The following is a 56,166-nucleotide window of genomic DNA, read 5'->3' on the forward strand; positions in this document are numbered from 1 at the left end:
CTATTTACACAAAAAATTTGACAGTTTCAATTGGTATAGCTTCACTTTACTTTTATATCATATAATCATCTATATTCTTTTTTGATATTGGTATATACGAATTATCAAAAAAGAAAAAAGGCTTTACGCCTTTTTATTGAATATTTAATAGTTTTAAATTAATTTTGTATAAGCTTTATACTCTGAGTCTCTATAGCAACAAAAAATCACTTTAATTGCAAAGTTATGCTTTTCAAGCCATTGCTTTACAACTTCACTTGCAACACTTGCAGCCTGATCAATTGGATAGCCATATACTCCAGTTGATATGCCAGAAAACGCAACTGAACGGCATTTATACTTCATAGCTAAATCTAGGCTATTTTTATAGCAAGCTTGTAATTCTTTTTTAGGTGACTGGCTCAATTTAAAAACAGGCCCTACAGTATGAATTATATATTTACAAGTTGCTAAATCAAAGGAATATGTAATCTTGGCTTGTCCTGTCTCACAGCCATGTAACTTTTTACAAGCTTCAAGTAACTTGGGGCCTGCTGCTTGATGAATTGCTCCATCAACTCCTCCACCACCTAGTAAAGTTTTATTAGCTGCATTAACAATTGCATCAGATGGAAAATTAACAACACTAGCCTTTACAACAAAAAGATTCTTACTTAATTCAATTTCTTTCATTATTCCATCACCTATTTAATAATAGCACTAAAAAAGCTACCCAAATGGGTAGCCTATTTTTGAAACAAAAGGAAATAATAATATAGAAAGGAGGTGATAAAAATACAGGAAACTTTCTCCATCCACATATCTACTGTGGACAAGTTTATTATACCAATTAATGATAAAAAGTGCTTAAAAAAGCACTCGTGCTTTTAATTTAATTTAAATGTAAATTTATTACTTTGAATAAATAAATACTAGTTTTCTCCTAAATTATATTCTATAATTATGATTATTTAATTAAAATATTAATTTTAGAGAAGAGGAAGTATAATGAAATCACTCAATTTATGTTTAGACGATGTATTTGTAAAAATAATGGAAGACGACACCTTCAGCATCAGATTTCATAATTGCCGACCTGAAGATTTTGAAATTACCCCTGGCGAAAATACTACTATTAAGCAAATTTATTCTAGCCATAACTTATTTATTAAAAAGAAATACTTCTCTTTATCTTTTAAATCTAAAGATGAAACAACTTCAATTATCGAATTGCGTTTACCATCACTTGAACATTTAAACAGTACCTGTGATTCTGGTGGAATCAGTCTTCGCAACTTAACGATAAATACTATTGATATACAAGTTGACAGTGGCTTAGTTTACCTTAATGACATTCACTCTGAAAAAGCATCTATCACCTGTGACTCTGGCACTGTAAATGCCAATAAGTTAATTGTTTCAGATTGTTGCGATATCGATGTTGATTCTGGAACCTTATTTATCAAAAATTCATTAACTAATCTTTGCGGTTACGATATTAAGTGTGAAACTGGTATCTCCAAATTATTTGGATCAGTTAAAATTCGTGGAGATAAGCGTCTCTTTAAAGCTGGTGTTCCGATGTATCGTCTTAGAAATGATACGGGCCTTTGTACAATCGAATAAAAGAAAAATAGCCAGAATAAACTTCTGGCTATTTCTATAGGGTTTATATATAGGGGTTGGAAGAATTTATCTTCCGCTTTCTAAGAATGAAAATAATCATCTGATAGCAAAACAAATAAAGTGGGAGTTTCATTTATCTTACTTGTGGGAGTATTCAGAATAATTATTTTCGCATTTTGCAGCATTGCTGCATGGTCTACTGAAGTAACAGTAGAAATAAAGGTTCTAAGCTAAATTACTAAAATAAATCTAGGGGGTTGTTTTAATGAGGGTGATTTATTTTAGTAAACAACTTAGCTCAAAAGGATTGTTATAAACTGTTGCTAGAACACACCACCTCCTTAAATAATAACGTTTTGTTTTATAACTCAATTAAAAATAAACTCATCAAAATCAAGTACTCAATTTTAAGGCGAAAAACACAACCTAAAAGTTACATAAACTTTACTATATATCTATATGTTATATATTTCACAATTCACTAAACATAATAATCCAAATTTTAACACTAAAAGCTTATTGCTTAGTATTATTAAGCAATCAATATAATATCAGTTAATCGCGAATTTTCAAGGTCTATAGGTATACTTTTTTGAAAATATTTTCATTAATTAAGTCAGTTAATTAATTAGTATTTTTTCATAAATAAATCTCATTTGTGATTTATTCACTATGTTAAAAAAAAAAAAAAAATAGCGTACTTTATCAATCTTTTTTTCATTAGATAATTGCTATCTTTCGTGATGTTTTTGTACTTTTTTATAAAGAATGTCTATTTTTTTATCTTACAAGTCCTATTCATGCTATTTTTATAGCCATTTGATACATCTAACTGTGTTTATTATGTTTAGTAAAACGCTGATTGATAATAATATAAAACTTCAATATAAAAAATATTTTTCAGATTCTTTAATAGTTAGTTTCAATTAATATTTTTCAGATATAAAAAATGATTTCTAAAGAGCCTGATGTTTCTTTATATTACTTTAATCATTAATTTCATATATTTATCAAATTTAAAATCACATCGAAATAAAAGCGCTGATAGATCGAAGTTTTACAAAACTTTGATTATCAACGCTATTTTATTAATACTTTTTCTAAACTAGTTTAAGTTCTTAGGAACTGCTTCTGTTCCTACTAAAATAATTTCCACAATAAAGCATTCCGATAGCTGTCACACTTTCACTAGTGCGTTTCACTTAACTCTAGTCAATTGTTAATTCTGTTTCTGCATCGAAGAAATGAGCTTTATTCATTTCAAAACCCATTTGAATCTTGCTACCAGGCTTTGTAAAGTCACGTGCATCAACGCGAGAAACTAACTCGCTTTCACCTACTTTAGTGTAAAGCTGAGTTTCTGAGCCTAATAATTCAGACACGGTTACGGTAGCATTTACCACCGTTTCAGGAAATGCCTGTAAGAAAACTTCTTCAGTATGAACATCTTCAGGACGAATACCAAAGATAATTTCTTTGTTGTCATAGCCTTTTTCTTTCTTCCGTTTTGTTAACGGTTACATAGTAATACTATGCTCATTTTTTGTAAACACTTACATCAATATATACTGATAATTTAACCTATTCAACTCTTTGGCATATAACGCTTTGTAACGTTTACCTAAAAATGCAGTATAAATAAAAATTTTTCTTAAATTGTTTACTTAAACAAAAAAGCCTTGGAATTAATCCAAGACTTCTTACAAAGTAAAGTTTTTAATTATTTATCAATTTGACTGGTAAAATATATTTCTTTTCAATATTATCTCGATAATTTTCAATTTGACTTAAACAAAGTTTTACTAATAAGTTAGCTAGTTCTTCTGTAGGCTGTCTAACTGTAATCAATTCAGGAAATAAATGACTTATAAATTCAGTTCCGTCAAATCCTGTAATAATTGGCTGATAGTTAATTAGCTTTGCTTGCTCTCTAACAAATAAGGCTGTTATATCATCAGTTGTACATATAGCATCATATTTTTTATCTTTTATTAATCCATCAATTTGAATTTTTCTAGTGATTTCTGAACTTTCGAAATCTGTGTAGGCAGTTTTAATTTCTAAATCGTGATAATTAAAAACCCTCATCATTCCTTTAATTCGATCAGTAATTGGGAAATAGTCTTGCCGATTCCCAGATAGAATTAGAATTTTTTTACACTTTTTCGCTACTACAGCTTTAGCAATTTTAAAGCCACCATCCAAATTATTGCACGATATAAGTGGAATATTAGGGCCCAAATTTCGATCAAAAGTTACAATTGGAATTCCAGGGTAATTTACTTTATTCGCTTTTAAAGGAGAACTATTAATTATTCCCCTTATTTGGCCATCAAAAATTAAAGAGATATAATCTTCCAACTTATGATTTTCATCATTATCAATAAATAATGTGAAATTATATCCTTTCTTTTTTAAGTTTATCTCTAAATAAGTAAATAATTCCGAAAACAATGGATTTTTTATTGATGGGAAAATTATTCCGATTGCTTTTGTATTCGATAATTTACGTAACTCTTTTTTGGGGTGATATCTTAACTTAGAAATTGCATTTTCAATCTTTTCTGCAGTAGTTGCTGCCACATAGCCATTTTGATTAATGAATCTAGATACTGTTGCAATTGAAACACCTGCTTCACGAGCAACATCTTTAATATTGGCATTCATAAAAAATCTTACCTCCCTACTTTGTTAATTAAGAAATGTAATTTGTGTAAAAATATGTAAATTCTTTTATATGTATCACCTATTGTATACAATCGTTATATAAAATCAACTGAAAGCGCTATGACAAGGAGTAAATAGTTATGAAATTACAAAACAAAGTAATGTTAATTACCTACCCTGATAGTATGGGTCATAACCTTAAGGACCTAAACTACGTTTTAGAAAATTATTTAAAGGGTGCTGTTGGTGGTTTACATATCTTGCCATTTTTCCCATCAGCTGGAGACCGTGGCTTTTCACCAATGACTTACGACAAAGTCGATGAAAAATTCGGTGACTGGAGTGATATTGAAGCATTATCAAGCAAGTACTACACTATGTTTGACTTCATGATCAACCACTTATCAAAGCACTCTGAATACTACAAGGACTTTGTTAAGAACAAGGATAAGAGTAAGTACAAGGACCTCTACCTTAACTGGGACAAGTTTTGGCCAGAAAACCGTCCAACTCAAGCAGATGTAGACTTAATCTACAAGCGTAAGGACCGTGCACCATACCAAACTATCGAATTTGCGGATGGCACTAAGACTAATATCTGGAACACTTTTGGTGAAGACCAACTTGACTTAGATATTAGAACTGAAACTACTAAGAAGTTCGTTAAAGACAACTTAGTTAACTTAGCAAATCACGGTGCAAGTTTAATCAGATTAGATGCATTTGCATACGCTGTTAAGAAGCTTGATAGCAATGACTTCTTCGTTGAACCAGAAATTTGGGACTTATTAAAAGAAGCTAATGATGACTTAAAGGGTACTGATGCTCAACTTCTTCCAGAAATTCACGAACACTACAAGTATCCATTCAAGGTTAGTGAACACGGATACTTTGTTTACGACTTTGCTTTACCAATGGTATTACTTTACTCACTTTACAATGGTAAATCTAAGCGTCTTGCTGATTGGTTACGTAAGAGCCCAATGAAGCAATTCACTACTTTGGATACTCACGATGGTTTGGGTGTTGTTGATGCTAAGGACATTTTAGCTGATGACGAAATTGATATGACCACTAACGAATTATACAAGGTTGGTGCTAATGTTAAGCGTAAGTACTCTTCAGCTGAATACCACAACCTTGACATTTACCAAATCAACACTACTTACTACTCAGCTTTAGGTGACGATGACAAGAAGTACTTCATTTCACGTCTTGTTCAAGTCTTTGCACCTGGTATTCCACAAGTTTACTACGTTGGTTTACTTGCAGGTCAAAACGACTTGAAGTTACTTGAAGAAACTAAGGAAGGTAGAAACATCAACCGTCACTACTACGAAGTTGATGAAGTAGCTGAAGAAGTTAAACGTCCTGTAGTTGCCAAGTTACTTAACTTGTTACGCTTCAGAAATGAAGAAGAAGCTTTCGATCTAGAAGGTAGCATCGATATTACTACTCCTAGTGAAAGCCAAATTCAAATTATTCGTGAAAACAAGGCTAAGACTAGAAAAGCTGTGTTAAACCTTGACTTAGAAAGTCTTGAATACAGCGTTGAAGTCAACGGTAAAACTGTTGATTTCAACTAATCTCTTTTCACATTAATTATTCTAACTGTTTAATTATTTTCCTATTTCCAATTTTTATAACTCAATTAAAAAAGCAGTCGAATGACTGCTTTTTTCTTATCCACTAATTTTTATTACACCAACAATTACTAAATATATTGCCAATACACCTAATAAAAGTAAGAATATCATAACTAACTTTTCAGGAAGCGAAATTGCTTTTTTATAATATTTTCTAGCTTTGTAATACAAGTAAAAGCCAGGAATAAAACTAACTGCGACCAATAAAACTTGTTGCCAACCAGCTAAGATCATACAACATAATTGGAAAACTGCTCCTAATAAGCCAATTAATAATTGTCCCCAATTATTTTCTTTTCGACTTAATTTTATCTGATAAATGCAGACGAATAAGTAAGTAAATAAACTAGCTGCAACACATAATGAATAAGCAAATTCATAAGCCTGCTTAGTAAATAAGAGTGAAAACAAAAAGATACTTTGCAAGCTTGCAGTTAAAATTAGTGAATCTTTTGGTGCACCCTTTTTATTTGTTTTACCCCAAAATGGTGGCAAAACTTTATCCCTTGCTAGGAGCATAGTAGATTCTGCAGGCAAAAGTGTCCATGAAAGCCATGAAATAAACGTAGAAACAATTAAGCCAATATTAATAATAATTGCTCCTGGCCAACCAATAATTTTAGTTAAAATTGCTCCTAAAGCTGGTTGCCCTACTTTTGCTAGTTGAGCTTGTGTCATAACTCCATAAGGTAAGATAGAAATTAAAACATAGACTAAAAACAGTAAAATGAAGGCAACTATTGAGGCATATTCAGCTTCTTTTCTTGTTTTAGCCCGGTGTGCCATCACACTGGCCCCTTCAATTCCAATAAATACCCAAATCATAGTTAATAAAGAAGATCTAATTTGGGTCCATAAATTTCCAGCTTTAAAACTATTATTCAAATTATCAACAGCATTTCCCCAGAAATTGGCAGTAAACAGTCCTGCTTTAAAAGAAATTGTTACAAAAATCAGAAATAAAATTAAAGGACAGACTTTAAAAAAGGTCCCGATAGTGTTTATAAACGTGGCATTTTCTACACCTTCATTAACAAGATAAGTTAATACCCAGCCTACAACAATCGCAAATAAAATAGCCACAATAGTTTGACCATTCCCAAAAATCGGAAAAAAAGTTCCTAATGCACTCATCATCATCGTGGCAATTGCAATATTACCTAACCAATCAGATAGCCAATAAGTCCAACCAGCAATAAATTCAGCTAGCGGTCCTAAAGCTTCATGAGCGTAGCTAAAAACACCTGATTCCAATTCTGGTCTTTTCTGAGATAAATTATTTAATGATAAAACTAAGAATAAAATTCCTAATCCGACAAATAACCAAGCAAGTAATGCTGGGCCTGGTGCGGCAGCTGTACTAATATCTGTAGTAATTCCAAAAATTCCAGCCCCAATACATGAGCTTACGATTAATGCAACTAGCTCTAATTTTCCAATTGCTCTTTTTTTAATTGTTCTCACCTATTCTGAAAAATAATAAAATAATTAATCATTTTATCATACTAAGCTATTATTTGTCTAACAAAAAAAGAAAGTCCTGTTTTAGGACTTTCTTTTTTTTCATCTAATTATTTTTCTAACTAACTGATCTTAATTACTCCTGTCATAATAAATAAGATTGCTACCAAACTTAATAATAAGATAATTCCCATAACCAATTTTTCAGATAATGAAATTGGACGCTTATTTTCATGACATGCTTGGTAATAAATAATAAAGCCAGGAATAAAACTAATAGACACTAACAATACTTCCTGCCAACCAGCTAAAAACATACATGCCAATTGGAAAGCTGCCGCAAGTAAACCAATCATAAATTGGCCCCATTCTTTTCGACCAGCACTAAATTTCATTTGATACAAACCAACTAGCAAGTATGAGAATAAAATAGCTGCTGTACAAAGAGAATATGCGAATTCATAAGCTTCTTGTGTAAATAAAAGTGAGAACAAGAAAATTGTTTGCAAAATAGCAGTAATGTAAAGAGAAGTAGTTGGAGCTCCTTTAGCATTTACCTTACCCCAAACTTTTGGCATTGCCTTATCTTCGGCAGCTAACATAGTAGTTTCTGCTGGAAGCATTGTCCAAGACAACCAAGAAATAATAGTTGAAACAATTAAACCTAAGTTGATAATAGTTGCTCCCCACGCACCAACAACACTCTTAAGTACATAACCTAAGGCAGGTTGACCAGCACTAGCAAGTTGAGCACGAGTTAAAGTACCATAAGGCAAAATTGAAATTAAAACATAAATTAAAACTAATAAAATAAATCCAATAGTTGAAGCTTGTTCTGCTTCTTTACGAGTTTTAGCTCTATGAGCCATAACACTGGCACCTTCAACACCGATAAAGACCCAAATCATTGTCATCAAAGAGCCCTTTATTTGTTCACCAATTGAACCAGTAACAGTACCCTTTGACATGTTATTAGCAACTTGGCCCCAGAAATCGGCAGTAAACATTCCACCTTTAAAGAAGATGAACATCAAAATAACAAATAAGATTAATGGCACAATCTTAAAAATAGTACCAATGAAGTTAATAAATGATGCACTTTCTACCCCATTGTTAACTAAGATTGTTAATAACCAACAAAAGATAATTGCTCCCAAAATTGAAGGAACATTTTGACCACCAGCAAAAAATGGAATAAAAGTCCCAATAGCACTCATTAACATAGTGGCAAAGGCAATATTACCTAGCCATGCTGAAAGCCAGTAAGACCAACCTGAAATAAATTCACCTAATGGTCCAAAGCCAGCACCCGCATAACTAAAGATACCAGCTTCAAGATCTGGACGCTTTTGTGACAAATTATTTAAACATAAAACTAAAGCCAAAATTCCTAAACCAACAAATAACCAAGCAAGTAAGGCAGGTCCTGGTGCAGCTGCTTTAGAAACATCACTGGTAATACCAAAAATACCAGTTCCAATACATGAGCTAACAATCAATGCGATTAGCTCAGTTCTGCTAATCTTTTTTTCTTTTTCCATAATTACACCTCACGCGAAATAGCGAAGTAGCCGATTGGCCAACTTCGCTATCTCCTTAATCGATATCTTCACGAACGATTGGGCAAGACATACAACGTGGGCCGCCACGACCGCGTGACAATTCACTTGAACGAACTTCATGGACTAAGATGCCATGCTTACGCAATAAATCATTTGATACATAGTTTCTGTCGTAAGTTACAACTTCACCTGGTGCAATTGCCAAAGTATTTGAGCCATCATTCCATTGTTCACGTGGAGCGATAATCTTATCACCATTACCAGTAGCAATTAAGTCAATTTCTGACTTATTTAAAGCCTTCTTCAAAACTTCCTTAATATCAGTATGATGTTCAATGGTAATTTCTCCATCTTTACCTGGATGAAGTACCCAGTTATCAACTTTACCATCTTCATCCAAAATTGCTGGGTGAACTGTAAATTGATCATAATTAATCATAGTAAAGACAGTGTCTAAGTGCATCATTGCATGATTATGTGGAATATGAATTGCAATAATTGTATCGTAGTCAGAATCTTTGAATAAGTTCTTTGCAATATCTTGAATCGCATCAGCTGTAGTTCTTTGGCTAATACCAATTGCTAAAACATGATTACTTAGAACTAATTCATCCCCACCCTCAATGTGAGTTGCGTGGTTACGATCACGCCATACAGGTACTTTACCAGCAAAGCGTTCATTATATTTAATAATATATTCAGTAATTAAAGATTCTCTTTGACGAGCCTTAAATGTCATGCGGTTAATTGAAATCCCATTACCAATTGAAGCTTGTGGATCACGAGTAAAGTAGGCATTAGGCATTGGGTCCATTAAAAATGGCCAATCAGTGTCTTCTGAAAGTGATTGAAGATCTGGATTTTTAATTTCAACATCTTCAATTCTTACACCTTCAATAATTTTGTTAACCATATCTTGAACATTCATACTGCCCAAGTATTCCATTAAAGCTTCTTTAGTTGCACCAGCAATATAGCCAGATTCAGCAATCATTCTTTCCAAAAATTCATGACGAATCTTTTCATCTGCTAAAGCTTCAGCAGCCAATTTTTCAAAATAAATTACTTCAATCCCTTGGTCACGCAAGGTTTGTGCAAAATAGTCATGCTCTTTTTGAGCAATAGGCAAATATGGAATATCATCAAATAAAAGTCGTTCCATATAATCTGGTGTAATATTTTCAATTTCCTTACCAGGGCGGTGGAGCATAACAGTCTTCAACTTCCCGATTTCAGAAGTCACATGAATTCCACTAGTCATTACTTTCACTCCTTTTTTAAAAAAATAATGTTTTTAATTATGAATTACTGTTCCTAGCTTGCCTGCCAGTGCATCGTCTAAGCCGGCAAGTGAGGTAATAATTGCTTTTCTTTCTGGATGTTTTTCAACAAAGCTCAAGCAAGCTTCAACCTTTGGTAACATACTACCAGCAGCAAATTGCTTTTCTTCAATACACTTCTTAGCTTCAGATATTGATAGATCTTTCAAGGTCTTTTGATCAGGCTTATTGTAATTTACATAAACATAATCTACTGCTGTCAAAATAATTAAAGTGTCACAAGATAAATTATCAGCAAGTAAGGCACTTGACCGGTCTTTATCAATAACAGCTGGCACTCCCTTTAATCCACTTTCAGTTTTGATAACAGGTACACCGCCACCACCACCAGCAATAACGATTGATCCGTTTTCAATCAAAGTTTTAATAGAGTTTAGTTCAATAATCTTTTCTGGTAATGGTGAAGCGATGACTTGACGATATCCTCGACCTGCATCTTCTTTGAAAGTTAGACCCTTTTCTTTAGCGATTCTTTCAGCATCTTCTTTTGAATAAAAGCTACCAATTGGCTTAGTAGGATTTTGAAAAGCTTTATCATTTTCATCAACTAAGATTTGAGTAATTAAAGTTGCGACATCTTTATCTGGAAGTTCATTCTTCAAACTTTGTTGTAAGTGATAGCCAATATAACCTTGACTTAAAGCACCACATTCTGGGAATGGGAAGCTAGCACCTTGACCATGTTCAGCAGCATAGCTTAAGCCTAAGTTGATTTGCCCAACTTGCGGTCCATTACCATGGCTAATTACAACTTGATGTCCGGCTTTAATTAAACCGGCAAGTGACTTAGCAGTTTGCTTAACTAACTTTAATTGTTCTTCTGGAGTTTTACCTAAGGCGTTACCACCTAAAGCTACAACAACTTTCATTAAACTTTCCTCCTTAGTCACCTAAAGTTGCAACCATAACAGCCTTAATGGTGTGCATCCGGTTTTCAGCTTCACGGAAGACTACTGATTGTGGACTTTCAAAGACTTCATCAGTTACTTCCATTTCACTTAAGCCATACTTATCCTTAATCTTCTTAGCAACAGCTGTATCTAAGTTGTGGAAAGCAGGTAAACAGTGTTCAAAAATTGCATGTGGATTTTCAGTTGCTTCCATAACTTCTTTGGTTACTTGATAAGGCTTAAGGAGCTTAATTCTTCTTTCCCATTCTTCGTCAGGTTCACCCATTGATACCCAAACATCAGCATAGATAACATCCATACCTTTAACGCCTTCTTTGATGTCGTTTGAAACAACAATCTTAGCTCCAGTTTTTTCAGCAATCTTGTTTGCCTTTGCTAATACTTCTGGATCAGGGTTCAATTCCTTTGGTGTTACTACGTGGTATTCCATTCCCATTACTGCACTACCAAGCATTAAAGCATTTGAGACATTATCTTGACCATCACCAATAAAGGCAAACTTAATATCACGATATTCCTTCTTCAAAACTTCCTTAGCTGTTAAGAAGTCAGCCAAAACTTGAGTTGGGTGATCTTCATCAGTTAAACCATTCCAAACTGGAACACCTGAATATTTAGCTAAAGTTTCAGCAGAGCGTTGTGAGAAACCACGGTATTCAATTCCATCAAACATCCCACCTAAAACGCGGGCAGTATCCTTAACTGATTCCTTGTAGCCAATGTGTGAACCTGATGGTCCTAAATAAGTTACATGTGCGCCTTGATCTTTTGCACCAACTTCAAAGGCACAACGAGTACGAGTTGAGGCCTTTTCAAAAATTAAAGCAATGTTCTTGCCCTTAAGATGTTGTTGTTCAGTTCCAGCGTACTTAGCTTTCTTTAAATCTTCAGACAAGTTAAGTAAGTATTCCATTTCACGAGTATTAAAATCTGCTAATGTTAAAAAACTACGATTTCTTAAATTAAAAGCCATTGATATATCCTCCCCTGGATAATATTTCTTCCATTTATTTTCAGTTTTAATTATAGTAACCGCTTTCACAGTGTTTCATAGAGTACTCCCATTATTCACTTCTTTTTTTCAATCTTTTTGTGTTATTCTATTAATAGATAAATATTAATAGCGCTTTCAAAGACATCCAGAGCTAAGTTCAATGTCTATTTAGCTCTTATATTTTTTAAAATGCCGTTTCAAAGTACATCATCAAATTTCAATTTTATTCATGAGGTAATAAGATATGAATTTTTATATTGTTGATCCAAACAAAGAAAATCGTGATAATCTCCGAAACTTAATTGAAGCAGATTATGACTCAATTGTTGTCGGAACTGCTGGGGAAAGTAATCGCGCTTATAGTGAAATTATTCAATTACATATAGATATCTTAATTATTAATTACAATCTTGATGAAAATGAAGCTGGTCTTGAGCTTATTAATAAGCTCAAGAAAGTTGGCTCTCGTCCTAGATTTTTGATGATTTGCCCTCAATTATCTCCACAAAAAATGCAAACTATTTATGATTCAAGTGTTGATTTAATTATTACTTCACCTCTCAACTTAGTTGAAGCTAGACAAATGATTCGTTTAATTGCTTCTTACGCAATGCTTTTAAACCGTCTAAATCAAATTTATGAAATATCTAGTTCCAGTATTGCACCATATACTCGGCCACAAGCCCTCCATCGTGAACAAACAGAGTACATATCCCAAGTACTCAGATTTTTAGGTATTGCAGCTGAAGCTGGGGTTGAAGATATTATGAAGATTTGCAATATTATGTGTGATCAAAATATCGAATTCTCACAGATCAATTTTGAACGTGATTTACATATTACTGAGCATGATAAAAGAATTATTTTTCAAAGAATTCGTCGCTCCCTCAAAGTAGGAATCAGTAATTTGGCCAATATGTGTTTAGACTATCCGGAAAATGATATTTTATTAGATTATGCCAATAATTTATTCGAATATCGTAATATCCACAATGAAATGCGCAAACTAAACGGTGAAAGTGCTATGCCCGTTCAAATATCATTGCAGCACTTCTTTAATGGTTTGCTTCAAGAAAGTTATCGGGTTAAAAACTAAACAAAAAAGCTATCTAATTGCATTAAGTGATGCAACTAGATAGCTTTTATTTATTCAATAAAAATCTTGCGAAGTACAGTTCATAAATTATTCCAAATATTGAAAAACATGCCGCAAAGAAGCCTTCTGTTAAGACATTGATAATTGGGTCAGTCAAAGGATTAAAGAGCCAATTATTATTATGAAAAATCATATGATGAAAAGTAACGAAAAATGTATCAAAATTCGCTACAGCAAATGGGACAACTACTACCGGAATAAGCATAAAAATTAATGCCCAAGTTTTAGATAAATGATCAAAATTAGGTTTAAATCGTAAAACTATTAATCCCAATATAAATACAATTACAGCTAGTTCAAATAAATATTTGCATTCAGTAAAGTGCTCAATTGCATTACTGGAGCTAGCAAAATTATCCATTTTTAGTTCATGCTTAAATGGCCAAAGCAAAAACCAAAGTAACTGACTATAATTATGCATTACTTGTCCAAGTGTTAAGTTAACTGTTTCGTAAGTTTTTTGAACTTGTACAAATAAGGCAAGTAATGGCCAGCTTAATAAAATTGTCCCTGTTACTGCACTCGCGATTCCCATTAAAAAGTGAAAGATAGGATTATATGTACCCTTTGTGATTAATTTTCTTCTTTTCATAATTCAAATTCATCCAGATTATCCACAACATAACTTGGTTGACGTTTACCACTAATATCTTCACGTTTGTTAACGCCTGTTAAAGTTAACAAACTATCTACTCCACTATTAAAGCCAGCATGAATATCCGTTAAATAATTATCTCCAACAATTAAACAATCCTGTTTAGAATAAGGACTTCTTTCTAGTAATTTATCCACAATAATGTTAGACGGTTTACCAATAAACAATGGTTTTTGTCCACTAGCTACTTCTATCATTTTACATACTGAACCATTACCTGGTAACAACTCATCCCCACTTGGCAAATTTAAATCGCTGTTAGTTCCAATAAATTTTGCCCCATTTCTAATATGGCGAACTGCAGTCCGAATCTTATGATATGTTAAGTCAGTATCCATCCCAACTACAACATAATCAGGATTTTGATCATCAAAACTAATTTCTGGATGAGACAATAACTCATTCCACAAACCAATTTGACCAATTATATAAACCTTGGCAGTCTTTTTTTCAGATAAAATATATGAGCTCGTAGCCATACAAGGCGTATAAATATGTTGAATATCAGTTTTTACACCGTGTCCTGCTAATTTATCAACCACCATTTGAGGTGTTCGAGTTGTATTATTAGTTAAAAAAATATAATCTAACTGCTTTTCCTGCAACCTTTTAACAAAATTAACACCTGATTCAATTGTGTCTTTCCCTCGATAAATAGTACCATCTAAATCTATTAGGAAGAGTTGGTATTGTTTCATTAGTAATTATCTATCCTTACGTTTTTTTATTACAAAGACATGATGCTTACCTTTTTTGGTTTGGGCATAATCTTTTTTAGAATTAAATTTTGTTTTCTTAACTTTTCTTTCCCGAAAATAATGTGAGTTATTCTTTTTTTTATGGTAATTATTTTTGCTTCTAAAACGCACATTATAAGTCTTTTTCTGCTTAAAGTTTTGACTTACTTCATTATATGTATTATCTTCATCCAATTGCAAAATAAAATAGCCACTTCCAGGATTACAATATTCAGTTAAGTAATCAACTATTGTTGAAACCTTCTTATCAATTGAGGTTCTCACCCAATCTTGAAAGAAACCTTTTAATCGTAAATGCTCACTTGAAATATCACCAACTAAAAAATCATACTGATCAAGATAAGGATCATATTTTTGTCTTAATAGTTCCAAATCAACAGCATCTTTTTCATTAGCAATGATGCTGTATTGACGCCCATTAATTATTAATTTATCACCTAACCGCGCTACTGATGCTAAAGGATGATGCAAGGTAGGAGTATTTTCTTGCTTATTTTCTTCCACTAACCTCACCTTTCTTAATTGGATATTTTCTTGCTAAATATTCACCGATTACCTGACTTAATACTTTAGGGAACAGAAATTCATTTTCACCAACAACGGCCAAAGTTGGAAAGAATGGAATCAAAATGTAATGATCTAAGGTCGCAATTTGATAATACTTTTCAGGATCGATTTCTTCCCCATTCACATAAACAATTCGCGTTTTCATATCTACTTGAATATTTCGATAGTAAACTTCTCCAAATACTTTTCCTCTGAAGCTCATGCCTATTAAATGGAACTTTTTTAAAAAATGCCGATTCTTTTCAATTTCCATAACCAATCGCCATAAATCACTACCTTTTAAAGTAGTACGTACAACATGCATTGGATGTGGCAAACAAGTTTGTAAGTCAAAGCGCGTCAAAATACCTTCTTTAAATGGTGTCAAAAAAAGACCCGTCGAAAGCATGGCTAAATCTGTCCCAGCAAAATCAGCTATCGCATCTAGCGAAACCGCTAAAGCCTCTTCTTTATCATTTTCAAATAAAGCCGGCAAATCAGCAATTTTTTCTTTTTCTAGTAATTGTTTTCCCTTTTCAAACAAGGCTTTGCTTTCAGCTATATCTTGAGCATGCTCGGCCATTTGAGCAGTTTCATGAACACAAGCCTTTATTTCGGTAATTTTATGCTGCTCATCAACGGTTAAATTAACATCCCCAACATAACGTCCCCATTTTCCAGTTTGAACAATCAAGGTCTTATTAACCCATTTTCCATGTTCTAATAAAGTGTGAGTATGTCCTCCAACAATTAAATCAAATTCTGGAAATTTTTCAGCTATCCAACTATCTAAATTAACTCCAATATGAGTTAAGCCAACCAATATATCATATTTTCCTTTTAAGGTAGCTAATAAATTAGGAAGCACTTCTCCTAACATTTTTACGTGCCAGTGATTAGGTCCATATGTCATTGGATAAGGAGCTGTTAATCCAATGACAGCTATCCTTGTACCTTTTTTTGTGGTGAAAATTTTATAACTAGTACACCAACTGGGCATACTTTCATCTTCTTCACGCAAATTAGCTAAAACAGTTGGAAATTCTGCATGATCAAATAAATGTTCAACAACTTCATGAGGATTAGAAATTCCTTCATTATTTCCAATTGTTACAGCATCATAATTAAACTGATTCATTAATTCAATATTAGCGTGCCCATTAGTTGCATCACTTAATGGATTAGAACGGTCCATAAAGTCGCCTGCATCAAAAGTATAGACTTGATCAACCGTACCATCTTGTTGGGCTGCATTTAAGAAGCGTTTAATTTTAGGGAATTTTTCAAAATGTGAATGTAAGTCGTTGGTATGCAAAATTCTGATTTTTTCCATAATTGCCTCTTATCCAATATGATTTGATTTTAAAATTAATTTATAAGCATCCAATACTTTTCCTTTAGGCTTATCCCATTCTTCCCACTTAGTCAAGGTGGTTAAAGTTGGAAATTTATATGTTTTATTAATATATGCTTCATAAGTTTTTAAAGCATTAGTTCTGGCAATATTAAGCTGCAGTAAGCGAACTTCTTTAATCATTCCCCGGTCACAAGCTAATTCAGCGATTCCATTTTGTTCAACATTAGTAATTTCATAGTAAGTTGAACCGTCATTACGGGTTATTTCTTCAATCATATCAAATGTTTGGTAATTTTGATTCATTATGCACTCCTTAAAAATCACTAATTTAATAGAAAAAAAACTCTTTCCATGCTATCGTAAAAACAACAGAGGTGGACAGATGAAATTGAAAAAATGCCTAAATTGGGGCCTTTTCTTATCTTTAATATTTATAATCAATTGTGGTTTTTTAGTTGTTGGACATCGTGGAGATCCAACTAAATACCCAGAAGAAACCATTCAAAGTGACAATTCTGCTTTTGATTCCGGAGCCGATTATGTTGAGTTAGACTTGCACTTATCTAAAGATAATATAGCGGTTGTTTCTCATGATGACGACTTAGGAAGAATGGTTGGTACAAATGCCATTGTATCACAAAATACCTTTGAAACTTTAAGTAAGCTTCAATACTCTAATGGCGAACATGTAATTAGTCTAAATCAACTATTTGAATACTATAAAGATAAGCCAAATACTAAGTTTATTCTTGAAACTAAAGTTGACCATGGAGTTAATAAAAGTAACAACTTAGAAAAAGTTATTGCATCTAGTATTAAAAAATATCATATGGAAAATCGGGTAATGATTCACTCCTTTTCAGCCAAGAGTTTATACTATTTTAGCCAATTACTTCCAAATGTTGAGCGAATTTTTATTGTTGGATCCTTAAAAAGAATTAATTATGATACCCTGCAATATGTCAATGCAGTTAATGTTTCAAGTGATTTAATCAAAAAATATCCTGAGTTAGTAAAATGGCTTCATGGTAGTGATAAAAAGATTTTCGTTTGGGCAGAAATGGATGAGTCACCTAAACTTTGGAATTGGTTAATTAATAATAATATCGATGGAGTAGTGACTAACTTCCCAGCTACTGGTTTCAAATATAAAGTAGCCAAAGAAGGCTCAAAGCAAGTAGAAATTAATAAAGATGCTACGTACTTAGGCTTTAATCAAGCCAAGACTATTATGAATCCCTATCAACCAGTTACAAATAAAGCCAAAATATCATTTTTAGAAAATGTTCATGTTCTAAAAAGTGTTCAAGTAGGGAATCAACTTTATTATCAACTAGGCGGCAATTCATTTGTCAAAGCTGACTATATAAGTTTTGACTTAAACTATGATAACTTGAATCCATATTTCAATTCTCAAATCAAAACTCCATCGCATACCAAAGTAAAAGTATATTTATCGCCAAATCATTTAACGTATTTACATAAGCATTTAAGATTTAATCAAAACTATAAAATTTATGGCTTCTCTGGTACTAGTAAAAATCTTTGGATTAAGACTAACTTAGGTTGGGTTCAAGCACGAGAAATTTTATTCACTAATTTTCCGATTAATAGTTTTGCTTTTAGCCGCTACCAACTACTTGATGCAAATACAAGATACAGTAATATTGAACTACTCTCATTTACTATTTTACGTGACCCATATACTCAGCAATTTAATCCAAATTTAAAATCTTTTCTTAATCACAAGGCGCTTTCATAAAAGAAGCGCTTTTTTTATGATAAAATTAATTTAATATGATTAAGGAGGCTTTTTCGATGGAATTAGATTATAAAAAATTAGCCCTTGCTAAAAAAGACGATATTTTAAAAGACTTAGGCGAATTAATTGCGATTGATTCTTCTGAAGACTTAAATAACGCTAGTGAAGAATATCCTGTAGGTCCTGGTCCAGTTAAGGCCATGAAGAAGTTTCTTTCCTTTGCTGAAAGAGATGGTTTTGATGTTCAAAACTTTAATAATTACGCTGGACGTGTTAATTATGGTGAAGGCCAAAAACGCTTAGGTGTTATTGGCCACATGGACGTGGTTCCTGCTGGGGACGGCTGGGTAACTGATCCATTTAAGATGCTAATTCAAGATGGTAAGATTATTGGCCGTGGTAGTGCTGATGACAAGGGGCCAGCTTTAGCTGCATACTACGGCATGCTTATTTTGAAGGAAGCTGGCTTCAAGCCAAAGAAGAAGATTGACTTTGTTTTAGGTACTAATGAAGAAACTAACTGGGTAGGAATTGACTACTACTTAAAGCATGAACCAACTCCAGACCCAGTCTTCTCACCAGATGCCGAATTTCCAATTATCAATGGTGAACAAGGTATCTACACTTTAATTATGAACTTTAAAGAAGTAGCTGGTACTGGCAGTATTGACCTTCTTACTTTCAAGGCAGGAATTGCAGAAAACGTAACTCCACAAAAGGCTTTTGCAAGTATCAAGGCTGATAACTTAGCTGACATTAAGACTAGTTTTGAAAAATTCTTAGCTGATAACAACTTAGAAGGCAAATTCGAAATTGAAGGTGATACTGCTAACTTAGAATTAGTTGGTCAAGGTGCTCACGCTTCTGCTCCTCAAGTTGGACGTAACGCAGCTACTTTCCTAGCAGTCTTCTTAGATAATCTTGACTTAGCTGGTACTGCTAAGAACTACATTCACTTCTTAAGTAGCGTTGAACACGAAGACTTCAAGGGTGAAAAATTAGGCATTGCTCACCATGACGACTTAATGGGTGATTTATCAAGTGCTCCAAGTATGTTTGACTTTAAGAAGGGCGAAAAAGCTGAACTTCGTGATAACATTCGTTACCCACAAGGAACCGATCCAGAGAAGATGGTTAAGCAAGTTACTGAAAAATATGGTGACATCTTAGAAGCTTCATTTAATGGCTTTGAAGAACCTCACTATGTACCAGGTGATGATCCGCTTGTTAAGACTTTGCTTAATGTTTTTGAAAAGCAAACCGGTCTTCCAGGTCACGAAGTTGTTATCGGTGGCGGTACTTATGGTCGTTTATTTGAACATGGGGTTGCCTTTGGTGCTCAACCAGAAGATGCACCAATGGTTATGCACCAAGCAAATGAATATATGAAAGTTGACGATTTAATTAATTCAATTAGCATTTACGCTGAAGCAATTTACGAATTAACTAAAGATGCTGAATAATTTGAACAAAAAAGCTGGGAGGATAACCTCCCAGCTTTTTTATTTATTTTCTGCTAGTACTACCTTTTTCTACCAATTCGTAAGGCATTACCATATGTTGTTCATCTAATTCTTCATTCGCCATTAATTTAGTTAGCATTCTCATTGCTATGGCACCAATGTCATATAAAGGTTGCTTAATATTAGTTAAACTTGGACGAACGACTTCAGAAATTGCAGTGGCATTTGATGTAATCAATTCCAAATCATCTGGAATCTTCTTACCATCATCTAACGCAGCATTCATAATCCCCACTGCTGACAAGTTTCTAGTTACTAAAGCAGCATCAATTCCATCTTTTTCAAGCTTACCATATAAGTCGTAACCATCTTGGTAAGAATAAATATCTTGATAAATATGCTTAGTTAAATTATTTTCCTCAGCAAATTCTTGGTAGGCTCTAATTCTATTTTCTTTGTTAATAGATGCTTCACCATCTGCTAAAATCAAAGCTATTTCTTTGCAGCCATTATCTAATAACAAGGTTAAAGCTTCTTTATCAGATTTTTGATAATCAATATTAACTGATGCAAATTGTTCTCTTGAATCAATTGTTCCAGCTAAAACAACAGGCGTATTTGTTCTTTCAAAGGCCGCTGCTGCTTCATCTGAAAGACGGTCCCCCATATAAATAACACCATCGACTTGCTTATTAAGCAATCCCTGAATAACTTGATCTTCCTTTAACAACTTATTTTCAGTACTTGAAAGGATAATGTTGTACTTATATAAAGTTGCAATATCATCAATACCCTTTGACAACTCTGCAAAATACAAATTAGTTAAATCTGGTACGATAATACCAACTGTAGTAGTTCTTTTAGAAGCTAAACCTTGAGCTACTGCATTAGGTTGATAATGGAGGCGATTAATTACTTCCATTACCCGATCACGGGTTTCCTTACGAACGTTATTATTGCCGTTCACTACTCGCGAAACTGTAGCCATCGAAACTTTAGCTTCGCGAGCAACATCATAAATAGTTACTTCTTGCTTATGCATAATTTCGCTCCTCATCTTTCACTAACTCATCATATAACAATACCACGAATTACTCTAGTGGTGCAAACGCTTGCCCACTTCATGGTAAATTCTTTATATTGTTATATAATAGTTTTAAAAGATTTTTAATTATAAAGGAGAAAAGAGCATGAATTTAGATAAATTACAAAATTGGTTAGCTGAACATAATGTTGATGCAGCTTATATCTCAAACCCAATTACAATCGCTTATTTTACCGGTTATGAAATGGAACCTGAGGAAAGAATCTTTGCCTTATTGGCATTTAAAGATGCTGAACCTTTCATCTTCTGTCCTGCTCTAAACGTCGAAGAAGCCAAGCATTCTGAATGGAATGGTGATGTATACGGTTATTTAGACCACGAAAATCCATGGCAAATCATTAAAAATCATGTAGAAAAGAGAACCAAGTCATTCAAGCATTGGGCAATTGAACAAAATAATTTGCCAGTTGAACGCTATAACTTTTTGCGTCAAGTCTTTAATAACAGTGATTTTGATACTAATTTATCTGAATTCATCGATCATTTAAGACTTTACAAAACTCCTGAAGAAGTTGAAAAGTTAAAAGCTGCAGGAGCTGAAGCTGACTTTGCTTTTCAAATCGGTTTTGATAATATCGCAACTGGTGTAACAGAAAGATACATTGCTGGTCAGATTGATTATCAACTTAAGTTACAAAAAGGTGTAATGCACCAAAGTTTTGAAACTATTGTTCAAGCTGGTGAAAACGCATCTAACCCCCACCTTGGTCCTACAATGAATACGATTAAGCCTAATGAATTGGTCCTCTTTGACTTAGGTACCATGCATAAAGGCTATGCATCTGATTCTTCAAGAACAGTAGCTTATGGAACTCCAACTGATAAGCAAAAAGAAATCTATGAAATTGACCGTGAAGCTCAACAAGCTGCAATTGAAGCAGCTAAGCCAGGTATTACAGCTGCTGAACTAGATGCAGTTGCACGTGACATTATTACTAAGGCTGGCTATGGCGAATACTTTATCCACCGTCTTGGTCACGGAATTGGTAAGAATGTTCACGAATTTCCATCAATTATGCAAGGCAATGATTTAGTAATTGAAGAAGGCATGTGTTTTTCAATTGAACCAGGCATCTATATTCCAGGCGTTGGTGGTGTTCGAATTGAAGACTGCGGTGTTGTAACTAAGAACGGTTTTGAACCATTTACCAAAACTGACAAATCGCTTAAATACATCCCATTACGTGACAAAAAATAGTAAATAAAAAAGCTTTACCTTTCGGTAAAGCTTTTTTACTTTTCAGCGTTTTCTAAATCACTTAAAGTTTCGTTATCATCATTTTCATTGCTACCCAGATTATGCTTAGTTGAATCAATTACAATATCATCAAAATCCTTAAGTTCTGAATCATCTTCAACATTTTTCGGAAAGGCAGCAAGTTGATTTTTTACAACTTCAGTTGAATTATCATACTTCTTTTTTAAGTCATTCAAAGTTTCATTATTATCAAGCTTTTGCTTTAATTCTTCAATTGTTTCATCTGGAAGAAGATAAGCAGCTGCTGCTAAACCGGCTGCTGCACCAACAACTGTTCCAAATACAAATGCTCCTAATTTTTTCATAGAGAAACTCTCCAATCTTTTCTAATCTAAACCGCGACGTCTTCTGCGTCTAGCCAAAATACTTGTCAAAATAGTGGTCATCAACCCCGTCTTCTTAATATTCACCTCAGAAAAACGAGTTGCCAATTTACGTGATGATGAATTAAGGTCAGATACACTTTCACCCAAATCTGCTGCTGCTTGAACAACAGGTTCAACAGTTTTCATCTTGGAGTTTACATCTTCTAATAAATTATTAGTTTTATCAAGTAAGTCATTGGTTTGCTTCATAATGTCGTCAATATCATTACTCATCTTCCCCAAAGCATCATTAGTGATGTCCATTGTTTGTTCAACTTTTTTCAAAGTCTTAGTAGTTCTTAAAAGAACAGGAATAGTAAATAATACAAACAACAAAAAAGCAACCGCTGCAATTAAGCCAGCTAATGCACCATAAGAAATTAACATTATTTTTCCTCCAAATTAATTCATCTAAAAAAAGTCTAGCATGATTTAGTCTATCTGACAATTTACATCATTATCTGGTATGCTATTAACATAATAGCACGAAATGAGGAAATAAATGTACACGTTAGCTTCAAAAATGTTTTCAAATTGGTCAATCGACTGGTCAAAGTATTTAAATAGCTTTATAAGTGTAATTTGGCAGTTAAGTATTACTACTGCAATTTTTCTTTTAATTAATAATTTTGGTAAACGTGTAATTACCAAATACTTTTTAAAAGGCAAAGTTAAGTTAAACAAGCGTAGTCAGACAATTGCCAACTTATCAACCAATGTTTTCCAATATACTACATTATTTTTCTATTTATTTGGCGTTTTAAGCATTCTAGGCGTCCCTGTCGGCACCTTAATAGCCAGTGCAGGTATTTTCTCCCTTGCCTTAGGTATGGGCGCTCAGGGTTTTGTTAGCGACCTTGTAAATGGCTTCTTCATTTTAAGTGAAGATCAGTATAATGTAGGAGATTTAGTAAAAATTGGAACAGAAACAGGAACGGTCGTCCGCTTAGGTATTAGAACAACTTGCATTAAACAAATAGACGGTTCCCTTACCTATATCCCCAACCGAAAAATCTTGGAAGTAACTAATTTATCTCATGGTGGTACTGGAATAGATATTGAATTAAACTTATTAGCCAAAAATGATTTAACCAAAGTAAATACGCTAATTAATCAAGTTAATAAGCAGCTCAAACGAAATGAAAAGTTTTTATCAACCCCACCTACCAATTATGGTGTAACCAAGCAAGAGGGGCCAAACGTTACAATTCAAGTGCACTTACAAGTAATTGGCGGAAATTCAACTGAAATAAAAAATAATTATTTAAGTGGCTATATTAAAGCTTTTCAAGATGCTGGCATTGAATTTGCTCACTTAAAATAAAAAGGTCCTGGATTCTTCCAGGACCTTTTTTATGCACGCCATTGTCCACCTTGCCCATAAGTATGTGGACCTAATTCATTAATAATTACATGGATATGCTCTTTAGGAGCACCTGTATTTTTATGAACAGCGTCAGTAACGTCTTTCATTAAATTTTCTAATTGTTCGGGACTTCTGCCCTTAATTAATTCAATATGTACAAATGGCATAACTTACCTCTTAAAATTGTTCAAGCCAAGCTGGCATCTTTTCTACTAATTGTTTAAGTGCTTTACCACGGTGAGAAATTTCATTCTTTTCATCAGTTGTCATTTCTGCAAAAGTTTTTCCTTTTTCTGGAACATAGAATAATGGATCATAACCAAAGCCATCATGTCCACGAGGAATCGCCAAAACTACCCCTTCACATTCTCCTGTTACAACTAAGTCTTTATCAAAATGACCTGGCATTGATAAAACAAAAGTTGAGCAGAACTTAGCTGATCTTTCTTCTTCTGGAATACCACCTAATGATGCAAGTAACTTAGCATTATTTCTTGCGTCATTATGTGCTTCACCACCATATCTTGCTGAATGTACACCAGGAGCACCATTTAACTTATCAACAACTAAACCAGAATCATCACTTAAAGTTGGCATCTTTGAGAATTCTGCTAAAGCATGGGCCTTTAAAGTAGCATTTTCTTCAAATGTACTACCATTTTCATTAACATGTGGAGCTGCTTCTAAGTCCGCATTAGTTTTAACTTCAATATCTAAGCCGGCCTTTCGGAAAGCTGCTTTTAGTTCTTTAACTTTATTTTTGTTATTAGTTGCAAATAATAATACTTTACTCATAAATCTTCTCCCGTTTCTACATGAGTAGCTACTAACTCCGGATCATCTAACCATTTACGAGCAATTTCAGTAAACTTTTGGCAATCACCGGTTGTATAGTATTCACGTTTTCCTTTTTTTCCTGCTAGCATCCCATCACGCTTTAAAACATTTTCAGTATATTGCGCAACTTGATCTGCTGGATCTACTAGCTTAATTGTACTTCCAACAACTTTAGAAATTTCTTTCTCAATAATTGGATAATGTGTACAACCTAAGACCATTGTATCAAATTCTTTTTCCTTTAGGGAGTCTAAACTATCCCTTACCACATCAATATTGTAAGCGTAATCACGTTGTGCTTCTACAAGTGGTGCTAATTGAGGGGTTGCAAGTTCTGTAACTTCAATATCAGGATTACGGAATTTAATTTCTCTACTATAAGCATGAGATTCAATCGTAACATGCGTACCAATTACTGCAACTTTATTATTTTTAGTGGTTCTAGCTGCAGCTAAGCTACCTGATTGAATAACTCCAATAATTTGAGGAGTAATTTCTTTTTGAATTACTTCCATTGCTGCAGCTGTTGCCGTATTACATGCAAAAATAATTACTTTTACATTTTTTGACAGTAAAAAATTGACACTTCTTCTTGTTAATTCGATTACTTCTTCGGTTGTTTTATCACCATATGGCATGTGGGCCTGGTCACCAATAAAAACCGTTGCTTCATTTGGTAGTTTTTTCATAACCTTTTTGAGGACGGTTAAGCCACCTAATCCGGAATCTAATAATCCAATTGGTCGATTATCCATGATTTTTTCTCCTCAGACTTGTAAAAAATATTTTTCGCTTCCCCTAGTTTAATGTAAAATAGAAAAGAATACAAAGGGATGGAAAGCTATGCAAGAAAATAACGAACACTCATATTTTATTAATCAACTTTATCGCGATTTTTTATTACCAACTATTTTAGGGGAAGATACTAAAGAAATTTTATATTGGGCTGGTAAAAAAATTGCTAATAAATATGCTTTAAGTGATACAGAATCTTTAATTGACTTCTTTCAAATGGCTCAATTTGGGGATTTAAAGTTAATTACTGAAAAGAGAGTTGGAGCCACTTTTGAATTAAGTGGTCAAGTTGTAGAAGATCGCTTAAATAGTGACAATAAAGATTTTGAACTTGAGGCTGGTATTATCAGCGCTTGTTTAGCAAGTGCAAATCAACGCGATTGTGAAAGTAGCGTTGTTATCAATGATAAAGAAAACAAAGTTCAAATCATTGCTCAATATTAATTGCATTAAAAGAGGCTACTTCAAACGAAGTAACCTCTTTTAGTTTATCTATTAATCAGTGTATTGATCTAAAATTTCATCTAATTTCTCTTTTGGTGTATAACCAGTAATTCGATCCACAACTTCTCCATCTTTTTTAATGATTAAAGTAGGGATTGCCATAATTCCTAGATTCTTAGCTGTTGATTGATTTTCATCAACATCCATCTTAGTAAATTTTACATCTTGGCGTTCTTCTGCCAATTGATCAATAATTGGTGATTGCATCCGGCATGGACCACACCAAGTTGCCCAAAAGTCAGTTAAAACTACGCCTTCCTTAGTTTCTTCAGCAAAATTTTGATCTGTTAAAGCTTCGACCATTTTAATTACCTCTACTCTATAAAACTAATTTTTTATTTGTACTTTAATTCTATGATTAGCACTTACTTTTTGCAAGTAACTTGCTCACTATTTTAATTCAACTATCGTTGCTCCGTTACCACCTTCATTAGCAGGTGCATAGTTAAAACTTTTGACATGCCGACTAGATTTTAAATATTGCCAAACCCCTTGTCTAATCGCGCCAGTTCCAATACCATGAACAATTACCACACTACTCAATCCAGCTAACAAAGAAGCATCCATATATCGATCTAAATTAACCATAGCTTCTTCATAACGCTGACCTCGTAAATCTAACTGACTACTTGCACTTGCTCGATTAAGTTTTCGAGTAGTTCTAACAATGGTTTGCTTTTTCTTAAGAGCTTTATTTGCTTCTTTTTCAATGTCGCGATCTGTAACTTTAAGTTTCACAATTCCCATTTGAACTTCATAATCATGATCAGATAGCTTCTTAGTAACTGTACCAACTTGTCCATATGACAGAACCTTAACTTGGTCACCAACTGCAACATTATGCCGCTTTTTTTCTCTTCTTAAAACCTTATTATGAGCTAAATTATCTGCTTCCTTAGACAATTTATTAAAATCACCCTTAGCATCAATTAACTTGTTTTCTTTAATTGCTGCGCCACTGGCTTTTTGTTTTTCTAATTCCGCAATAATTGCTTCGGCTTTTTTACGTTTTTTGGCGACCACTTCATTGGCCCGTTCATTGGCAAATTCTAATTGTCTTTGTACCCGCTGATTGTAAATATCTAAGCCATCTTGTAACTTCTTTAAAAGTTCTTCAGATTTTTCTAAATTTTTAGCTAGGAATTTACGCTTAGCCGTTACTTCTTTGGTTTGTTCATTTAATCGGGCAATCATTTTATTTAGTTCTGAATCAGAGTCTTTAGTTAAGCTTTCAGCTTTTTTAACAACTTTTTCGTTCATCCCTAATCTTCTAGTAATTGCAAACGCATTTGAATAACCTGGAATACCCACTTGTAAAATGTAGGTTGGAGTCAAATTCTTCACATCAAATTCCATTGAAGCATTAGTTGTTCGATCACGATTATACCCGTAGAGCTTCAGCTCAGGATAGTGGGTAGTAACCATAATTTTTGCACCATGTTCTCGCAATTCATCCAAAATTGCAATCGCCAGGCTTGCCCCTTCTTCAGGATCAGTACCTGCCCCAATTTCGTCAATTAAGACTAAAGTATTTTTATTTACATGCTTCATGATATAGATAATATCATTCATGTGTGAAGAAAAAGTACTCAAAGACTGTTCAATAGATTGCTCATCACCAATATCTGCATAAATTTCATCAAAGACACCCACTTGGCTATTTTCGCTTGTTGGAATAAATAACCCAGACTGGGCCATTAACTGAATCAATCCCAAAGTCTTTAATGTTATTGTTTTACCACCAGTGTTAGGCCCAGTGATTAGCATCGTATCAAAATCAATCCCCAAACTAATATCATTTGGTACTACTTTTTCTGGATCAATTAAGGGGTGACGAGCTTGGCGTAAAAGAACTTCATGATTATCAGAAATTTGAGGCTGAGTAGCCTTCATTTTCTTAGCTAATTTAGCTTTTGCCTGTAAGAAATCAAGCTCTGTCAATGCATCACTAATCTTTCTCAAACATTCAGTATCTTCACCTGCCAAAGCTGATAAGTGCTTCAAAATCTTACGAATTTCTTTTCGCTCTTGTGCCAGCAAGCTTTGTTGACGATTATTTAAATTCAAAACTGCTTCAGGCTCTACAAACAAGGTTTGACCACTAGCACTTTGATCATGAACAACCCCGCCAAGCTTACCCTTAAATTCTTGCTTAACCGGCAATACATATCGATCATCACGAATAGTAACTAAACCTTCTGATAAGTACTTACTTGCCGATTTTGTCAAAGCAGTCATTTTATTTTTGATTTCTTCTTCATTAGCAGCTAAATCATGTCGCAATCTAGCTAATTCAGTAGAAGCAGAATCTAATACACTACCATCAAAATCAATTGAATGCTTTAATTCAGACAATAATTCAGCAGGTAATTGCAAGTCTTGTAAGATTTTATCAATTGCACTTAAATCAAGTTCAGCATCTTCATTTTTTTCAATAAAGTCATTAATTTCTTTCGCCAAAGTCAAAATAAGTAAGATATTCGCTAATTCTTCTGCATTCAAACTTGCCTTTACCTTTAAGCGCTTTAAGCTGCCTTCTAAGGGCTTAAAATTTACAATAGGTAATTGCCCTCTAATTCGTAATAAATTCGCTACAGCACGTGTTTGGGACAGCATTAGCCTGACTTGGGCAGAGTTATCACTAGGTTGTAAATCTTGTGCTTGCTTTTTGGCTGTATCAGTAACTGCTTCTTGAGCTAATTTTTCAGTAATTCTTGGATATTCTAGTATCTTTAAAATCTTATGATTCATATTCCCTTTTACCTATAAAAAAGGACCGGCCTAAACCAGTCCCTTTAATTATTCACCGCTTAAACGATCATCATCTAAGAATGTGTTCAAGACTCCTTGAACCATGGCCCATTCTTCATCAGATTCAATTTCATGTAAGTCGCTACTTGTTACATCACCATCTGCATTTGCATCATAGCTAAAAGCTTGAACTTCAATATCTTCATCTTCAGCAATTGCAGCTGGATATAGTAACACATAACTCTTGTCATAATCGTCTGAATGAAAGGTGAATAAAATTTCAAATAATTCTTCATTACCTTGGTCATCAACTAAGGTAATTTGGCGATCTTTGTCATCGCCTGGATTAATTGTTGCTGCCATCAGTGTTCCTTCTCTTTAAATCTAAATAATTCTGTAAAATTAAAACCGCCGCCATTTGATCAATGACTTCTTTTCTTTTCTTGCGGTCATGGATTTCAGCTTCTTCAATCAAAACGCGATCTGCTTCAATTGTTGTCAAACGTTCATCAGAATAAGCAACTGGTAATGAAAACTTGTCTTCTAGTCTCTTACCATAATTCTTACTTCGACTCACGCTTACCCCATCAGAACCATCCATATTTTTGGGTAGACCTAGTACAAAACCAGTTACATCATATTCTCGCACTAATTTTTTTATTGCTTTCATACCAAAATTGTGTCGAGTTTCATCAATTGAAATTGTTTCTAGTTTTTGTGCAGTAAGCCCTAGCTCATCACTAATTGCTACACCAACGGTCTTTGAACCAACATCAAGGCCTAATAAACGCATTACTTATCCTTGCCTAAGTAACTCTTGACTAATTCCTCGATAATTTCATCACGTTCATGTTTCAAAATCAAATTACGTGCATCATTATGCCGAGGAATATAAGCTGGGTCGCCAGAAAGTAAGTATCCTACAATCTGGTTAGTTGGATTATAACCTTTTTCTTCAAGAGCACTATAAACATCTTGTAAAGTATCATAAACATTTTTGCCTTTATTTTGATTGAAATCAAAATGCATAGTTTTATCTAGCGAACTCATTTTTCATTCCTCCTATGGCAATTCTACTTGAAAAACGCGGTTAAAACAATTAATTTTACTTGTTAATCTCGTTAATTACGGCTGCAATTGCATCTTTAAGGCCTGCAGGGTTCTTACCACCAGCTTGTGCCATGTTTGGACGGCCACCACCGCCACCACCAAAGATAGGAGCTGCAACCTTAATTAAATTGCCTGCCTTAAGCCCTTTATCTAAAGCAGCGTCAGTTAAACTAATAACCATATTAGCTTTACCATCATTTGCACAAGCAAGAACTAAAACATCACTCTTGTTAGAAGATTTCCAGTTATCAGCAAGTTCACGTAAATCGTTCATACCATTTACATTGGCAATTGCTGCGATAACCTTTAAACCATTAACTTCTTGAACATTTTCAAAAATATCACTTGCTTTTGCTGCATTAATTTCTGATTCAAGTTCGCTAGCCTTCTTTTGACTAGCATGTAATTCTTCTTCAAGTGAAGTAATCTTAGTCTTAATATCTTCAGCTTTAGTAGCCTTAACTTCTTTCTTGATTTCTTCAAGTAAAGCATCACGATTTGCAAGATATTCGTAGGCCTTTTCGCTAGTTACAGCTTCGATTCGGCGAATACCGGCACCAATTGCTTGTTCAGAAATAATCTTGAAGATACCAATTTGGGCAGTATTTGCACAGTGAGTACCACCACAGAACTCGATTGAGAAGTCATTAACTTGAACAACGCGAACCTTATCACCATATTTACCGTTAAAGAGAGCTAATGCACCCATCTTCTTACCAGTTTCAGGGTCAGTAATAGTAGTCTTAACTTCAATATTTTCCCAAATTTTTTGGTTAACTAAACGTTCAACAGTTTCAATTTCACGTGGTGTCATTGGGTCAATAGCAGTGAAGTCGAAACGTAAGAAGTCAGGATCAACTAAAGAACCAGCTTGGTGAGTATGTTCACCTAAAACTTCACGTAATGCTGCGTGAATCAAGTGAGTTGCAGTATGTGAGTGACGCAAGCCTTCACGGCGGTGAGCATCAATCTTTAAGACATATTCCTTACCCTTTTCCATTGGCAAAACAAGGTCAACAAAGTGCAAGTTTTGGTCATTTGGAGCATGTTGCACATCGATAACCTTAGCAACTAAGTCACCATCTTGGTCATAAATATCACCATGGTCAGCTACTTGACCACCACGTTCTGCATAAAATGGAGTCTTATCAAAAATCAAAGTTGCAGATTCGCCATCAGCCTTATCAACTAACTTGTCGTTAACCACGATGTCAATTAACTTAGCATGCTTTTCTTCGTAAACGCCGTATTCAAATTCTGACTTGTCCTTAATGTTCATCAGGGTTTCATCTTGACGCCCCATTGATTGTAAGTCACCACGAGCTTTTCTAGCACGTTCTTTTTGAGCTTCCATTTCCTTATCAAAGCCAGCTTTATCAACTTTTAAGCCCTTGTCTTGAGCAGCTTCAAAAGTTAATTCATATGGGAAACCGTAAGTATCAAATAACTTGAAGGCATCCTTACCAGAAATAGTCTTGTCGTCATTTGCACTTGCTTTTTCGATTAAGTCATCAAGTAAAGTTAAACCTGATTCAAGAGTAGCACCGAAGCGGTCTTCTTCATTCTTAATTACTTTTTGAATGAATGGAGCTTGCTTCAAGACTTCTGGGTAGTGACTTTCCATAACTTTACCAACAACTGGTACTAATTTGTAAAGAAAGGCTCCGTTAATACCTAAACGCTTACCGTTTAAGTCAGCACGTCTAATTAAACGACGTAAAACATAGCCACGGCCTGAGTTTGATGGAAGTGCACCATCGCCAATTGCAAATGAAACTGCACGTACGTGGTCAGCAATAATCTTAAAGGCAACGTCATCTTCCTTGTTAGTTGCGTATTTCTTGCCAGCACTCATCTTTTCAGTTTCATGAATCATTGGCATGAATAAGTCAGTTTCAAAGTTAGTTGGGGCATCTTGCAAGATTGAAAGTACCCGTTCAAGACCCATCCCAGTATCGATGTTCTTGTGTGGTTGATCAACATATTCACCATTTGGTAAGTGGTTGTATTGTGAAAACACAATGTTCCAAATTTCAAGGTAACGTGCGTTTTCACCACCTGGGAAGTTTTCTGGGTCATCTTCAGCTACGTCGTTATTTTCTTGACCACGGTCGTAGAAAATTTCAGTATCAGGACCACATGGACCTTCACCAATATCCCAGAAGTTGTCTTCTAACTTGATAATGTGGTCTTTTGGCATCCCTGCCTTTTCCCAAACTCTTTGAGAATCAACGTCTTTAGGGTAAACAGTACAGTAAAGCTTATCCTTGTCTAAACCAAGCCACTTAGGACTAGTTAAGAATTCCCAAGCCCAAGGAATAGCTTCATCTCTAAAGTAGTCACCAACACTGAAGTTACCTAGCATTTCAAAGAAAGTTTGGTGACGAGCAGTCTTACCAACGTTTTCAATATCGTTAGTTCTGATTGACTTTTGTGAACTAGTAATTCTACGGTTCTTAGGAACAACTGAACCATCGAAATACTTCTTCATAGTTGCAACCCCAGAGTTAATCCAAAGTAAAGTTGGATCATCTTGTGGGATTAATGATTGTGATGGCAAAACCATGTGACCATGTTCTTTAAAGAAATCAAGGTACATTTGCCGAAACTCTGAACTTGTAAGCTTCTTCATCGTTATCTCCTTAAATAAAAAAACACTATTGCACATATTCAAGGACGCCAACGCGCGGTACCACCTTGATTGCAACAGTGTTTGTTACCACTTTAATATCGAAATTTAAGAACTTAAAGGAGCATTTTTTACTTCTTATTAGGATTTCCCACCAAAGCATCCCTCTCTGAAAATAAGTTCAGTAAAAAACATATCTTAAGCTGAAAATAATTTTACTACTTAGCCATTATTTGTCAACGCGTTTGCGCTTGCGACGACGTTTTTCAACTCTTGCCTCATGACGTTTTTCAAGCTTTCGCTTTTGCTTAGCATCTTCAGCAATTGCTTTTTTAATTTTCTTTTTATAACCTGGCTTTTTCTTAACCTTAGCCTTTTTAACATATCCAATTAGACGATTATCTAACTTATGATTAGTTGCACTTCTTTGAATACGACGGCGATAGTGAGTTCTTTCTACTAATTCGTCGTTCTTCAATTCAACAAAGTTAAATTGAACACCAACGTGTTCTAATTGGCCAACTAAATTCATTTCTTCTTCACGGATTAAAGTAATAGCATGCCCCTTTAATCCATTCCGACCTGTTCGTCCAATTCTATGAATTACAAACTCTAAGTCTTTAGGTAATTCATAGTTAATTACTAAGCTGACACCATCAATATCAATTCCACGAGCAGCTAAGTCAGTTGCAACAACATATTGAAAGTCGCCTTGGCGCACTAAACGTAAGGTTCTCTTTCTTTCACGTTCAGTAATCCCGCCATGAATCTTAGCTACTCTCAACCCTTGATCTTGCAAGTAGCTGGTAATTTCATCAACTTTAGTCTTAGTATTGGCAAAAACTAAGGCTAGGTATGGTTGCCCCATTGTTAACAACTTGTACAAAATATTCTTTCTGTCTTTAGAACCAATATCAAGCAAGTCATTTTTAATTGTAGGAGCAATAACAGCCGGATTTTCAACAATAATTCTTTCGGGTTTTTGCATATATTTACGCAAAAAGTTATCAAGCTTAACTGGAATTGTTGCAGAAAATGCAGCAATTTGTACAGTTTTAGGCATACGTGCTGCAACTTGATCAATATCACCTAAAAATCCCAAATCAAGTGACATATCTGCTTCGTCAATAATAAAGCACTTAGTATTTTCTAAGTTGATAATCCGCTTTTTAGCAAAATCAAGTAACCTACCAGGAGTAGCAACTATAACTTGTGGTGCCTTACTTTCTGCCTTAGAAATTTGGCGTTCACGATCACTACCACCAGCTAAAAGAGAAATTGAAAGATCTAAATTACTTGCATCTCTCAATTGCCGCGCAACATTATAAAGCTGTTGGGCTAACTCACGACTGGGAGCAGTAATAACTATTTGGGTAGTTTGACTGCTTGGAGCTACTTCATTAAGAGCGGGAATTAAGTAAGCATGAGTCTTACCAGAACCGGTTGCAGCTTGAACTAGCATATTCTTACCAGTCAAAAAGACAGGAATAACTTCTGCTTGAACCTTAGTTGGCTTTTTAAAGTTTATTTTTTCAAGACCTGCTTGAAGATTTGCGTTAATTCGTGAATCTAAAAAAATATTATTCATGTTCTTCCTTATACTTGTTTGTAACATCAATTAATTCCGCAAAAATTTGTTTAATTTCTGCTTCATCTTTGGCCTTAGCACCACTTGCTAAAGCATGGCCACCACCATTATGCTTAGCAGCTAAACCATTAATAACTGGGCCCTTTGAACGATAATGTACTCGATAAGTACCATCTTCTAATTCAACAATTACACTCCAAGTCAAAATATCTTTAATTCTACCAGGAGTTGAAACAGTTACAGAAGCTTCTTCAGTTGTAACTCCCATCTTCTTCAAGTCAGCTTGGGTTAGTACTGCATAAGCTGCTCCTGACTTATCAACTGTCATGTAGTCTAATACGCTACTTTGAAGTTTGGCTTGCTTGAAAGTTACATCACTGATGTTTCTAGCGATTTGAGTCAAATCAATACCAGTCTTTGCAAGCATTGCTGCAATTTCAAAGGTGTGAGCAGTTGTTTCTGGATACATGAAACGTCCAGTATCGCCAACAATTCCGGCATAGATTGGCAAAGCAACTTCAGCAGTAATTGGCATCTTTTGGCTAATCAAGAAATCAGCAATAATTTCACTTGCTGCAGGAGCTTGATCATTTACATAATATAAATCACCATAAGGATCAACATTAGGGTGGTGATCAATCTTAATTAAAAAGTCCCCCATATCGTAGCGTTGGTCTGAAACCCGTGGTCGATCAGCTGTATCAGTTGTAATAACCAATGCTCCCTTGTAGTCTTCATCCTTGATATCGTCGCCCTTATTAATCCAAGTTAAATCGCCCCAGTCAACACCAGCATATAAAACTCGCTTTTCTGGGAATGCCAATTTAATCGAACGTCCAAGCCCAGCTTGTGAACCAATTGCATCAGGATCTGGACTAATATGACGATGTAAAATGATTGTGTCATATTCTTTAATTTTGGCATAGATTTCATCAAAAGTAGTATTAGACATAATAATGTGCTCCCTTATTAATAAATTCAATATAAATTCTATCAGATAAAAAATATATTTTACCAATCAGTTGAAAATAAACCAAGATTTATTTCTGCATATCGAATACTTTCAAGCTGGCTAACACTAATTCCCAATAAGCGAATGCCGGCAGTCTGATAATCGACCTGCCTAAGTAATTCATAGCTAGCTTGATAAATCACTTGTTCATCACTTGTGAATTTAGGTAAAGTTTGTCGCTTAGTTTTGGTAACAAAATCTGGAGTTCTTACCTTAATTGTTACTACTTTACCTTGCAACTTTTTTTCTTTTAGCTGCTTACTAATGACTTCAGCAAAATTTCTTAAGTTACGTAAAATTTCATTTTGGTCAAATAAAACTGGTAAATAAGTATTTTCACGGCCAATTGATTTTCGCTTGCGCTGCGCCTTAACTGGTGAAAAATCAATTCCATGTGCATGAAGTGCTAATTGATAGCCAAATTTTCCAAATAAGCTTGTTAACTTTTTTACTGATAATTGTTGTAAATCTCTACCAGTCTGTAGCCCTAATTCTTTAAAAGTTCCTTGCGTCTTTTTCCCGACCCCAGGGAATTTCTTAATCGGTTGGTCTGCAAGAAAAGCCACGGCTTCTTGCGGCAGAATTACACTTCTACCAAAGGGCTTGGCATACTCAGAACCCATTTTGGCTAAAAATTTATTGTAACTAACACCAAAACTAGCACCAAGATGCAACTCTTTGTATATTCTCTCTTGCATATAACAGCCTAATTCAATTGCACTAAAGTTACCTAGTTTATTATTAGTTACATCCATGTATGCTTCATCTAAAGCTACACTTTCCACTTGATCAGTTACAGCATGCATAATTTCATGAACTTGAGCTGAAACATGCCGATATTTATCAAAGTTCGGTGTTACAAAAACTAACTTATCTTTGGGTATTTTTCTAACGGCTTCAATTGCTGGCATTGCAGAATTTATACCATATTGCCGAGCAAGATAATTTGCAGTCGCAATTACCCCATGACCATTATATTCACGAGGATCATGAGCAATTACTAACGCCTTATTTTTAAGCTCAGGATTATCTCTCATTTCAACTGAAGCATAAAAAGCATCCATATCTAAATGGATAATTTTGCGATGAATATCATTTTTAGGAAGTAAATCCATTATTCATAAATCCATCGTTCAGTTGGGGTTTCAAAAATTTCACTAGCTTGTTTTGGTCCCAATTTCCCTTGTGGATATTGAATTAATTTATCGATAGTTTTGTTTTCACCTTGCCAAGCATCTTCAACTGCATCAATAAATTCCCAGAACTTAGCAAGTTCACTCCAGTGAGTGAAGTTAGTTTGATCTCCCACAAAAACATCATGAAGTAAACGTTCATAACCATCTGGAACTAGTGAATTTTCATAATCTGAAAATTCATAAGCTAAATTTTCACGACGAATTCCAGGCTCAGAAATCCGTTTACCATTGATTGTGAAATAAATTTCACTCTTAGGATCAATAATGATAGTAATGTTATTAGAATGAGCTTGTCCATACAAGTTGTTCATATGCTTTAAGACAATATCAATCCGGTTCTTCTTTTCTCGCAGCTTTTTACCAGTTCTAAAGTAAATTGGAACATTAGCTAATGATCCTTTAGTAAACTTCACTTTCCCGGCTGCAAAAGTTTCTGTTTTAGAATCAGGAGCAACATTTGGTTCTTGTAAATAGCCAAAAGTATCATCTGTTCCGGCATATTGCGCTCTAACAAAGGCTGTCTTTATTTCATCAGCTGAAGGAATAACCATGCTATCAAGTAATTCTTGCTTCTTAGCATGAATAGCTTCTGAAGTAAGTGCAGTTGGTTCACCCATTGCTAATAAAGTAATTATTTGGAAGATATGATTTTGGACCATATCGCGCAAGGCACCAGAAGTTTCATAGTATCCACCACGTGCTTCAACACCTAGATTTTCAGCCAAAGTAACTTGAATATTTTTGATATATTCACCTGACCAAATATTCTTAATTAATGGGTTGGATAAGCGCATTGGTAAAATATTTTGAATCATTTCTTTACCAAGATAATGGTCAATTCGATATACAGAATTTTCATTGAATGAGGCCTTAATTTCTTCATTTAATTCACTAGCTGAAGCAAGATCGCGGCCAAAAGGTTTTTCAACCACAATTCGGTTGAAGCCACTGCCAATTAACTTTTGGTCATTAATATGAGTTGCAATTGTTCCAAAAAAGCGAGGAGCCATTGCCATATAAAAGATGCGATTACCTTGAGCGCTATAACGACTATCTAAGTCATTAGCTAAATCTTTAATTGCTTGGTAATGTTCAGTATTTGTTACATCATGTGATTGGTAATAAAAATGACTTGCAAACTGCTTTAAGTGATTTTCATCAACTTCTTTATTATTTTCATGAACAGCATCCATAACTTGCTCACGTAAATAATCATGACTCCATGGCCTACGCGCCGTCCCAATTACTGCAAAGTTATCTTTAATTAAGTCTTGTTCATATAAGTTAAATAAAGCTGGATACAATTTTCGATGGGCCAAATCACCACTACCACCAAAAATAGTCATAATTACTGGTATATTTTTCATAGTCATCCCTTCTAAGTCTTACTCACATTCATAAATAATTTTACAACATTCTAGTTTTAGACATAGAAAAAACGCCTCACGGCGTCTATCTTACTTGTCTTCGTTAGCTTGTTCTTCTTCTGAAGCAGCCTTTTCTTCAGTTTCTGCAGGATTTACTTCTTGCTTAGGTGCAGATTCAACAACTTGACGAACTGCCATCTTACTAAAAGTTAAGAAAATTCCATCAGCATCAACAACAACTGTCTTGTCCTTGTCATTAACTGAATCAATCTTAGCATGTAAACCACTTACTAAGATAACCTTGTCGCCCTTCTTAAGCTTAGAAAGCATGTCCATTGCTTGTTGTTGACGCTTCTTTTGTGGCTTAATCATGAAAAAGTATGTAAAACCAACTAAAACAATCATCATAATGATTGTTGAATAACTACCAAAACCGGCTGCTGCAGCCATAAATGAAATATTCATTTTTTCACCTCATAAAAATATCTACTTTATATTATACAAAACTATACAAACTTTACTAGAAATTAACTTTAACTTTCTTCAGGAAGTGGTATCCCCAGTTGCAAATAAGCTTTCTGAGTGGCTACCCGACCACGCGGTGTCATCGTAATAAACTTATGCTGAAGCAAATATGGCTCATAAACGGCTTCAATTGTGTCTGTATCTTCTCCAATATTTGCTGCCAAAGTTCTAATTCCAACTGGTCCACCGTGATAAGCTTCAATAATTGTTCTTAAAATCTTGCGGTCAGTTAAATCTAGCCCTTCATTATCAACTTGCAATTGATCTAAGGCATACTTGGTTGTAGCCAAAGAAATTTTATTTTCTTCTTTAACTTGTGCATAATCTCTTACTCGCTTCAAAAGTCGATTGGCTACTCTTGGCGTTCCCCGACTTCTTCTAGCTAATTCATGGGCAGCTTCTTTACCAATTTTAGTGGAAAAAACTTCACTAGAGCGTTGAATAATCTTTTCTAAATCGCCAATTGTGTAGTATTGCATATGCTCAACAATTCCAAAACGATCCCTCAATGGCGCAGATAAGTCACCAGCCCTAGTTGTAGCCCCAATTAAGGTAAACGGAGGAAGTGGCACATGCACTGCATGACTTGTTGAACCTTCTCCAACTACAATATCAACATAATAATCTTCCATTGCTGAATAAAGGATTTCTTCAATTGGCTTTGCCAAACGGTGAATTTCATCAATAAACAAAACATCCCCTGGGTCAAGATCAGAAAGTAAAGCTACTAAATCACCAGCTCGCTCAATTGCGGGACCAGAAGTATTTTTTAAATTAACTCCTAATTCATTGGCAATTACAAAGGCCATAGTCGTCTTACCTAAACCTGGTGGACCATAAAGTAAGACGTGATCAAGGGCTTCATCTCTTTTCTTAGCTGCTTGAATATAAATCTCCATTTCAGATTTAACTCTTTTTTGACCAATGTATTGGCTAAAAGATTGGGGACGTAAACTTAATTCATCTTGTAAGTCTTCTTGTTCTTCTTCACCAGCTACCACTCTGCTATCTTCGTCCATCATTTCACTTCCTTAAATTGATTTTTATTGGCTATTTTTTCTTAAGTAACAGCTTAAGTCCTTCTTTAATATACTCATCAGCTGTGTCATAAGTTGATTTTTCAAGTTTTGGCTTAACTTTTTCGACTTCTTTTTTAGTATAGCCCAAAGCTGACAAAGCTAATAAGGCATCACTAAGAGCTTGAGAGGTATCAGCAGTAAATAGATCTTGTTCAACATAACTACCTAATTTTCCCTTTAAATCAAGCACAATTTGTGAGGCAGTCTTTTTTCCAACTCCTGGGAATTTAGTTAAGTAATTAACTTCTCCATTTTCAATCGCCTTAGCAAGCGAATCGCTACTTTCAGCAGCCATAATTGCCATGGCACTTTTAGGTCCGATTCCACTTACACTAAGGAGCTTCAAAAATAATTGTTTTTCATCGCCACTTTCAAAGCCATATAAACTAATGTCATTATCACGTACAACTTGCTCAACATAAACCCGAATCCGTTGGCCTTCACTATAACTATATGGCTTGGCACTATAAATCTTAAAGCCTTGTCCACCTACATCTAATGCAATGAAACTTGGCGTAATGATCGTAACAGTTCCTTCTAAATATTCATACATTCTTATTCACCTTTTTTAAACATATGGTCAAGTTCCGTATCGGTAATTTTGACAATAATTAGTTGTCCAAATGGATCATAATATGGATCAGCTAAACTCGCTAGTTGTTCTAGCATGCTTTGGGCGCCTTCTTTAGTAAGCTTTTCTTTGCGCACTCGCCTTTTTACTTCGGCTTTAGCTAGACTAGCTTTAATGCCAGCTAAATTGTCTTTTTTACTAGTTAAAAATAAATCCAGCAGTTCACGAATATTGCGCTCAGATTCATCTTTTAGCCAAAGTGGATAACTTGGCAAAAGAAGTGAATTTTGACCAAAATCTTCTAAAATTAACCCAATCTCTCTAAGCTCGGATAAGTGATTCTTAATTTCTAAATAATCTTCACTACCAAAATCTAAAACAAGTGGTGTTAGTAAGGTTTGCTGATAATCTGTCTCCTGCATTTGCTTTAAAATATCGCAATACTTCAAAGCGCGCTCAGCACTAACTTGATCAATTAAGTATAAATCATCTTCATTACTTGCTAAAAGATAAGCTCCGACTTGTCCACAATAAGTTAAATATGGCAATGAATAAGCAATCTTTTCATCACCTTTAGTTAATAAATTATCTTCTTTCTTATTAGCTTTTTTGGTAAATGGCGTTAGGCTTACTTGAATAGCGACATTTTTATCCCAACTAGCAGTTAAAACATAGCGATCATCTTCTCGAACTTGATTTAAGTCAACATAGCTCACTTCTTGATCAGAAATTTGCTTTTCTTCTTTAGCTGGCTGCTCTTCATAAGTCCGAGTTGTATCAACTACATTTTTGTTAAGGTTAAAAGCTAATTGGTCTTGTCTATCTACTTCTTTATTTAAATTCGCTAAAGCACTTACTTGACTAGTATTTTCTAATAAAGCAGTAGAAATTCCTTCTGTAATCAGCCGACTAAGTTCTTTTTCTTTTGATAATCTAACTTGTTCTTTAGTGGGGTGCACATTTACATCAACTAAAAATGGGTCAAGCTCAATCAAAATAACAGCTATTGGATAGCGACCTTGAGCAATTTTACTACCATAACCGGCTAAAATCGCCTTAGTTAATTGGTAATTCTTAATGTAACGCCCATTGAGCAAAATCGATACAAAATTTCGATTTGATCTTGTAGTCTCAGGCGTAGATAATAACCCACTTACCTTGAAATCTGGGTCTTCTTTACTAAATTCAATCATGTCTTTAGCAATAAAACGCCCATAAATATTTGCTAAATCTTGGCGTAAGTTATTATTACCTGGCGTTTTTAAAAGCAGTTTACCTTCATTTTTTAAGGTAAAGGCAATCTCACTATGTCCAAGTGCTAGACGATTTACAATGTCCACAATTTTCATTGTTTCGGTTCGTGGACTCTTTAAATATTTCAACCGAGCTGGCGTATTGTAGAACAAATCACTAACTTTGATTTCAGTTCCCTTGGTACTAGCATGAGTTTCTTCGCTTAGCTTTTCCCCACCAGCAAATTCAGCCTTCACACCTTTAATACCATCAGTACTCGTTATTACTTCTGTATGTGACACAGCAACAATTGAAGCTAACGCTTCTCCACGAAAGCCCAGAGTTGCAATCTTAAAAAGGTCACGTTCTTTGCTTATTTTGCTGGTAGCATGACGGCGAAAGGCTAAGTCTAAGTCTTCACTTGCAATACCACTACCATTATCGCGAACGATTACTTCTTTTAGACCAGCATCAATAAATTCAATCTCAATTTGACTAGCTTTAGCATCAATTGCATTTTCAACTAATTCTTTAACTACACTAGCTGGTCGTTCAATAACTTCACCAGCCGCAATCTGGTTGGTTAAAGTTTCCGATAATTCATGAATTTTCGCCATTAGTCTTCATCCTTTAAATCTTGTTGCCAAGATGCTACTAATTGCATAACTTCTAGTGGCGTCTTATCAGCCAAGTACAAGTTATTAATATCTTCAATTACTTGCTTTTCAGTATCGGAGATGGCTTCATCACTAGTAGTTTCTTCAGTTTCACTACTATCACTAAAAAGATCTAGCTGCAAACTAGCTGGTTCAAGCCCATTAGCACCTTGCGCTTCAAGCCTCTTTAGCATTTTGCTTGCTTCGCGTAAGACTTTATTAGGTAAGCCAGCAAGTTGAGCAACGTGAATGCCGTATGATTGATCGGCTGGTCCTGGCAAAATCTTATGTAAGAAAATTAGCTTGCCATTTTCTTGAGTTGCACCAACGTGAATATTCTTAAGATGATCTAGTGTTTTTTCCATATCAGTTAATTCATGATAGTGTGTCGCAAATAAAGTCTTAGCACCAACCTTGTCATGTAAGTACTTCACAATAGCCCCTGCAAGCGCCATTCCGTCATAAGTCGCAGTACCACGTCCAATCTCATCAAAAAGGACAAGTGAGCGCTTAGTAGCATTTTGCAAGGCTTCATTAGCTTCGCTCATTTCAACCATAAAGGTGGATTGTCCACTAATTAAATCATCGGCTGCCCCAATTCTAGTAAAGATCTGATCAAAAATTGGCAGAGATGCTTCAGTTGCTGGAACAAATGAGCCTACTTGAGCCATTACAGCTATTAAAGCCATCTGTCTCATGTAAGTACTCTTACCTGACATGTTAGGCCCTGTAATTAAGAAAACGCTAGTATCATCAGCCATTTGAATGTCGTTGGGGATGTAGCTGCCGTCAGCAAGCACTTTTTCAACTACGGGGTGACGACCTGCAATTACTTTAATTTCTTGACTATCTTGGTGGAAACTTGGACGGCAATAATTATTTTCTTCTGCAACTGTCGCAAAACTAGTCAAAGCATCTAAGCTGGCAATTGTGTTACCAAGTTCTTGTAATTTAGGGATGAAGGTCTTGATGTATTCACGCAAGTCAGAAAAGATTTGGTATTCAAGATCCGTTGACTTATTTTCAGCTTCTAAAATTAAATTTTCATGCTCTTTAAGTTCTGGCGTAATGTAGCGCTCTGACCCAGTTAAAGTCTGCTTACGAATGTAGCGACCTTCTGGCACCTTGGCAATATTTCCCTTTGAAACTTGGATAAAGTAACCAAAGACCTTGTTGTAGCCAATCTTTAAATTTTCAATCCCTGTCGCCGTGCGCTCTTGTGCCTGAAGCTGAGCAAGCCAGGTCTTCCCATTATTCATCGCATCACGATAACGGTCAAGCTGTTCATTGATACCTTCACGAATCAATCCACCATCAGTAGTTAAAATTGGTGGATTTTCCACAATTGTATCTTTAATCTTCTTAGCTAACTCTGATAAATCAATAATTTGATCTGCAAAATTAGCTAAATCTTCATCGCCACTTTCAAATAAGGCACTTTGAATCTGAGGAATTGCATCTAAAGAACGTGACAATTGCAAAAGCTCACGTGCATTAGCACTACCAAAGGCAATGCGCCCAGTTAAACGCTCTAAGTCATAAACGCCCTTTAGTGCATCCTTGACAGCTTCTCGAATAAAGTAGTTATCAAGCATTGCTTGAACAATCTTTTGGCGCTTTTCAATTTCGCTAATTGAAAGAAGGGGCCGCGCTAACCACTGCTTAAGAAGACGCCCGCCCATTGCAGTATTAGTCTTATCAAGTAACCAAAATAGTGACCCCATCTTCTTACCAGTCTTGGCACTGGCTACTAATTCGAGGTTATTTTGAACAACGTGGGACATTTGTAAATATTGCGAAACTTCATAGCTCTTGGCAATCTGTAAGTGAGCTAGGCTTCTTTTTTGAGTAACTAATAAGTAAGTTACTAGCTGCTTAGTGGCATCTTTTTCAGCTTGATTACTTAACTTTTGAATTGCATAGGAAACTTCGGCATGCTTTTCTTGGTCTTGAATAGGAGTTGAAACTGTAATGTTACTCTTTTTTAAGACGTCCTTTTGACTATCAGAAAGACTACCTTCAAAAACTACTTCTTTAGTTCGCAGAGAAAGCAATTCATTTAGCACATCAGCAAAACTCTTCAAATGAGTCGTGAAGATTTCCCCAGTGGATAAGTCAGAATATGCTAAGCCAAAGCCACTCTTAGTGGAAAAAACAGAAGTTAAATAGTTACTTTCCTTAGCACCATTCGGACCTTCATTCATCATGGTTCCTGGAGTTACTAACTGAATGATTCCACGCTTAACCATCCCTTTAGCTTGCTTAGGGTCTTCAAGTTGTTCACAAAGAGCAACCTTATAACCTTTTTCCACTAAAGTATTCACATAAGAATCCACAGCTTGGTGGGGAACTCCAGCCATTGGAATTGGATTTTCGGTTTTGTTTGAACGGTGGGTTAAGGTTAATTCTAAGATTTGCGCACCCTTAACTGCATCATCTTCAAAAAGTTCATAAAAGTCCCCGACACGATAGAACAAAAAGGCATCAGGATACTGACTCTTGATGTCGTAATATTGCTTCATCATAGGTGTTGTTTCTGCCATTTAATTGCGTCCCCTCAAAAAGAAATTACTATATTCTATTATAGCAAAAAGAAAGCGTGCAATAATCATTGCACACTTTAATTACTTAATAATTATAATCATCATCCGAATTGGCGTTTTGTTTGACTACTAATCTCTCCAACATAATTTAAGTTACATACTAAAAAGAACGAAAAAATATTAATACTTCAAAGAATATATCCTTGATTATCAAGATTTTGGTATTACAGAAGAAATTTACTCTAAATATACTTTATTAAATAGGTCTAATTGCCATTTGTTTTGCTTGAGAAACCACCAATTTCGTTGCATCAGCTGAAATATCAGGTGGATACCCGTATTTTCTTAAAAGGTGTCTAACAGCCATTATCATTTTAGCTTGAACAGCAGCTCTTCGTTCCCAATCAACACCTGCATTAGCCTTGACTGTCTTTACTAGTTCTTTGGCAATTAAATGTAATTTTTCTTCACCTAAAACTTGTACAGCTTTTTCATGGTTTGCTAAAGCATCATAGAAAGCAATTTCTTCTGGAGTTAAACCAAGATCTTTACCTTTTTCCTGTTCAGCATTAATTTTTTGAGCCATTTCAATCAACTCTCGAATAACAATTTCAGTGTTTATCCCACGTCTATTATATTCAGCAATTGATGCTTCAAGCATTTCTTGAAATTTCTTACCTTGCACAATGTTCATTTGCAAACAAACTTTAATCTGTCCTCGTAGAATTTTCTCCAAAATTCTAACTGCTAAAGATTTTTCATTTAGGTTCTGAACTTTCTTCAAAAACTCTGGAGAAATTGTATCCAATCTTGGCTTTTCCAATCCTAAAGATTTATATACATCTACTTCAGGTTCAGCAATTATTGATTGGTCAATCATTTGACGTAAGCGATAATCAATGTTCTTTCTTTCATGATCATCATTGTTGGAAAGTAATTTCATGATAAATACTTTAACTAACCTAAAGAATGCTATTTCTGGCCCAATCTCTTGAGCAGCTGGCTGAATTGCCACTAATGCATATAACTTTTGAGTCTCTGTTACTACATCACAAAACTTTTGAATTGTGTCTTTATCTTCAGCAATTAACTCATTTGCAACCTTATTAACTGTCCTAGTTCTTACAATATCATCTTTCGAATCGAAGCCCGAATAGTCTATTCCGTATAAGAAATCATTTTTAATGATATTGTACTTATCTTTAAGTAGTGCCAAAACCTTTTCGACATTAATGCCTACTTGATCTTTGTCATCTTTAGAATAAATACTTAATGCAAGTTTTAAAGAATCCGCAATACCAATGTAGTCAACAATCAAGCCACTATCTTTATTTTTGAACACTCTGTTAACACGAGCTATCGCCTGTATCAAATTATGACCTTTCATAGGTTTATCAACATACAAAGTATTTAAACTAGGTACATCAAATCCAGTTAGCCACATATCAACAACTATTACTATTTGAAGTTCATCTGAGTTGTCTTTCATACGTTGTTGTAAAATACGACGGTCTTGCTTGCTAGTATTATGTTTAGCAAGTTCTGGGCCATCTGAAGGACTAGAGGTCATTACGATCTTTATTTTTCCTTTGTGGATATCTGAACTTTCCCAATTTGGACGCAATTTTATAATCTCATTGTATAATTTGACAGCATTGATTCGAGAGATTTCGACAATCATAGATTTACCGAACTCTTCTTTTTGCCGAGCTTCAAAATGAGATACAAAATGCTTAGCTATAGCTTCCAATCTTTGCTTAGCACCAGCAATAGCTTCAAGCTTAGTTAATTCTTTATTTCGAGCTTCTTTTTCTGAATCAGAAGCTTCGGTATTTAAATCATACTCATCCATCAACTCATTAAACTTCTCTTCTGAGCCTGATTTAAGTTTTAAAGGAATTATATGACTTTCATAAAAGATCCTAACTGTTGCGTGATCTGCTACAGATTGAGTTATATCATATACATCAATATAATTACCAAAAATTGCTACAGTTGACTTATCTGCTGTATCAATTGGAGTACCAGTAAATCCAATAAATGAAGCATTAGGTAAAGCATCCCTCAAATATTTTGCATAACCATATCTAACACCGTTCTTAGTAAGTTCAGCCTGCAGACCATATTGAGTTCTATGAGCTTCATCTGCCATAACAATTACATCAGATCGATTAGTTAAAACTGGCATTTCATTTTCCCCACGTTCAAAATCTGGAGAAAACTTTTGAATTGTACTAAAGACAATTCCACCTGAATTACGGCTCATATAATCTCTAACTTCATCACGATTTTCTGCATGATCTGGTGTTTGTTGAAGATATTCATGAGCCTGAGCAAAAGTACCAAACAATTGATCATCTAAATCATTTCTATCATTAATCACAAGAATAGTTGGATTACCTAGTTTTCTAGCAACAATTCCTGAGAAGAAAACCATCGATAAAGATTTTCCTGATCCTGTAGTATGCCAAACAACACCTATTCTTTTATCACTATTAGATTTCAAAGCACGTTCAGCAGCAACAACTGCTTTATTAACCATATAGTATTGATGGTATGCAGTTAATATTTTTACCGTACTATCACCATTGGTCTCAAAAATAATAAAGTTTTGAATAATATTGAGTAAGGTTTTAGGCTTCAACATATACTCAATTAAAATATCGAGTTCCAGGCTACCTTCTGGTACTAATTCATTTTTAGGTTGTCGCCAACGCATAAAGCGATCAAAACCTGCAGTCAAAGAACCTGCACGAGCATTAACTCCATCAGAAGCAATTAGGATTTCATTGTATTTCATGTAGTCTGGAATTTCAGCTTTATAAGTTTGTAACTGTTCGTACGCTTCTTTTACAGTAATATTTTCATTATCAGGCTTTTTAAGTTCAAATGTAATTAAAGGCAGTCCGTTAACAAATACAGTGATATCGGTTCTACGGCTTTTTTCACCTTGTACAATTTCAAATTGATTAGTAGCTAAAAAGTCATTATTTTTCCAGTTATCAAAATCGATTACATGCAAAGTAACAGTCTTATTTTCTCCATTCTCAGATGTCTTTATCTTCACACCTTCAATCAGCAACTTGTGCATGTAATGATTGTTAATCATCATATCTGGATTATCAGCTAATTTGGAAAATTCATGCAGAGCACGACGATAAATATCATCTGAATAACCTGGATTTAATTCTTTTAAGACTTTAGACAATCTAGGTTCAAGGATGAACTTGGTATGATCATTATTTCTTTCAGCATCGATAATTTTACTAGTATGATTGTATACTTCACTTTTAATAACTTGATATCCCTGTTTTTCTAGGGACTCAAGGGCATCATTTTCTATACTTTCTTCTTTAATTGAATTCATGACTTCACCTCTTTCAAATATTGTTTGTTAGGATAAATGATAATTTAGTAGCTTAGAAGTATTTAGTTAATAAATTTTCTTTAAATGTCATTAAAGATTGATTTTCTTTAATAAGTTCTAACCTTTTTTCATAAATTGGAGACATGATTTTATTAAATTTATCGAATGATACTTTATCAGGTATTAGAACTTTTGAGCTTTTTAGGTCATTTCTTTTTATATGCCCCATAGTCGTAGCCTTGCCAGCAGCAATTGATTGAAACTTATGTAAATGAAATTTAGTCCATTCATAAATAAACCAATTAGGGTATTCGCTAGATGTAACTTTAAATAAATGTTGATTTAAGCCTGACTTATTTCCTGACCATATTTTAACTAATAAAGTACCAGACCATGAGAATATAATATCACCAGTATTTACAATAACTTCTGGGTCTATATTAGCTGAACAGCGATCTGAATTATTATCGGTACTACCTTGGTTTAATTCACGTATTTTTAAAACTGGTAAACTTTCTGAATTTTCAGTAGGCCTAAATTTTTGCATTGCCAATCCGTTTTTATAATTTGCAATATTTGTTAAAGATGAAACTTCAAATTTTGAATTGATTATTTTGTTATTAAAAATTGTCGTCATTAAATCATCTAAATTATCATTTATCTGATTGTTAAGTTTAGATTTTTGATATAGATTCTTGAAAATAAAACTAATTTTCTTTTGCTTTTCTAAGCTTGGTATTTCAAATTGTAAGTTGGCAATATCATCTGGTTTTACTGCTGGATATGTAGATTTTGATGTTTCACCAATATCCTGCAATTTTTGCGTTGTGGATTTAAGACTTAATAATAAAAACAAATAGAATGGATCAACTATTTTTTTATCTGGATGCACTACAGCAAAACCTGTACTATAAATCCAATCACAGTTATTTTTATCAATAAAGCCATAATGCAAATTATTAGGCCTTACTGTTGATATTACAGTATCTCCGATAGCTGCTTTTCTTCTTGCCCTACTAGGTGCTTCAGTAATATTGTCATATCTAATAGGTCTAATAAAACAATTATCAGTAACTGAACTCGTATCCTCATAATTTAAGGCACCAGAGTATAATTTTGGCTTAATAGAATTACTGTTAATCTCGGCTATTTGACTAACTTTATATTTCATACCCTAACTCCTTCAAAACATCCTTTATCTCATCTTGAAGTCGATCACTCTCTTCAAATTGCTTCTTCAATTCACCAGTCAATCTCGCCATCTTAACTTCATATGGTTCACCATCATCTTCTTGTTCAGCTAAGCCAACATAACGTCCTGGCGTTAATACATAGTCATTTTTAGCAATTTCATCTAATTTAGCAATCTTACAAAATCCAGCAACATCTTCGTATTTTTGTTTATTAGTTCCACGATATGCGTGATAAGTATCAGCAATCTTCTTAATATCTTCATTGCTAAATTCTCTGTGAGTTCGGTCTACCATTTCACCTAATTCACGAGCATCAATGAATAAAGTTTCTCCACGACGATCCCGTTCATCTTCAGAATTCTTATTCATATCAATAAACCATAATGAAACAGGAATTCCAGTTGAGTAGAACATCTTATCTGGTAAAGCAACAATCGCATCAATCTTGTCTGCTTCTAAAAGATTTTTACGAATAGCTAATTCTTCTTTGAGTGTGGTTGATAATGCTCCATTAGCTAAAACGAAACCTGCTTTTCCATCTGGATTAAGCTTACTAATAATATGTTCAATCCAAGCATAGTTAGCATTTCCTTCAGGTGGAATACCATATTTCCAACGTGGGTCATCTTTTAATTTTTCTCCACCCCATTTTTTAACGTTAAATGGTGGATTAGCCAAAATATAGTCAAAATGAGTTCCTTTATGCAAGTCGTTAGTAAAAGTATCTGCTTGATGCGCCCCAAAATTGTTGTCAATACCTCTAATGGCAAGATTCAATTTGGCTAATTTCCAAGTAGTTGGATTTGATTCTTGTCCATAAACTGACAAGTCAGCAATCTGACCTTGGTGTTCTTGAACGAATTGTTCTGATTGTACAAACATCCCTCCAGAACCACAGCAAGGATCATATACGGTTCCCTTAAATGGCTCTACCATTTCAACCAAAGTTTTAACTACTGATCTCGGAGTATAGAATTCTCCACCATTTTTCTTTTCATTACTAGCGAATTTTTGTAGGAAATATTCATAAACTCTTCCAAGAATATCTCTTTCCTTTGCCTCTTTACCACCCACATTAATGTCTGAAATTAAATCTACTACTCCACCCAATCTAGATCTATCTAGATCTGGTGATTCATAATTTTTACTCAGAATTCCACGCAATGATTCATTATCTTTTTCAATAGATTCCATTGCATGATCTATTACTTCACCGATTTGTGGAGTTTTAGCTGCTTTTTGAATATTGTTCCATCTTGCTTCCGGACTAACCCAAAAAATATTATCTGCTAAATATGCATCTGAATCTTCAGCATCTTCTGGATAATCAGATTTTAAAAGTTCTTGTCTTTTTTCTTCAAAAGAATCTGACACATACTTTAAAAAGATTAACCCTAAAACAACATTCCGATATTCTGATGCATCCATGCTTCCACGTAATTCATCACACGCTGCCCACAATTTATCTTCAAATTTTAAGTCATTTGATTTGCTTGCCATAATTTGTCTCTTTCTATTATCTTTACTTTTGAATTTTACACTAACTCAAATTCCTTAATTATTATTTCTTATTTTCTTTTCATTAATTTCAAAGACCAATTCTGCTGGATCTATTCCGTATATTTGAAATAGCTTATTCAATACATTCAATTTATTCCATGTATTTGTTCTTCCATAAACATATAAATCATCTGCTACTTTAGTAAATTCATTTTTTTCAGTACCACTTAAATAACATTTCCATCCCTTTGTAGCATGCATTGCTATTACCTTATATAGTGGAGTTGGATCTATTTCATATAATGCTTCAATCACATTTACATACATTTCAATCCAAGATTTAACTTGATAAGGTGTTCCTTTAAATGTATAACTAACTATCTTAGTACCTGCAAAATCATAATCTTCATCAAGTGTACGACTTACTTTTTCACGTTGCTTAGGCTGAAAATTAGTTTCAGGATATGGCCATAATTTCAAAGCAAGTTCCTTTAAGTAATCGTTTCTAGCAAGTAATTCTTTTTCAGTCCATTGATTACAATTTTTCAAAAAGTCATTAAGTCTAAAACCACTTTGGTCAAAACCATTATCAATATGCTTTTTTTCAATAAAGCTTCGATTAGAATACTTACTGTTGTAAGCAGTCAAAGTTAAATTGGCCAATTTATTTATCCATTGAGTATAGATCCTCTTATAATCACTACCTAATGTATTTTTCCATGAATCAGATAATGTTTGCGGCATAATATGTTCAATTGTATAATTTCCATCTTGCATATTATCTACAACATTAACATGCTCGCGTGAGTCTTGATTTTCAAGTCTATCAAATAAATATTTTCGAGCATTTTTATTCATATCATAGATATCCTTATCATCAAATGATTTTAAAAATTCAGAATCTTTAGGATATCTAGAACTATCTGCTTTATTAATAAGAATATAACTTAAAACCGGTAAAAATTCTGTATTTCCTTGGTTAGTCAACTTAATAGTTTCACTAAATAAAGTAGCAAAAATTTTATTTAAGGCATTTGTAGGGAATGAACACATTGTACGTCTAAAAATAAAAGTTTCCACTACTTTCAATGATCCTATAAGTGCTTTAAAATCAATCTTATTTAATTTCCAATAATTAATCAAAGGTAATAAGAAGGGCTTAATAACTCTCATATCTAAAATATTTAATCTATGCAATACTTCATCTACTTCTCGCTCTCCGGTTGAAGCATTGCTAATATCACGATTAATTTCTGAATATCTTTCCAAATCACTAAGTAATTCTTCTATATCAGAATCATTTTTCTCACTATACTTTTTAAATTCAAGATAAACTTTTTGAATTTTAGGAACTCTCTTCAAATTAAAAGTCAGATAATTTCTTAGGAAATTAGAAACCTCATAATTTGTATTAACTTCAATCTTATTCCAATAATTTTCATATAAGCTTTCTTGAACTTTTACTGGCTGGTTCATCAAGACATAGTTTCTAACTTTATCAGCTTCAGTCAAATCTAGTCCCGTTGAATTTAAACTTTCAAAAATTAATTGAGCGTCATCTTCTCCTTGCTTAAGAGAAATATCAATAATCATTAACTTCTGAATAGCCTTAAATAACTCATCCGCAGTTAGTTCTTGATCTAAAATTCTTTCATAAAAATATCTAAAGTTATTAGTTAAATTAGAACTCAATAAATAATCTTTTTCATCTTTAAATAGTCGCTTTAACGCCATTTCATCATTCTTTACAGGTTTTAAGCGTAATTTTTTATCTTCTGGTTGAAATTCATCTTCAAGGTAGCTACTCTTATTCTTCGTGCTAATTGCGGATCAGCACTTGTAATTTTTTCTTCTTCAAGAAGCTTTACTAATGCAAGCATTAAAAGATACACTGTAGTAATTCGTTGCTGTCCATCAATAATTGAGACTTCTCCTATACCTTCTTGCGTACCCATTTCAACTACACTACCAAAGAAATGATTTTGACGATTGTTTTTTATTAATGACACTAAATCATCAAATAATTGACGACAGTTATCACGAGTCCAATCGTAATTTCTTTGATAAACTGGAATAATCATTCTTACATTTGAGCCGTCATAAAGAGAAATTAATCTTTTTTCTGATCCTTTCATAAGCTACCTCCACTATTTTCTTTCTATATAATTATATCCCAACAGTCACGCACTTCTCCACCACATCCCTGCACATTGTCAGCACCCAATTTTCCGCTATAATAAGAGCTATAGTTAGATACTATGGAGGGAATATATGAATACTAAAAATAAAAAAGTGTGGCTAATTGTTGGTATTGTAGTTGGCGTACTTTTGTATGCTTTTCACTCTACAAGAGCTATCATTACACATCACGCAGATACCGCTAGTTCCAGCAAGGTTGAGAAGAAGGCTACCAATTCTTCAACTGAATCTACCCAAAAAGCTAGCTCAAGCACTTCAAAAGCTGCCAAGAAAACTGACCCAGCAGCTGCTGCTTTAACCAAATACAAGGTTGCTGATCTCAGCCAAGCAGTAGGCGACCGTCAAGCCTTTAATCCGCAGGCTATCAACTCAGCCCAATTTGGTGCTTTCATCTTACTTTATGCTGCAGGCAAGTTGCCAAATAGCTTTTACAACCAGATTTTAACCACTAGTAACAAGACCAACTACCTCAACATCTCTGGTGGCCCTGATGATAAGGACAAGTCTAGATCTGAATTCACCATTACCGCTGAACAAACTGAAGCTGCTTATGGCTACTTTGTTAGCGGCGACAAGGTTCAGCTCTTCCAATCAGTTGGTGAAAATCCGCTTGAACCTGAATACAAGATTTTAGGCCAAGCAAGCGTTAAGCAAATCATCGTCTACGTTGCTGAACACTACTCAGATGCCCAAGTTAAGACTTACGTAAATCGCGTCAACAACACTCAAGGTTTGACTCAATAATTAAGCAACAAAAAAACGGTCTCACATAGGTATTCCTATGACTGAGGCCGTTTTCTTTTATTTAAATTTCCTACATATACTTACTAAAGTCCACCACTTGGTCATACTTAGCCAAGCTTTCACTATCATAGTGGTGGTTAACTTCAATGAAGGTTAAGTCTGAATTAAGCAAGTAATTTTCAACATCAGCTGCGGTCTTTTTATCAAGTGAAGCGTTAATTTCATCTAATAATAAAACTGGCCGCTTAGCTAAAATCGCCCGCGCAAGGCCAATTCTTGACAGTTGCCCACCTGAGAGCTGATCCGCATTATCACCTAACTGATAGTCAAAGCCCTTCTCTCGAACCAAGTCACCTAAGTCAAGTTGCTCGCACACTGCTCTTACTTCACTTTCTGCAAGATCAGCTCCTAAGGTTAGATTAAACCAAAGACTTTCAGGAAAGATAATCGCCTTTTGACTAGCGTAACTAAATAAGTTGCTAAACGCACCAGCTTTCACAACTGTATCATCAAGCTTAATTTCACCTGCGCTCCCGAAGTCACCATATAACAAGAATTGGAGTAGCGTCGACTTTCCTGAACCTGATGGTCCAATGACGGCAAGCTTTTCCCCTTTATTCAAGGTAAAGCTAATACCGTTTGCCAACTTATTACCTTGCCGACTCAAGTTAACATCTTTAACTGCTAAGCTACTAAAGTCAGAAATTGCAGCTTTTTCAGCCTTTTGACCTTGAGCTGACAACTGCTTAATTTTTTCAACGATATCCTTGGTGGTTGTTAAGTTATTCCGTTCACTCAAAATTTGCAAGATTGGGTTAACGAAGGAGTTCGATAATTGAATAATCGCAAATAAAGCGCCAAGAGTTGTTTGGCCTTGAATAACCAGCACCACCCCAATTGCAAACGGTACAAGGAAGGTGCCGCCAATTGCAATAATGTTCAAGAAGGCATTGGTATTATTTTTCGCTAGGTTCATCTTGGCAAGCTTATCTTCAAGATTGTCAACAGTGACCCGATTTTGCGCAACTGCTGCATTTCTTTTATTGAATAAACTGAAAACTTCAGTCCCAGCTAACAAGTGCTTAGTCTGGTTAACGTACTTATCATTGGCCTTAGTCCAGGCAACGGAGCTAGTTTGAATTTGCTTTTGGAAGATGTTTGACACAACTGCTGGCAGACTAGCACCAACTAAGAAGACCAGTGTCAGCATCCAGTTGAGGTAGAGCGAATAGCCTAGAGCCAGCACGACTGTATATGAATAGAACAAGATTTGAATCTCAGCTTCATAGCGATTAGTCTCAAGGAGCTTGAAGTCATTGGTCAAAAAGCCCAAGTTCGCACTATCTTCGTGCTTGCTAGTAAGCATTCCCTTAAGCACGCTAGTCCTAAGCTTAACATTAGTAGTTTTAATCGCGTCAGCTTTCAAATAATTAAAAATTAAATTAGAAATCAAGACTGCCGTTAAGATGACCACTAGCTGAATGAATAGCTGAGGCAATGCTGAGAATTCTTTCTTAGTAGCCATATTGGTTAAGCTACCGACCATGTAGGCCATAATAATATTTTCGGTACTATAGATTAAGCCAAAAAAGTTAAGCCAAAAGAACTTGAACTTTGAATAGTTTTGGTAGATCATGGCTCTTCCTCCGTTTTTATTAATAATTTTATTTTTTTATAATAGTATCATATATTTTAACCAAAATAAAAAAGTGTCGAAATTGACACTTTTTATCTTGCCAAATAGCGTGTTAAGTCTTCCATGCCATTATCATCTAAAAATTCACGAATTCTCTGAGTTTTATTCTTTTCTCCGGATAACAACGCATGATAATAATTGGTATAAATCTTCAAAAAGCAATAATTCTTTAAAGACGGATCCACTTGTTCTAACCATTTAAAAGCTAGAGTTATTGATTTACCTTTTAAAAATGAAGATTTATACGCTTTGTCTAAGAAATTTATTAAGATTGAAGAGATAATTTCTTTAGCTCTAATACTTGTTGCACTAGGTGCTTTCTTGCTAATCAGTGATCCAATAATTGAATTTAATTCTTCTATTTTTAAAACAGGAATTGATATTGACAACAGATTCAAACTCAACTCATCCCAATTATCTGAGTTAAACATCAGCTGTTTAACTTCTTTAATTGTTTCGTCATCAATCTTTTCTGGGCCATATTTTAATCCTTGATAAAGTAGTTTTGCTTCGACTCGTAGCCCCCTAGCCAGCCGATTATTTTGACTATTTGGGAATTTATCTATCGCATCAATAACTTTCAAAAGTCCATCAGTATCTTTTTGATAATAAGCATTTCCCACTAACCTGTGTAAATTATCAAAGTTACTTTTTCCGAAGGTGTTTTTTTCAAAATTAAATTCCTCAAAGAAGTCCTGAATTCTAATGCCATGCAAATTAAGAATATCAATTAAATCTTGAGCATTAATTTCATGGATTCCGCGCTCTATCTTCGAATAATAGGACTTAGTTAAAACATCTCCTGCCATCTCACTTTGGCTGAGATTCAACTTCTTTCGTGTAATTTTCAATGCTTCCCCAATTTCCATAGCTATCCCTCCCGGTATTTAAGTTAAGTATATCATCACGATATCTTTTTCACCTGATAATTGTATACAAAAAGCTGGTAAATCAGCATGGGCTAACTTACCAGTTTTTTATTTTGGGGAATATTTTTCAGCAATCTTTATTTCTTTGCTGTTTTTATAAGATTTTTCCTTTGGGGCGAAATTAGTTATTTTCGCTCAAGATAGCTTTTATTTCTTCATCTGAAA

Annotated in this window: 49 protein-coding genes and 1 pseudogene; 9 read left to right on the plus strand and 41 right to left on the minus strand. The window is 34.4% G+C overall.

Features of this window, described 5'->3' with window-relative positions; genetic code table 11:
• Positions 1 to 153: 153 nt before the first annotated feature.
• A complete protein-coding gene (locus FC45_RS03855) occupies positions 154 to 672 on the minus strand; it encodes a macro domain-containing protein (protein ID WP_006585723.1) in 519 nt (172 codons plus the stop codon).
• 315 nt (positions 673 to 987) lie between these two features.
• Here FC45_RS03855 and FC45_RS03860 point away from each other — a divergent pair, with 315 nt between their 5' ends.
• On the plus strand, positions 988 to 1,605 hold the full coding sequence (locus FC45_RS03860; RefSeq protein WP_006585722.1) for a DUF4097 family beta strand repeat-containing protein: 618 nt from the start codon (positions 988 to 990) through the stop codon (positions 1,603 to 1,605).
• A 1,208-nt stretch (positions 1,606 to 2,813) separates the two neighbouring features.
• Here FC45_RS03860 and FC45_RS07675 read toward each other — a convergent pair.
• Positions 2,814 to 3,104: pseudogene (locus FC45_RS07675) on the minus strand (TOBE domain-containing protein); the annotation flags it as partial.
• A gap of 217 nt (positions 3,105 to 3,321) precedes the next feature.
• Positions 3,322 to 4,272: a LacI family DNA-binding transcriptional regulator gene (locus FC45_RS03870; RefSeq protein ID WP_057706391.1), complete on the minus strand. Its 951-nt coding sequence runs from the start codon at positions 4,270 to 4,272 to the stop codon at positions 3,322 to 3,324.
• Between the two features lie 140 nt (positions 4,273 to 4,412).
• On the opposite strand from FC45_RS03870, the gene gtfA reads away from it, so the two are divergent.
• Positions 4,413 to 5,858: a sucrose phosphorylase gene (gene gtfA, locus FC45_RS03875; RefSeq protein ID WP_006585720.1), complete on the plus strand. Its 1,446-nt coding sequence runs from the start codon at positions 4,413 to 4,415 to the stop codon at positions 5,856 to 5,858.
• Between the two features lie 96 nt (positions 5,859 to 5,954).
• On the opposite strand, the gene FC45_RS03880 is transcribed toward gtfA, so the two are convergent.
• The 5 genes from FC45_RS03880 to argF all read right to left on the minus strand — a co-directional run bounded on the left by FC45_RS03880 (position 5,955) and on the right by argF (position 12,165).
• Complete coding sequence (locus FC45_RS03880; RefSeq protein ID WP_006585719.1) at positions 5,955 to 7,382, minus strand: basic amino acid/polyamine antiporter; 1,428 nt, start codon at positions 7,380 to 7,382, stop codon at positions 5,955 to 5,957.
• Positions 7,383 to 7,501: 119 nt separating this feature from the next.
• Positions 7,502 to 8,920: a basic amino acid/polyamine antiporter gene (locus tag FC45_RS03885; protein ID WP_006585718.1), complete on the minus strand. Its 1,419-nt coding sequence runs from the start codon at positions 8,918 to 8,920 to the stop codon at positions 7,502 to 7,504.
• Between the two features lie 55 nt (positions 8,921 to 8,975).
• On the minus strand, positions 8,976 to 10,202 hold the full coding sequence (gene arcA, locus FC45_RS03890) for an arginine deiminase (protein ID WP_006585717.1): 1,227 nt from the start codon (positions 10,200 to 10,202) through the stop codon (positions 8,976 to 8,978).
• 33 nt (positions 10,203 to 10,235) lie between these two features.
• Positions 10,236 to 11,150, minus strand: coding sequence for a carbamate kinase (gene arcC, locus FC45_RS03895; protein ID WP_006588247.1), 915 nt, complete (start codon positions 11,148 to 11,150; stop codon positions 10,236 to 10,238).
• Between the two features lie 13 nt (positions 11,151 to 11,163).
• On the minus strand, positions 11,164 to 12,165 hold the full coding sequence (argF, locus tag FC45_RS03900) for an ornithine carbamoyltransferase (RefSeq protein WP_006585715.1): 1,002 nt from the start codon (positions 12,163 to 12,165) through the stop codon (positions 11,164 to 11,166).
• Positions 12,166 to 12,430: 265 nt separating this feature from the next.
• On the opposite strand from argF, the gene FC45_RS03905 reads away from it, so the two are divergent.
• Positions 12,431 to 13,282 (plus strand): DNA-binding domain-containing protein, encoded by an 852-nt coding sequence (locus FC45_RS03905; RefSeq protein WP_057706393.1) that lies wholly within the window; start codon positions 12,431 to 12,433, stop codon positions 13,280 to 13,282.
• Between the two features lie 46 nt (positions 13,283 to 13,328).
• Here FC45_RS03905 and FC45_RS03910 read toward each other — a convergent pair whose 3' ends face one another.
• The 5 genes from FC45_RS03910 to FC45_RS03930 are packed head-to-tail and all read right to left on the minus strand — an operon-like array spanning position 13,329 to position 16,961.
• On the minus strand, positions 13,329 to 13,934 hold the full coding sequence (locus tag FC45_RS03910; RefSeq protein ID WP_006585713.1) for a TIGR01906 family membrane protein: 606 nt from the start codon (positions 13,932 to 13,934) through the stop codon (positions 13,329 to 13,331).
• On the minus strand, positions 13,931 to 14,695 hold the full coding sequence (locus FC45_RS03915) for a TIGR01457 family HAD-type hydrolase (RefSeq protein ID WP_006588246.1): 765 nt from the start codon (positions 14,693 to 14,695) through the stop codon (positions 13,931 to 13,933). The genes FC45_RS03910 and FC45_RS03915 overlap by 4 nt, the downstream gene beginning before the upstream one ends.
• Positions 14,696 to 14,701: 6 nt before the next feature.
• Positions 14,702 to 15,259 (minus strand): YutD family protein, encoded by a 558-nt coding sequence (locus tag FC45_RS03920; RefSeq protein WP_006588245.1) that lies wholly within the window; start codon positions 15,257 to 15,259, stop codon positions 14,702 to 14,704.
• The gene (locus tag FC45_RS03925) at positions 15,246 to 16,634 is read right to left on the minus strand and encodes a bifunctional metallophosphatase/5'-nucleotidase (protein ID WP_006585711.1); all 1,389 of its coding nucleotides are present in this window, start codon (positions 16,632 to 16,634) and stop codon (positions 15,246 to 15,248) included. Before FC45_RS03925 ends, FC45_RS03920 begins: the two co-directional genes overlap by 14 nt.
• Before the next feature lie 9 nt (positions 16,635 to 16,643).
• Positions 16,644 to 16,961, minus strand: a complete 318-nt coding sequence (locus tag FC45_RS03930; protein ID WP_006588244.1) for a hypothetical protein — start codon at positions 16,959 to 16,961, stop codon at positions 16,644 to 16,646.
• Between the two features lie 79 nt (positions 16,962 to 17,040).
• On the opposite strand from FC45_RS03930, the gene FC45_RS03935 reads away from it, so the two are divergent.
• Positions 17,041 to 18,420: a glycerophosphodiester phosphodiesterase gene (locus FC45_RS03935; protein WP_006585709.1), complete on the plus strand. Its 1,380-nt coding sequence runs from the start codon at positions 17,041 to 17,043 to the stop codon at positions 18,418 to 18,420.
• A gap of 56 nt (positions 18,421 to 18,476) precedes the next feature.
• Complete coding sequence (pepV, locus tag FC45_RS03940; RefSeq protein WP_057706395.1) at positions 18,477 to 19,883, plus strand: dipeptidase PepV; 1,407 nt, start codon at positions 18,477 to 18,479, stop codon at positions 19,881 to 19,883.
• A gap of 43 nt (positions 19,884 to 19,926) precedes the next feature.
• Here the strand turns inward: pepV and FC45_RS03945 are convergent, their stop codons facing one another.
• Positions 19,927 to 20,925, minus strand: coding sequence for a substrate-binding domain-containing protein (locus tag FC45_RS03945; protein ID WP_057706397.1), 999 nt, complete (start codon positions 20,923 to 20,925; stop codon positions 19,927 to 19,929).
• A gap of 148 nt (positions 20,926 to 21,073) precedes the next feature.
• Here FC45_RS03945 and FC45_RS03950 point away from each other — a divergent pair, with 148 nt between their 5' ends.
• Positions 21,074 to 22,186 carry a M24 family metallopeptidase gene (locus FC45_RS03950; RefSeq protein ID WP_006585707.1) on the plus strand — a complete coding sequence of 371 codons (1,113 nt, stop codon included), beginning with the start codon at positions 21,074 to 21,076 and terminating at the stop codon, positions 22,184 to 22,186.
• Positions 22,187 to 22,221: 35 nt separating this feature from the next.
• Here the strand turns inward: FC45_RS03950 and FC45_RS03955 are convergent, their stop codons facing one another.
• A complete protein-coding gene (locus FC45_RS03955) occupies positions 22,222 to 22,551 on the minus strand; it encodes a hypothetical protein (RefSeq protein WP_006588241.1) in 330 nt (109 codons plus the stop codon).
• A 21-nt stretch (positions 22,552 to 22,572) separates the two neighbouring features.
• Positions 22,573 to 22,998 carry a DUF948 domain-containing protein gene (locus tag FC45_RS03960; protein WP_006585705.1) on the minus strand — a complete coding sequence of 142 codons (426 nt, stop codon included), beginning with the start codon at positions 22,996 to 22,998 and terminating at the stop codon, positions 22,573 to 22,575.
• A gap of 115 nt (positions 22,999 to 23,113) precedes the next feature.
• Between FC45_RS03960 and FC45_RS03965 the strand changes: the two genes are divergently transcribed.
• A complete protein-coding gene (locus tag FC45_RS03965) occupies positions 23,114 to 23,935 on the plus strand; it encodes a mechanosensitive ion channel family protein (RefSeq protein WP_006585704.1) in 822 nt (273 codons plus the stop codon).
• A gap of 29 nt (positions 23,936 to 23,964) precedes the next feature.
• Here the strand turns inward: FC45_RS03965 and FC45_RS03970 are convergent, their stop codons facing one another.
• From FC45_RS03970 to murI, 3 genes are read right to left on the minus strand one after another with little or no spacing between them, the layout of a single operon-like run.
• Complete coding sequence (locus tag FC45_RS03970; protein WP_006585703.1) at positions 23,965 to 24,144, minus strand: 2-hydroxymuconate tautomerase; 180 nt, start codon at positions 24,142 to 24,144, stop codon at positions 23,965 to 23,967.
• Positions 24,145 to 24,154: 10 nt separating this feature from the next.
• The gene (locus FC45_RS03975; protein WP_006588240.1) at positions 24,155 to 24,772 is read right to left on the minus strand and encodes an XTP/dITP diphosphatase; all 618 of its coding nucleotides are present in this window, start codon (positions 24,770 to 24,772) and stop codon (positions 24,155 to 24,157) included.
• Positions 24,769 to 25,569, minus strand: coding sequence for a glutamate racemase (gene murI / locus FC45_RS03980; protein ID WP_006588239.1), 801 nt, complete (start codon positions 25,567 to 25,569; stop codon positions 24,769 to 24,771). The genes FC45_RS03975 and murI overlap by 4 nt, the downstream gene beginning before the upstream one ends.
• 88 nt (positions 25,570 to 25,657) lie before the next feature.
• Between murI and FC45_RS03985 the strand changes: the two genes are divergently transcribed.
• Positions 25,658 to 26,053, plus strand: a complete 396-nt coding sequence (locus FC45_RS03985) for a YslB family protein (RefSeq protein WP_006585702.1) — start codon at positions 25,658 to 25,660, stop codon at positions 26,051 to 26,053.
• A gap of 51 nt (positions 26,054 to 26,104) precedes the next feature.
• Here the strand turns inward: FC45_RS03985 and trxA are convergent, their stop codons facing one another.
• The 20 genes from trxA to FC45_RS07865 all read right to left on the minus strand — a co-directional run bounded on the left by trxA (position 26,105) and on the right by FC45_RS07865 (position 52,568).
• Positions 26,105 to 26,416, minus strand: coding sequence for a thioredoxin (trxA, locus tag FC45_RS03990; protein ID WP_006585701.1), 312 nt, complete (start codon positions 26,414 to 26,416; stop codon positions 26,105 to 26,107).
• An 87-nt stretch (positions 26,417 to 26,503) separates the two neighbouring features.
• Entirely contained in the window at positions 26,504 to 28,864 is a 2,361-nt protein-coding gene (locus FC45_RS03995; RefSeq protein WP_006588238.1) for an endonuclease MutS2, read from the minus strand.
• Between the two features lie 48 nt (positions 28,865 to 28,912).
• Positions 28,913 to 29,227: a DUF1292 domain-containing protein gene (locus FC45_RS04000; protein ID WP_006585700.1), complete on the minus strand. Its 315-nt coding sequence runs from the start codon at positions 29,225 to 29,227 to the stop codon at positions 28,913 to 28,915.
• Entirely contained in the window at positions 29,211 to 29,657 is a 447-nt protein-coding gene (gene ruvX / locus FC45_RS04005) for a Holliday junction resolvase RuvX (RefSeq protein ID WP_006585699.1), read from the minus strand. The genes FC45_RS04000 and ruvX overlap by 17 nt, the downstream gene beginning before the upstream one ends.
• The gene (locus tag FC45_RS04010; RefSeq protein WP_006585698.1) at positions 29,657 to 29,914 is read right to left on the minus strand and encodes an IreB family regulatory phosphoprotein; all 258 of its coding nucleotides are present in this window, start codon (positions 29,912 to 29,914) and stop codon (positions 29,657 to 29,659) included. Before FC45_RS04010 ends, ruvX begins: the two co-directional genes overlap by 1 nt.
• Positions 29,915 to 29,969: 55 nt before the next feature.
• Positions 29,970 to 32,606, minus strand: a complete 2,637-nt coding sequence (gene alaS / locus FC45_RS04015; protein ID WP_006585697.1) for an alanine--tRNA ligase — start codon at positions 32,604 to 32,606, stop codon at positions 29,970 to 29,972.
• A 226-nt stretch (positions 32,607 to 32,832) separates the two neighbouring features.
• The gene (locus FC45_RS04020) at positions 32,833 to 34,191 is read right to left on the minus strand and encodes a DEAD/DEAH box helicase (RefSeq protein WP_006588237.1); all 1,359 of its coding nucleotides are present in this window, start codon (positions 34,189 to 34,191) and stop codon (positions 32,833 to 32,835) included.
• Complete coding sequence (locus tag FC45_RS04025; protein WP_006585695.1) at positions 34,184 to 35,143, minus strand: DHH family phosphoesterase; 960 nt, start codon at positions 35,141 to 35,143, stop codon at positions 34,184 to 34,186. The genes FC45_RS04020 and FC45_RS04025 overlap by 8 nt, the downstream gene beginning before the upstream one ends.
• A gap of 59 nt (positions 35,144 to 35,202) precedes the next feature.
• Positions 35,203 to 36,318, minus strand: coding sequence for a DNA polymerase IV (gene dinB, locus FC45_RS04030; RefSeq protein ID WP_006588817.1), 1,116 nt, complete (start codon positions 36,316 to 36,318; stop codon positions 35,203 to 35,205).
• Positions 36,318 to 37,766, minus strand: coding sequence for a glucose-6-phosphate dehydrogenase (gene zwf / locus FC45_RS04035; protein WP_006585693.1), 1,449 nt, complete (start codon positions 37,764 to 37,766; stop codon positions 36,318 to 36,320). The genes dinB and zwf overlap by 1 nt, the downstream gene beginning before the upstream one ends.
• A 90-nt stretch (positions 37,767 to 37,856) precedes the next feature.
• Positions 37,857 to 38,231: a preprotein translocase subunit YajC gene (yajC, locus tag FC45_RS04040; RefSeq protein ID WP_006585692.1), complete on the minus strand. Its 375-nt coding sequence runs from the start codon at positions 38,229 to 38,231 to the stop codon at positions 37,857 to 37,859.
• Positions 38,232 to 38,299: 68 nt separating this feature from the next.
• Positions 38,300 to 39,313 (minus strand): Holliday junction branch migration DNA helicase RuvB, encoded by a 1,014-nt coding sequence (gene ruvB, locus FC45_RS04045; RefSeq protein ID WP_006585691.1) that lies wholly within the window; start codon positions 39,311 to 39,313, stop codon positions 38,300 to 38,302.
• 28 nt (positions 39,314 to 39,341) lie between these two features.
• The gene (gene ruvA, locus FC45_RS04050) at positions 39,342 to 39,923 is read right to left on the minus strand and encodes a Holliday junction branch migration protein RuvA (RefSeq protein WP_006588236.1); all 582 of its coding nucleotides are present in this window, start codon (positions 39,921 to 39,923) and stop codon (positions 39,342 to 39,344) included.
• Positions 39,924 to 39,925: 2 nt separating this feature from the next.
• Positions 39,926 to 41,791 (minus strand): DNA mismatch repair endonuclease MutL, encoded by a 1,866-nt coding sequence (gene mutL, locus FC45_RS04055; RefSeq protein WP_006585689.1) that lies wholly within the window; start codon positions 41,789 to 41,791, stop codon positions 39,926 to 39,928.
• On the minus strand, positions 41,791 to 44,355 hold the full coding sequence (gene mutS / locus FC45_RS04060) for a DNA mismatch repair protein MutS (RefSeq protein ID WP_006588818.1): 2,565 nt from the start codon (positions 44,353 to 44,355) through the stop codon (positions 41,791 to 41,793). The genes mutL and mutS overlap by 1 nt, the downstream gene beginning before the upstream one ends.
• 274 nt (positions 44,356 to 44,629) lie before the next feature.
• On the minus strand, positions 44,630 to 47,740 hold the full coding sequence (locus tag FC45_RS04065) for a type I restriction endonuclease subunit R (RefSeq protein ID WP_057706398.1): 3,111 nt from the start codon (positions 47,738 to 47,740) through the stop codon (positions 44,630 to 44,632).
• Positions 47,741 to 47,792: 52 nt separating this feature from the next.
• Positions 47,793 to 48,911, minus strand: coding sequence for a restriction endonuclease subunit S (locus FC45_RS04070; RefSeq protein ID WP_006585687.1), 1,119 nt, complete (start codon positions 48,909 to 48,911; stop codon positions 47,793 to 47,795).
• On the minus strand, positions 48,901 to 50,433 hold the full coding sequence (locus FC45_RS04075) for a class I SAM-dependent DNA methyltransferase (protein ID WP_006588819.1): 1,533 nt from the start codon (positions 50,431 to 50,433) through the stop codon (positions 48,901 to 48,903). Before FC45_RS04075 ends, FC45_RS04070 begins: the two co-directional genes overlap by 11 nt.
• 54 nt (positions 50,434 to 50,487) lie before the next feature.
• Positions 50,488 to 52,167 (minus strand): DUF262 domain-containing protein, encoded by a 1,680-nt coding sequence (locus tag FC45_RS04080; RefSeq protein WP_236694514.1) that lies wholly within the window; start codon positions 52,165 to 52,167, stop codon positions 50,488 to 50,490.
• Between the two features lie 20 nt (positions 52,168 to 52,187).
• A complete protein-coding gene (locus tag FC45_RS07865; RefSeq protein ID WP_236694515.1) occupies positions 52,188 to 52,568 on the minus strand; it encodes a DUF262 domain-containing protein in 381 nt (126 codons plus the stop codon).
• 136 nt (positions 52,569 to 52,704) lie between these two features.
• Between FC45_RS07865 and FC45_RS04085 the strand changes: the two genes are divergently transcribed.
• The gene (locus tag FC45_RS04085) at positions 52,705 to 53,376 is read left to right on the plus strand and encodes a hypothetical protein (RefSeq protein ID WP_006585686.1); all 672 of its coding nucleotides are present in this window, start codon (positions 52,705 to 52,707) and stop codon (positions 53,374 to 53,376) included.
• A gap of 70 nt (positions 53,377 to 53,446) precedes the next feature.
• On the opposite strand, the gene FC45_RS04090 is transcribed toward FC45_RS04085, so the two are convergent.
• Together FC45_RS04090 and FC45_RS04095 are read right to left on the minus strand one after the other, a co-directional pair.
• Positions 53,447 to 55,012 (minus strand): ATP-binding cassette domain-containing protein, encoded by a 1,566-nt coding sequence (locus FC45_RS04090; RefSeq protein WP_006588232.1) that lies wholly within the window; start codon positions 55,010 to 55,012, stop codon positions 53,447 to 53,449.
• 92 nt (positions 55,013 to 55,104) lie between these two features.
• Positions 55,105 to 55,941 carry a helix-turn-helix domain-containing protein gene (locus FC45_RS04095; protein WP_006588231.1) on the minus strand — a complete coding sequence of 279 codons (837 nt, stop codon included), beginning with the start codon at positions 55,939 to 55,941 and terminating at the stop codon, positions 55,105 to 55,107.
• Positions 55,942 to 56,166: the final 225 nt, after the last annotated feature.

Origin of the sequence: Lactobacillus jensenii DSM 20557 (assembly GCF_001436455.1) — a bacterium.
Lineage (GTDB): Bacteria > Bacillota > Bacilli > Lactobacillales > Lactobacillaceae > Lactobacillus > Lactobacillus jensenii.

What these genes read in the sequence shown, in the direction of transcription:
- FC45_RS03855 (WP_006585723.1), bottom strand. Translation starts at nt 672, where the DNA reads ATGAAAGAAATTGAATTAAGTAAGAATCTTTTTGTTGTAAAGGCTAGT.
- FC45_RS03860 (WP_006585722.1), top strand. Translation starts at nt 988, where the DNA reads ATGAAATCACTCAATTTATGTTTAGACGATGTATTTGTAAAAATAATG.
- FC45_RS03870 (WP_057706391.1), bottom strand. Translation starts at nt 4,272, where the DNA reads ATGAATGCCAATATTAAAGATGTTGCTCGTGAAGCAGGTGTTTCAATT.
- gtfA (WP_006585720.1), top strand. Translation starts at nt 4,413, where the DNA reads ATGAAATTACAAAACAAAGTAATGTTAATTACCTACCCTGATAGTATG.
- FC45_RS03885 (WP_006585718.1), bottom strand. Translation starts at nt 8,920, where the DNA reads ATGGAAAAAGAAAAAAAGATTAGCAGAACTGAGCTAATCGCATTGATT.
- arcA (WP_006585717.1), bottom strand. Translation starts at nt 10,202, where the DNA reads ATGACTAGTGGAATTCATGTGACTTCTGAAATCGGGAAGTTGAAGACT.
- arcC (WP_006588247.1), bottom strand. Translation starts at nt 11,150, where the DNA reads ATGAAAGTTGTTGTAGCTTTAGGTGGTAACGCCTTAGGTAAAACTCCA.
- argF (WP_006585715.1), bottom strand. Translation starts at nt 12,165, where the DNA reads ATGGCTTTTAATTTAAGAAATCGTAGTTTTTTAACATTAGCAGATTTT.
- FC45_RS03905 (WP_057706393.1), top strand. Translation starts at nt 12,431, where the DNA reads ATGAATTTTTATATTGTTGATCCAAACAAAGAAAATCGTGATAATCTC.
- FC45_RS03910 (WP_006585713.1), bottom strand. Translation starts at nt 13,934, where the DNA reads ATGAAAAGAAGAAAATTAATCACAAAGGGTACATATAATCCTATCTTT.
- FC45_RS03915 (WP_006588246.1), bottom strand. Translation starts at nt 14,695, where the DNA reads ATGAAACAATACCAACTCTTCCTAATAGATTTAGATGGTACTATTTAT.
- FC45_RS03925 (WP_006585711.1), bottom strand. Translation starts at nt 16,634, where the DNA reads ATGGAAAAAATCAGAATTTTGCATACCAACGACTTACATTCACATTTT.
- FC45_RS03930 (WP_006588244.1), bottom strand. Translation starts at nt 16,961, where the DNA reads ATGAATCAAAATTACCAAACATTTGATATGATTGAAGAAATAACCCGT.
- FC45_RS03935 (WP_006585709.1), top strand. Translation starts at nt 17,041, where the DNA reads ATGAAATTGAAAAAATGCCTAAATTGGGGCCTTTTCTTATCTTTAATA.
- pepV (WP_057706395.1), top strand. Translation starts at nt 18,477, where the DNA reads ATGGAATTAGATTATAAAAAATTAGCCCTTGCTAAAAAAGACGATATT.
- FC45_RS03945 (WP_057706397.1), bottom strand. Translation starts at nt 20,925, where the DNA reads ATGCATAAGCAAGAAGTAACTATTTATGATGTTGCTCGCGAAGCTAAA.
- FC45_RS03950 (WP_006585707.1), top strand. Translation starts at nt 21,074, where the DNA reads ATGAATTTAGATAAATTACAAAATTGGTTAGCTGAACATAATGTTGAT.
- FC45_RS03955 (WP_006588241.1), bottom strand. Translation starts at nt 22,551, where the DNA reads ATGAAAAAATTAGGAGCATTTGTATTTGGAACAGTTGTTGGTGCAGCA.
- FC45_RS03960 (WP_006585705.1), bottom strand. Translation starts at nt 22,998, where the DNA reads ATGTTAATTTCTTATGGTGCATTAGCTGGCTTAATTGCAGCGGTTGCT.
- FC45_RS03965 (WP_006585704.1), top strand. Translation starts at nt 23,114, where the DNA reads ATGTACACGTTAGCTTCAAAAATGTTTTCAAATTGGTCAATCGACTGG.
- FC45_RS03970 (WP_006585703.1), bottom strand. Translation starts at nt 24,144, where the DNA reads ATGCCATTTGTACATATTGAATTAATTAAGGGCAGAAGTCCCGAACAA.
- FC45_RS03975 (WP_006588240.1), bottom strand. Translation starts at nt 24,772, where the DNA reads ATGAGTAAAGTATTATTATTTGCAACTAATAACAAAAATAAAGTTAAA.
- murI (WP_006588239.1), bottom strand. Translation starts at nt 25,569, where the DNA reads ATGGATAATCGACCAATTGGATTATTAGATTCCGGATTAGGTGGCTTA.
- FC45_RS03985 (WP_006585702.1), top strand. Translation starts at nt 25,658, where the DNA reads ATGCAAGAAAATAACGAACACTCATATTTTATTAATCAACTTTATCGC.
- trxA (WP_006585701.1), bottom strand. Translation starts at nt 26,416, where the DNA reads ATGGTCGAAGCTTTAACAGATCAAAATTTTGCTGAAGAAACTAAGGAA.
- FC45_RS03995 (WP_006588238.1), bottom strand. Translation starts at nt 28,864, where the DNA reads ATGAATCATAAGATTTTAAAGATACTAGAATATCCAAGAATTACTGAA.
- FC45_RS04000 (WP_006585700.1), bottom strand. Translation starts at nt 29,227, where the DNA reads ATGGCAGCAACAATTAATCCAGGCGATGACAAAGATCGCCAAATTACC.
- ruvX (WP_006585699.1), bottom strand. Translation starts at nt 29,657, where the DNA reads ATGCGTTTATTAGGCCTTGATGTTGGTTCAAAGACCGTTGGTGTAGCA.
- FC45_RS04010 (WP_006585698.1), bottom strand. Translation starts at nt 29,914, where the DNA reads ATGAGTTCGCTAGATAAAACTATGCATTTTGATTTCAATCAAAATAAA.
- alaS (WP_006585697.1), bottom strand. Translation starts at nt 32,606, where the DNA reads ATGAAGAAGCTTACAAGTTCAGAGTTTCGGCAAATGTACCTTGATTTC.
- FC45_RS04020 (WP_006588237.1), bottom strand. Translation starts at nt 34,191, where the DNA reads ATGAATAATATTTTTTTAGATTCACGAATTAACGCAAATCTTCAAGCA.
- FC45_RS04025 (WP_006585695.1), bottom strand. Translation starts at nt 35,143, where the DNA reads ATGTCTAATACTACTTTTGATGAAATCTATGCCAAAATTAAAGAATAT.
- dinB (WP_006588817.1), bottom strand. Translation starts at nt 36,318, where the DNA reads ATGGATTTACTTCCTAAAAATGATATTCATCGCAAAATTATCCATTTA.
- zwf (WP_006585693.1), bottom strand. Translation starts at nt 37,766, where the DNA reads ATGAAAAATATACCAGTAATTATGACTATTTTTGGTGGTAGTGGTGAT.
- yajC (WP_006585692.1), bottom strand. Translation starts at nt 38,231, where the DNA reads ATGAATATTTCATTTATGGCTGCAGCAGCCGGTTTTGGTAGTTATTCA.
- ruvB (WP_006585691.1), bottom strand. Translation starts at nt 39,313, where the DNA reads ATGATGGACGAAGATAGCAGAGTGGTAGCTGGTGAAGAAGAACAAGAA.
- ruvA (WP_006588236.1), bottom strand. Translation starts at nt 39,923, where the DNA reads ATGTATGAATATTTAGAAGGAACTGTTACGATCATTACGCCAAGTTTC.
- mutL (WP_006585689.1), bottom strand. Translation starts at nt 41,791, where the DNA reads ATGGCGAAAATTCATGAATTATCGGAAACTTTAACCAACCAGATTGCG.
- mutS (WP_006588818.1), bottom strand. Translation starts at nt 44,355, where the DNA reads ATGATGAAGCAATATTACGACATCAAGAGTCAGTATCCTGATGCCTTT.
- FC45_RS04065 (WP_057706398.1), bottom strand. Translation starts at nt 47,740, where the DNA reads ATGAATTCAATTAAAGAAGAAAGTATAGAAAATGATGCCCTTGAGTCC.
- FC45_RS04070 (WP_006585687.1), bottom strand. Translation starts at nt 48,911, where the DNA reads ATGAAATATAAAGTTAGTCAAATAGCCGAGATTAACAGTAATTCTATT.
- FC45_RS04075 (WP_006588819.1), bottom strand. Translation starts at nt 50,433, where the DNA reads ATGGCAAGCAAATCAAATGACTTAAAATTTGAAGATAAATTGTGGGCA.
- FC45_RS04080 (WP_236694514.1), bottom strand. Translation starts at nt 52,167, where the DNA reads ATGGCGTTAAAGCGACTATTTAAAGATGAAAAAGATTATTTATTGAGT.
- FC45_RS07865 (WP_236694515.1), bottom strand. Translation starts at nt 52,568, where the DNA reads ATGAAAGGATCAGAAAAAAGATTAATTTCTCTTTATGACGGCTCAAAT.
- FC45_RS04085 (WP_006585686.1), top strand. Translation starts at nt 52,705, where the DNA reads ATGAATACTAAAAATAAAAAAGTGTGGCTAATTGTTGGTATTGTAGTT.
- FC45_RS04090 (WP_006588232.1), bottom strand. Translation starts at nt 55,012, where the DNA reads ATGATCTACCAAAACTATTCAAAGTTCAAGTTCTTTTGGCTTAACTTT.
- FC45_RS04095 (WP_006588231.1), bottom strand. Translation starts at nt 55,941, where the DNA reads ATGGAAATTGGGGAAGCATTGAAAATTACACGAAAGAAGTTGAATCTC.